This is a genomic window from Hymenobacter cheonanensis, from assembly GCF_030581075.1.
Classification (GTDB): Bacteria; Bacteroidota; Bacteroidia; order Cytophagales; family Hymenobacteraceae; genus Hymenobacter.
Genome location: NZ_JAUQSW010000012.1, coordinates 56,141 through 113,811, shown reverse-complemented (window position 1 = coordinate 113,811; position 57,671 = coordinate 56,141). Strand labels below are relative to the sequence as shown.

At 59.0% G+C, this 57,671-nt stretch carries 47 protein-coding genes (2 of these 47 running past the window's edge); 25 read left to right on the top strand and 22 right to left on the bottom strand.

The window, feature by feature from the left end:
• The 9 genes from Q5H89_RS19710 to Q5H89_RS19670 form a co-directional block, all read right to left on the bottom strand.
• Nucleotides 1–2,091, bottom strand: the 5' portion of a protein-coding gene (locus tag Q5H89_RS19710) for a hypothetical protein (RefSeq protein ID WP_305021064.1). It extends 1,476 nt beyond the left edge of the window; 2,091 of the gene's 3,567 nt are visible here — the first part of the coding sequence; the start codon lies at nt 2,089–2,091; the stop codon falls past the left edge of the window.
• Nucleotide 2,092: 1 nt separating this feature from the next.
• Entirely contained in the window at nt 2,093–2,554 is a 462-nt protein-coding gene (locus Q5H89_RS19705) for a DUF4231 domain-containing protein (RefSeq protein WP_305021063.1), read from the bottom strand.
• Between the two features lie 224 nt (nt 2,555–2,778).
• Nucleotides 2,779–3,348, bottom strand: coding sequence for a recombinase family protein (locus tag Q5H89_RS19700; RefSeq protein WP_305021062.1), 570 nt, complete (start codon nt 3,346–3,348; stop codon nt 2,779–2,781).
• Between the two features lie 247 nt (nt 3,349–3,595).
• The gene (locus Q5H89_RS19695; RefSeq protein WP_305021139.1) at nt 3,596–3,808 is read right to left on the bottom strand and encodes a helix-turn-helix domain-containing protein; all 213 of its coding nucleotides are present in this window, start codon (nt 3,806–3,808) and stop codon (nt 3,596–3,598) included.
• Nucleotides 3,809–5,124: 1,316 nt separating this feature from the next.
• The gene (locus Q5H89_RS19690; RefSeq protein WP_305021061.1) at nt 5,125–7,350 is read right to left on the bottom strand and encodes a tyrosine-type recombinase/integrase; all 2,226 of its coding nucleotides are present in this window, start codon (nt 7,348–7,350) and stop codon (nt 5,125–5,127) included.
• Between the two features lie 59 nt (nt 7,351–7,409).
• Nucleotides 7,410–8,435, bottom strand: a complete 1,026-nt coding sequence (locus tag Q5H89_RS19685) for a tyrosine-type recombinase/integrase (RefSeq protein ID WP_305021060.1) — start codon at nt 8,433–8,435, stop codon at nt 7,410–7,412.
• A gap of 209 nt (nt 8,436–8,644) precedes the next feature.
• Nucleotides 8,645–10,171, bottom strand: a complete 1,527-nt coding sequence (locus tag Q5H89_RS19680) for a helix-hairpin-helix domain-containing protein (RefSeq protein WP_305021059.1) — start codon at nt 10,169–10,171, stop codon at nt 8,645–8,647.
• Entirely contained in the window at nt 10,168–11,070 is a 903-nt protein-coding gene (locus tag Q5H89_RS19675; protein WP_305021058.1) for a hypothetical protein, read from the bottom strand. Before Q5H89_RS19675 ends, Q5H89_RS19680 begins: the two co-directional genes overlap by 4 nt.
• 241 nt (nt 11,071–11,311) lie before the next feature.
• Nucleotides 11,312–12,484 carry a DUF4357 domain-containing protein gene (locus Q5H89_RS19670; RefSeq protein ID WP_305021057.1) on the bottom strand — a complete coding sequence of 391 codons (1,173 nt, stop codon included), beginning with the start codon at nt 12,482–12,484 and terminating at the stop codon, nt 11,312–11,314.
• A 123-nt stretch (nt 12,485–12,607) separates the two neighbouring features.
• Here Q5H89_RS19670 and yidD point away from each other — a divergent pair, with 123 nt between their 5' ends.
• Complete coding sequence (gene yidD, locus Q5H89_RS19665) at nt 12,608–12,820, top strand: membrane protein insertion efficiency factor YidD (protein WP_305021056.1); 213 nt, start codon at nt 12,608–12,610, stop codon at nt 12,818–12,820.
• Between the two features lie 53 nt (nt 12,821–12,873).
• Nucleotides 12,874–13,794, top strand: a complete 921-nt coding sequence (locus Q5H89_RS19660; RefSeq protein WP_305021055.1) for a hypothetical protein — start codon at nt 12,874–12,876, stop codon at nt 13,792–13,794.
• A 90-nt stretch (nt 13,795–13,884) separates the two neighbouring features.
• On the opposite strand, the gene lgt is transcribed toward Q5H89_RS19660, so the two are convergent.
• The 4 genes from lgt to nadE all read right to left on the bottom strand — a co-directional run bounded on the left by lgt (nt 13,885) and on the right by nadE (nt 18,035).
• A complete protein-coding gene (gene lgt, locus Q5H89_RS19655) occupies nt 13,885–14,889 on the bottom strand; it encodes a prolipoprotein diacylglyceryl transferase (protein ID WP_305021054.1) in 1,005 nt (334 codons plus the stop codon).
• Nucleotides 14,890–14,983: 94 nt separating this feature from the next.
• Entirely contained in the window at nt 14,984–15,268 is a 285-nt protein-coding gene (locus Q5H89_RS19650; RefSeq protein ID WP_305021053.1) for a hypothetical protein, read from the bottom strand.
• Complete coding sequence (locus Q5H89_RS19645) at nt 15,261–15,890, bottom strand: RNA polymerase sigma factor (protein ID WP_305021052.1); 630 nt, start codon at nt 15,888–15,890, stop codon at nt 15,261–15,263. The genes Q5H89_RS19650 and Q5H89_RS19645 overlap by 8 nt, the downstream gene beginning before the upstream one ends.
• A 213-nt stretch (nt 15,891–16,103) precedes the next feature.
• Complete coding sequence (nadE, locus tag Q5H89_RS19640; RefSeq protein ID WP_305021051.1) at nt 16,104–18,035, bottom strand: NAD(+) synthase; 1,932 nt, start codon at nt 18,033–18,035, stop codon at nt 16,104–16,106.
• A gap of 42 nt (nt 18,036–18,077) precedes the next feature.
• Between nadE and Q5H89_RS19635 the strand changes: the two genes are divergently transcribed.
• On the top strand, nt 18,078–18,590 hold the full coding sequence (locus tag Q5H89_RS19635) for a hypothetical protein (protein ID WP_305021050.1): 513 nt from the start codon (nt 18,078–18,080) through the stop codon (nt 18,588–18,590).
• 10 nt (nt 18,591–18,600) lie between these two features.
• Here Q5H89_RS19635 and rnc read toward each other — a convergent pair whose 3' ends face one another.
• From rnc to Q5H89_RS19620, 3 genes are all read right to left on the bottom strand, one after another.
• Nucleotides 18,601–19,335 carry a ribonuclease III gene (rnc, locus tag Q5H89_RS19630; RefSeq protein ID WP_305021049.1) on the bottom strand — a complete coding sequence of 245 codons (735 nt, stop codon included), beginning with the start codon at nt 19,333–19,335 and terminating at the stop codon, nt 18,601–18,603.
• 157 nt (nt 19,336–19,492) lie between these two features.
• Entirely contained in the window at nt 19,493–20,746 is a 1,254-nt protein-coding gene (fabF, locus tag Q5H89_RS19625; protein WP_305021048.1) for a beta-ketoacyl-ACP synthase II, read from the bottom strand.
• Nucleotides 20,747–20,890: 144 nt separating this feature from the next.
• Entirely contained in the window at nt 20,891–21,127 is a 237-nt protein-coding gene (locus Q5H89_RS19620) for an acyl carrier protein (protein WP_068229068.1), read from the bottom strand.
• A gap of 163 nt (nt 21,128–21,290) precedes the next feature.
• Here Q5H89_RS19620 and Q5H89_RS19615 point away from each other — a divergent pair, with 163 nt between their 5' ends.
• Entirely contained in the window at nt 21,291–21,719 is a 429-nt protein-coding gene (locus Q5H89_RS19615; RefSeq protein WP_305021047.1) for an IPExxxVDY family protein, read from the top strand.
• A gap of 117 nt (nt 21,720–21,836) precedes the next feature.
• Entirely contained in the window at nt 21,837–23,279 is a 1,443-nt protein-coding gene (gene pyk / locus Q5H89_RS19610; RefSeq protein ID WP_305021046.1) for a pyruvate kinase, read from the top strand.
• A gap of 393 nt (nt 23,280–23,672) precedes the next feature.
• On the opposite strand, the gene rpsT is transcribed toward pyk, so the two are convergent.
• A complete protein-coding gene (gene rpsT / locus Q5H89_RS19605; protein WP_305021045.1) occupies nt 23,673–23,924 on the bottom strand; it encodes a 30S ribosomal protein S20 in 252 nt (83 codons plus the stop codon).
• Between the two features lie 267 nt (nt 23,925–24,191).
• On the opposite strand from rpsT, the gene Q5H89_RS19600 reads away from it, so the two are divergent.
• Complete coding sequence (locus Q5H89_RS19600) at nt 24,192–25,175, top strand: YheT family hydrolase (protein WP_305021044.1); 984 nt, start codon at nt 24,192–24,194, stop codon at nt 25,173–25,175.
• Nucleotides 25,176–25,254: 79 nt separating this feature from the next.
• Here Q5H89_RS19600 and Q5H89_RS19595 read toward each other — a convergent pair whose 3' ends face one another.
• Nucleotides 25,255–25,566, bottom strand: a complete 312-nt coding sequence (locus Q5H89_RS19595) for a cupin domain-containing protein (protein ID WP_305021043.1) — start codon at nt 25,564–25,566, stop codon at nt 25,255–25,257.
• A gap of 226 nt (nt 25,567–25,792) precedes the next feature.
• On the opposite strand from Q5H89_RS19595, the gene Q5H89_RS19590 reads away from it, so the two are divergent.
• The 8 genes from Q5H89_RS19590 (at nt 25,793) to plsY (ending at nt 37,566) form a co-directional block, all read left to right on the top strand.
• Nucleotides 25,793–26,635: a serine O-acetyltransferase gene (locus Q5H89_RS19590; protein ID WP_305021042.1), complete on the top strand. Its 843-nt coding sequence runs from the start codon at nt 25,793–25,795 to the stop codon at nt 26,633–26,635.
• A gap of 105 nt (nt 26,636–26,740) precedes the next feature.
• Nucleotides 26,741–27,667, top strand: a complete 927-nt coding sequence (cysK, locus tag Q5H89_RS19585; protein ID WP_305021041.1) for a cysteine synthase A — start codon at nt 26,741–26,743, stop codon at nt 27,665–27,667.
• A gap of 91 nt (nt 27,668–27,758) precedes the next feature.
• The gene (locus Q5H89_RS19580) at nt 27,759–28,547 is read left to right on the top strand and encodes a tryptophan-rich sensory protein (protein ID WP_305021040.1); all 789 of its coding nucleotides are present in this window, start codon (nt 27,759–27,761) and stop codon (nt 28,545–28,547) included.
• Between the two features lie 73 nt (nt 28,548–28,620).
• Nucleotides 28,621–29,385 carry a triose-phosphate isomerase gene (gene tpiA, locus Q5H89_RS19575; protein ID WP_305021039.1) on the top strand — a complete coding sequence of 255 codons (765 nt, stop codon included), beginning with the start codon at nt 28,621–28,623 and terminating at the stop codon, nt 29,383–29,385.
• Between the two features lie 107 nt (nt 29,386–29,492).
• Nucleotides 29,493–29,876 carry a hypothetical protein gene (locus Q5H89_RS19570; protein ID WP_305021038.1) on the top strand — a complete coding sequence of 128 codons (384 nt, stop codon included), beginning with the start codon at nt 29,493–29,495 and terminating at the stop codon, nt 29,874–29,876.
• A 150-nt stretch (nt 29,877–30,026) separates the two neighbouring features.
• The gene (gene prmA / locus Q5H89_RS19565) at nt 30,027–30,857 is read left to right on the top strand and encodes a 50S ribosomal protein L11 methyltransferase (protein ID WP_305021037.1); all 831 of its coding nucleotides are present in this window, start codon (nt 30,027–30,029) and stop codon (nt 30,855–30,857) included.
• A gap of 60 nt (nt 30,858–30,917) precedes the next feature.
• On the top strand, nt 30,918–36,872 hold the full coding sequence (locus tag Q5H89_RS19560) for a hypothetical protein (protein ID WP_305021036.1): 5,955 nt from the start codon (nt 30,918–30,920) through the stop codon (nt 36,870–36,872).
• Between the two features lie 55 nt (nt 36,873–36,927).
• The gene (gene plsY, locus Q5H89_RS19555) at nt 36,928–37,566 is read left to right on the top strand and encodes a glycerol-3-phosphate 1-O-acyltransferase PlsY (RefSeq protein WP_305021035.1); all 639 of its coding nucleotides are present in this window, start codon (nt 36,928–36,930) and stop codon (nt 37,564–37,566) included.
• 5 nt (nt 37,567–37,571) lie between these two features.
• Here the strand turns inward: plsY and Q5H89_RS19550 are convergent, their stop codons facing one another.
• A complete protein-coding gene (locus tag Q5H89_RS19550) occupies nt 37,572–38,213 on the bottom strand; it encodes a hypothetical protein (RefSeq protein WP_305021034.1) in 642 nt (213 codons plus the stop codon).
• Nucleotides 38,214–38,290: 77 nt separating this feature from the next.
• On the opposite strand from Q5H89_RS19550, the gene Q5H89_RS19545 reads away from it, so the two are divergent.
• The 9 genes from Q5H89_RS19545 to Q5H89_RS19505 all read left to right on the top strand — a co-directional run bounded on the left by Q5H89_RS19545 (nt 38,291) and on the right by Q5H89_RS19505 (nt 53,736).
• On the top strand, nt 38,291–38,857 hold the full coding sequence (locus tag Q5H89_RS19545) for a GNAT family N-acetyltransferase (RefSeq protein WP_305021033.1): 567 nt from the start codon (nt 38,291–38,293) through the stop codon (nt 38,855–38,857).
• A gap of 321 nt (nt 38,858–39,178) precedes the next feature.
• The gene (locus Q5H89_RS19540) at nt 39,179–43,180 is read left to right on the top strand and encodes a discoidin domain-containing protein (RefSeq protein WP_305021032.1); all 4,002 of its coding nucleotides are present in this window, start codon (nt 39,179–39,181) and stop codon (nt 43,178–43,180) included.
• A 209-nt stretch (nt 43,181–43,389) separates the two neighbouring features.
• Nucleotides 43,390–44,862, top strand: a complete 1,473-nt coding sequence (locus Q5H89_RS19535; protein WP_305021031.1) for a CoA-acylating methylmalonate-semialdehyde dehydrogenase — start codon at nt 43,390–43,392, stop codon at nt 44,860–44,862.
• A 252-nt stretch (nt 44,863–45,114) separates the two neighbouring features.
• Nucleotides 45,115–46,467 (top strand): aminotransferase class III-fold pyridoxal phosphate-dependent enzyme, encoded by a 1,353-nt coding sequence (locus tag Q5H89_RS19530; protein WP_305021030.1) that lies wholly within the window; start codon nt 45,115–45,117, stop codon nt 46,465–46,467.
• 95 nt (nt 46,468–46,562) lie between these two features.
• Nucleotides 46,563–47,939 (top strand): dihydropyrimidinase, encoded by a 1,377-nt coding sequence (hydA, locus tag Q5H89_RS19525; protein ID WP_305021029.1) that lies wholly within the window; start codon nt 46,563–46,565, stop codon nt 47,937–47,939.
• A 171-nt stretch (nt 47,940–48,110) separates the two neighbouring features.
• Nucleotides 48,111–48,977 (top strand): nitrilase-related carbon-nitrogen hydrolase, encoded by an 867-nt coding sequence (locus tag Q5H89_RS19520; protein ID WP_305021028.1) that lies wholly within the window; start codon nt 48,111–48,113, stop codon nt 48,975–48,977.
• 463 nt (nt 48,978–49,440) lie between these two features.
• Nucleotides 49,441–50,766 (top strand): FAD-dependent oxidoreductase, encoded by a 1,326-nt coding sequence (locus Q5H89_RS19515; protein WP_305021027.1) that lies wholly within the window; start codon nt 49,441–49,443, stop codon nt 50,764–50,766.
• Nucleotides 50,767–50,900: 134 nt separating this feature from the next.
• Nucleotides 50,901–52,268, top strand: a complete 1,368-nt coding sequence (preA, locus tag Q5H89_RS19510) for an NAD-dependent dihydropyrimidine dehydrogenase subunit PreA (RefSeq protein WP_305021026.1) — start codon at nt 50,901–50,903, stop codon at nt 52,266–52,268.
• 97 nt (nt 52,269–52,365) lie between these two features.
• Entirely contained in the window at nt 52,366–53,736 is a 1,371-nt protein-coding gene (locus Q5H89_RS19505; RefSeq protein WP_305021025.1) for a dipeptidase, read from the top strand.
• Between the two features lie 73 nt (nt 53,737–53,809).
• Here Q5H89_RS19505 and Q5H89_RS19500 read toward each other — a convergent pair whose 3' ends face one another.
• Together Q5H89_RS19500 and Q5H89_RS19495 are read right to left on the bottom strand one after the other, a co-directional pair.
• Nucleotides 53,810–54,427 (bottom strand): porin family protein, encoded by a 618-nt coding sequence (locus Q5H89_RS19500; RefSeq protein ID WP_305021024.1) that lies wholly within the window; start codon nt 54,425–54,427, stop codon nt 53,810–53,812.
• A gap of 222 nt (nt 54,428–54,649) precedes the next feature.
• Entirely contained in the window at nt 54,650–55,345 is a 696-nt protein-coding gene (locus Q5H89_RS19495; protein WP_305021023.1) for a porin family protein, read from the bottom strand.
• 252 nt (nt 55,346–55,597) lie between these two features.
• Here Q5H89_RS19495 and Q5H89_RS19490 point away from each other — a divergent pair, with 252 nt between their 5' ends.
• Together Q5H89_RS19490 and Q5H89_RS19485 are read left to right on the top strand one after the other, a co-directional pair.
• A complete protein-coding gene (locus Q5H89_RS19490; RefSeq protein ID WP_305021022.1) occupies nt 55,598–56,701 on the top strand; it encodes an acyloxyacyl hydrolase in 1,104 nt (367 codons plus the stop codon).
• A gap of 145 nt (nt 56,702–56,846) precedes the next feature.
• Complete coding sequence (locus Q5H89_RS19485) at nt 56,847–57,548, top strand: hypothetical protein (protein WP_305021021.1); 702 nt, start codon at nt 56,847–56,849, stop codon at nt 57,546–57,548.
• On the opposite strand, the gene Q5H89_RS19480 is transcribed toward Q5H89_RS19485, so the two are convergent.
• On the bottom strand, nt 57,530–57,671 hold the final stretch of the coding sequence (locus Q5H89_RS19480) for a quinone-dependent dihydroorotate dehydrogenase (protein WP_305021138.1). Its footprint extends 890 nt past the window's final position; 142 of the gene's 1,032 nt are visible here — the last part of the coding sequence; its start codon lies off the right edge, out of view — the gene reads right to left on this strand; the stop codon is at nt 57,530–57,532. The two genes, Q5H89_RS19485 and Q5H89_RS19480, sit on opposite strands and share 19 nt — an antisense overlap.

The window sequence follows — 57,671 nt, the reverse complement described above, 5'->3', positions numbered from 1 at the left end:
GGATTGGTACGTCTCTTTACCCTTCTCATCTATAGCAATTAAAAGCCTACAAACAGACAGACGCTCTCTCATTATGTCTTGAGAAGATTCGAAATAGATGGAGTTATCTAATACATTTTCAATACAAACATTATTTAGATAGTATACCAAGTACTTTACATCGAAAGCGTCAGAAATCTTATAAAGCTGAGATGGTTTTTCAAGCTCATAAGATTCTAGAAAGTCTTCGTAAGCGTAATTCCTTTTTCTTTCATATGAACTATCAAAATATTTGACATAAATGTCTAAAAGTATAGAAAGGTCTATGCTACTTTTCAAAGCATCCCATTCTTGGGCAGTTGCACTCACACATTCTGCTATTGGTAATATGTTCCTACTATTTATATTTTCTAAGACAGAATCTAAAATGACGTGGATACATTCTTTTATCCTACCCACACTGAGGAGAGCACGAGTATACATTCTTAGTGCATTGTACTTATAAAATAATAATTCTGAATTTGCTAAAACATTCAATGCTTTTATAGCTGAATCGTATTTTTCGTTGTAGTAGTTATATATGCCACTAAATAACAATCCATCTGCTCGAATAATTTCATTAGCATTATACGAATCAAACTCTGAAGTGGGATCTACTCCTATAGCGTATAAACTAACTAAATCATCACAGCAACCATTCGCTAGTTGCTGCATATTCTTTATTAGAGAAAATCTTTCTCTAACTCCATTGGTAAGTAAAAATCTATTGACATCAAACGTACTTCCGTTGGAATACATCAAATTAATGTATTGCTGATTTTCATCGTTTAACAGATTGGTTGTGTATAAAATTGCAAATACTATGCAGAAATCTGCCCAACTGAACCCATAAAAGTTTGTAGCTAACCTAAGTAAGTTAATGATCGATTGCTCATAATTATTATCGAACATACTTACAGATTTCACATAGGTAAAAACGTCTTGAAAAACACTTTTCTCATTTAACAAGGCGTCGGTAGCAAACGCACTAGATATTTTAGCTAAAAAAAACCAAGCTGTGTAATCTGTAGTATCTACTAACAAAGCGTGCTTAAGCGTGCTAACAATCAGCTCTTTACCTTTATCTATATCAAAAAATACTTCCGACATACGTGTTGCACCATTGCTAATGCTTAATCCATGAATCCTGCGGTCATTTATAATAACCCCAAGCTCATTGATTTTCGACGCTACGTATTTTAAGCTATACTTTAACTTGGAATCTTTTTTTACGTTTGTTTCAAATATGCTTTTAGAAACAAAAATAAATGCTTCATATAAGTCAATTATTGAAATTGTGCTTGATATACGAATTATATCAAATAAATCAATGGCTTTGAGTTCTGAATAAGGGAGTAGATGATACTTAATGAATGATACAATTCCCTTATCAGTTTTTATGGAATCAAGCAAATGCAGTATTTCGACTTCAAAAGTTGACGGCGCCACAGTGGGCTCATTTCTATAGCTTATGTAGTGCACAACCACAGTAAGCAAATTCGAATGACTAAAGGAAGCCTTAATTGTATTTGAATATTTTTTCTGAGATTCTAATCCTTTAGTATACTGTAGATAGGCTATTTTTTTGTTAATTAACCACACTGAAACTCCTAATTCAGCTTCAATAGTATTGAGTAAATTACCCGCTTCTTCATAATTTCCGAATAGCATGCACTTTTCGAAAGCCTGGCTATACTTTATGAATATATTAATTTTTTCACAAAATACAGTAAATACCGAACAGCACCATGAAGTGTCGCGCTTAAATGAGACAAAATTTATGCGAGTACTTGAATTTATCTCGCTGTACGTTTTAGGAAATGGAATTGACAACAGATTTTTATTTAACTTATCGTTCTGATATATCCAAGTTAATAAATTAGTATAATCGAGCGGAAGCAATTCTACTCTAGCAATATTTAGAACCTCGATAGGGCTTTTAGATTTAATGATAGCGGCTTTAAACCAATGAATACTTTTCCTTTTCATAATTAAGCTACTTATTTCAGCGGTAAATACAATTTTTATTTCGATGCTATTTTGACCCTCTTGTTTGCAAAAATCACATGCCAAACTACTTAGCTACTGTTGAAGAAATTGAAGCAAAACTAGGGTTGGGTACCATTGCTGTCCACTCATTATGAGTATTTAATGCTACTTCTGACACACGTTTAACAAGGAGTTGTTCAGAAACTTTGCTGCTACTATACTCATCAATTTGAAATTTGTATTTCATTACTTCTACTTCTATTGTCCTTTGTGCGCTGCGATAGATACTCCAAAGCTTTTGAGGAGTGCGAATCTGTACCCAAGAAGTTATACCTGCTGCTAAAACAGATAAAATAGATGGTATAATTTGAGCTGTAAATTTGCATGTGCCTCCATACGCGATAAAGAGAGGTGCTGAGAGAGAATTTATTAAAATCAGCGCAAATAGCGCTTTTGAACTTCTCTTCTTTCTATCAGCTTTAATTGCAAATTCTTGGCAAATTCTTTGGGCGTAAGCCAAGGCATTTTCTGGATTATTTTCACTCATAGTACAATCTACCTGCTCTGGCAAGTTACATCACAGTTGCTATTTATAAAATAAGAATACAGATTGTATTATAATATTATTATAGTATTCACTGCGAGTCAGTAAGGGGCTGATGTCCGTCAACAATAAAGCGAGTGGGAACCTAGGAACTTCGCTCGCCACTTATTGGCTCATATTCTTTTAGGTTAGCCCGATTTCCTAACACTCTCTAAGTGGTAGAGGGGCTATCCTAAACTGGCTTGCAGATACTTACGATAGCGCTTCACACTTGATGGACTAATACCGGTCAGAGCCACCGTTTCAGCTACGGACAAACCTTTTTCCAGCGCTTTTCTTACTTTAGTTAGGTTATCGGCATTTAGGCCTTTGGGTCGGCCGATGTGCTTTCCCTGCGCGGCGGCCAACTGCTGGCCAGCACGGGTCTTTTCCAGGATGCTCTCGCGGTCATACTCGGCAAGGGCTGCGAAGATGGCCAGCATAAACTTACCAGCCGGATTCGTGGTGTCGATGCCTAGGTCCAGGGCCTTGAAGTGCACCCCGCGTTGGTGAAACGAATGTACTAAATAAATGATGTGGTCACGGCTGCGGCCCAGACGAAAGAAGCGGGCCACCAGTACTGTATCACCCTCCCTAAGTAAGTGCAGCAGTTCATCAAGCGCCGGGCGCTGCACGCTCGTGCCGCTAATCTTATCCTGAAAGATGCGGTTGCAGCCGGCCTTAGTCAGTAGGTCGAGCTGGGTGTCGAGGTTCTGGTCGAGAGTCGAGACGCGGGCGTAGCCGAAGGTCTGAGGCATAGTGAGGTCAATAAGCCTAGTTCACAAAAATAAGCGACAGTTTGTTTTTGGCCCGACTTCTTGGCCCTTACTTTTTTGCCGTTATTAACTCCCAAAGGCTGCGGGTTAGAGAGGCCAGGAAGTTATGACTTTCTGAACTCCATTCTAACTAGTTGCAAGAAAATGCATTGATTGGTATTCGGATGCTGATACTGATGGAATATTGTATGCTGGCGTTCCTTACCAATTTACTCGGCCTTCGTTGCTATTAAGCCTTACCCATTTCAAGCCTAGTTTCAGTCTTGCTAAGTAGTTCTGATGTACTTAGCCCAAGAGCTGCTGCCAGTCGGAAAATAGTCAGAAGTGAGGGCTGCTTCCGTCCGGTCTCCAACTGCGACAGAAAAGTGCGGTCCAATCCAGCTTTATCAGAAAGAGCTTCCTGAGATAGCTTTTTCAGTAAACGCAACTCTCTGATTACCATCCCAAATTCTTTAATTGGGTCACCGCTCATAGAAGCGGCAAGCTATCAGGCTAAATTACCTTTATGTTGTTGTCAGTAGTCTACAAGTTGCGTAACTTGCGTCCTCGCTCCAGAGTAATCAGAGGTCGGACGAACCGGCAGTAGCCTTTAAGTTCTGGTGTAAAGTACCCCGATGAGTAGGCCGAAGCTCAGAGAATCACCCGAATCTCACTTGATTCTTTACAATCACGCAGTTCCCAATCAAATTTTGGAGGGCATTATAACTGCACGTGAGGCTCTTGATCCCTACTACCCAACTATTACATGGCCTCAGTGGCACCAGGCCTTTCGAGATATACAGCCTAGCTTACTACTCAATGCCAATCGTGTGACGACTACTTCTCAAGGTCTTACCGAACTGGCCCGCTATTTTGAGACTCGATACCCCTCTACGGTACCACCCCGGCTGCCTACGACTCTTTTGCTCAGTCCCCAGGCTACAGCGCTACCGCCTGAGCTGCCATTGGACTCGCGTCGCCAGATTAAAAAAACATACTCGATGTGTCCAGATGTACTCGAAAGCCTTAATCGAGTGAGTTACTGGCGGCGTATGGCGAAATCATCCTTGATAAACCTAGCTGTGAAACAGTTGATGGCTACTTATTCCGAATCACAGGTTCCCATACCCTTAAACGAGGTCTGATTTCATCTTTCGCTTCTATTGCTTATGACACATTTTTCCCGTTGGCTATCGGGTCACTGATTGCCAGTATCCTGTAGTTGCTCTAATTCTTTTCCAATAACTGAGATACGGGTCGTGCCCAGTACTCCTACTATAGCGGCTGCACGTACCACCAGCACGAGAGTCGATTCGCTCAATGGCATCCCCGGTCATCACTTTGGTGAGTAGTTGAACTCCTTCCCCGGCTTGGTACTCACCAAAGGGTAGTAGACTGGCAACCAGATATATAACTGCCACGAAGACAAACAAGGACAGGTGATTCAGTAATCAATAAAAGTTAATATTATTTATATTATATGTATTTAAGAACGATAGATGCGTGGCTTTTCAGGCCATCGCATATGGGTTAGGGCGGGTCGCCTTGTAGAAGGAAACCATATTTCTGCTGGGACCGGGTATCAAGGGCGTGACTAATACAAACTGGGTAGGAGAGAAAAAATTAGGCCTACTACACCCCGAAGGTGTTACCCTATGAGCCGGCCGATATTCTCGATATCAAGAGCCTTTCGCTAACAAATGCCCAAGTCACTGATGGGGCTGCACGTTTAAAGGGTGAGAATTCATCAAAGGCTTAGTAAATAGAACAAGGTCGAAGCTAACGTCTGTTTTTTAATTCATTAGGAGTAGGTCCTTCAGGGGTAGGAGTATCCTGTAAAGAAGCAATCAGTTTATCAAATTCGGCAATATCACCTTCCACGACCGCAGCCATTTCTTGAGGGAGTAACGAAATAGACTGTTGAAAATGCAACAGATTTTGCTTCGCTTCTATCATCTGCGCACGGGACGATTCCTTCGGAATATAAGAGCTGCATCTCGCACATGCCATGCGGTGTTTGCACTCGTGAAAAAGTGTCAGTGTACAGAAACCATGGCCTAAATCATATAAAAATGCCGGTTCCCCATTGGCAGTTCCGCTGGTAATCGCATCCGGGTTTACAGTCACGGGCACTGTTCTGACGTTCCGACCAAAATAGTCTGCATCGCTGTACGCTTTTGCCATTTTAGTGGGACTGATTTTAGTGTAATGCTGAGTCGCACTGGGTGAACTATGACAAAGCCATTTCTGTAGTTCGAAGAGCGTCATGCCTTCCGGAGCATTATATAATTGTGAAGCAATAGTAGCCCGAGCACGGTGACTGCTTATTCGCCCGCGGGTGTCACTCTCAGGAACACCTGCTTTCTTGCATAGCATTGGAATGATTGCTCCGTTGAGATAACCTGGTGATACGCGTTTCCCACGCCAGACAAATAGGAAATCTACAACCTCTCCCGTCTTGGCATCACATTCCTTTACAGTTATCGGGCGTATTTTCTCCCAGGCCTGAACAGCTGCTCCAACAAGTGGATCAACCGGTTTGGATGAGGCGGTAGCACTTTTACCTGTGGGAACATCCAGATAACAGACCATTTTTACGCTTTCGGGTGCGATAGACAAATCTCCTTGGGCAGGTGTCTGCAAGCGGGTACAGCCTAGCCGCAACCGTTGAATCTCATTAACCCGCAGGCCTCCAAACAGCCATACCATAGTGATGGCATATACTAATTCAAAAGGATACCATGATTCGTGAAGGCCGGATGATGTATAACGGAATCCGTTTGCTGAAAGCTGGGGCATGTCAGCTTTCGTGAGATTGAGGCCGGCGTGCATCAGTTTGGCCCAGTAGTCATCTGCTATTACCCGGGGGGCCGGGCCTCGCATCCGAGCTATGTTACGCGGAAGTGCCAAGTCACGTCGGGGATTAAACGTAACAGGCAGCCATCCCCAGTCTTGGCAATCGATGAAGAAAGCGCGAATAGCACCTAAGATTATGGCTTTACCGTTCGGGGTAAGTGGCTTGCCTTTTTTCCATTCTGCAAGGGGAGAATTCTCATGGCCCCATTCACCAACTGTCATGCGGTCTACAGCAGCTACGTAGGCAATAGATACATCACGAGTCCATTGTGCCGGGCTATCGCAAGATGGGTAAGTTGCTGCAAACCATCTACCAGCTTTCGCTACCATAATCCGTACATGATTGCGTGTAATAAGAGCGTTAGTAGAAGTAGCATGCCATCGCTGGATCCAGAAAAGCCACTCAGCCGGAATGTTATCATCTACGCCTACCTGTACCTTGTAAGGGCCATCTATACGCTTTAAGGAGCGGGGGACAATATGTAAATTGTGCAAAACACGGGATAGTGGACTGCACGCACGTCGCGCAGCGCCCTGACGCTTTTCCTGTAACTGGTGTAAGACAGGCATTGACAAGTCATTCAGGATGGGATTGTGGTTCAGTAGGATAGCCTCGCATATCAGCGTCGGTAGATGCGTCTTAATTATACACTTTCCTAAGCCGAGTCGTGCGGCTTCTGTCTGAACAGAAGTAATAGCATGCTGTACAGGCTCATCACCAAACATTGCTCTAGCAAACATCTGTGGATTGAACTCTGCCACTTTAATTAAAATATTTCTATTATATAGAAGATAAGCGCAAGCCAGTAATGTGTGTCGCACCGCGATTTTTTTATTGTGTCCACATTCCTTGTAATCTTTGGCCGTGCCGCCGACAAGCTCCAGCCACTCTTGTTCGCCCCATGACCAGAAACTGGTCTGCCGTTGATACATGGCCAGCAGAACGTACGCAACCGTGGTGCGCTGAACCTGTAATTTATTTCTGTAACCAAAATGTTCCAGAGCAGCTAACAGGGGTTGTATCAGTCGTTGTAAAGGCTGCTCAACTTTCAACCGGCTTATATAAGGAAGATTCCATACTTCAACCCATGCAGTAAGGGCTGTCTTTTCCGAATTAGTAAGAGCTGTTGACCTGTCAAATAAATCCATAGCGAAAGGCCAGGGCTTTATTTTATTTGTTCCGGGAGTGAATAAGGCCCTGATGCCGCTCATAATGGTAGATTATTTATAGTTGCAGTCCGCCAGATGTGGATGGCATTCATACCTTTAGATACTTTATCGGCCAGTTCGCGGCCACTCAGATGGATATATAAAGTAGTGGTATCCAATGACTTGTGTCCGGCAAATGTTGCGATTTCATGTAGCTCCAGGCCTGCGCGGGCCAAGTCTGTCAGGCGCAGATGCCGTAGGGTGTGGGTAGTGAATTGTGATACTCCGGCACGGGCAGCTATTGCATGCACAACCTTCGACCATGTCCATTTGGTCAGCGGGCTGCCCTCATTCCGATGTGATTCAGATAGAAAAAGCAGCCCACCTTGTTTGGTTGTTTTAAATCGCTGGCGCAGGTACATAGCATAGAGCTGGCCGGTTGCTTCTGAATAATGTACTACCCGGCTACGGCGGGTCTTGCTGGTTTCTGCCCGTAGTGTAATCAGCCGGTAAGGGATGTCGAAGTCACCTGTATGGAGCAGGCAGAGTTCTTCCCGGCGCAACGCCCCGTCATAAGCCAGCGCCAGCATCAGGCGGTTACGTAATGGCTCCACATCTGTAGCGGTTACGATGTTCTGCCATTGTTCCTCGTCCGGAATCCAGGGGAGTCGCTTATGATGAGGTAGCAAGCCCCTGCGGGAACCGGCGAAGCCTTTATTAACTGTGTAAACACCGCGCTTGATAGGGTTATCGTCACGTAGCTGCTCTTCTACCAGATAATCGTAACATAAACGCACAGCTACCAGTCGTTGCCGCATTGTAGCATTGGCAAGGCCTTGCTGAACGCCCCCTTTTCCAACCGGCCTTGAAGCCATATTATGCACGTAGGCAGCAATATGCTCGCGTTGAGCTACGGAGAAATCCACCTCAAGTGATCGGCAGAAATCAGCATAATCCAGCAGCGCCCGTGCATAGGCATCAATCGTGGCGGGAGCTAGCCCCTGATGGAACTGTATAGTCAGCCACTTGCTCAGTTGAGGATGAAGAAATAATCTAGGGAATCGCTCTTGGAGAGTCTGTTTCATAAGATGCAAAATAAAGGTGTACTTTACCGTTATAATGCATGTAATATAAGTTTAATTTTTATTAAGATAAAATACTGGAAAACAGTGTTATTATATAGAATCAAGGATTGGGTGTGAAAAACAAGTAATTTGTACTCTGTAAGCGCAAGGGCTGAGAGTGAGGGGAGAAAACCTGTGTTTATATAGGCACAAGGTTAACTTCTCTCAAGCTAGGTATAAAGGTTATTCCACGTAACTTGCGACACTTCCCAGCGGGCTAGCGGGCGCACCTTCAGCCCCACATAAAAGCCGCTCTCGTTAATGTTGCGGGTGTTTTCGCTCAGCGCATTGCCGTAAAAAGCGTGAAAATCAGCATCGTAATGGCGTACAAGTACCGAGGCGTCTACGCTAGGCCCCAGGCTGGCCAGCAGGCCATTCACGGTGCCCAGGCCGCCGCCGCTGCTGCGCCCACTCTCGCCAAAAAGCAGCAGGTTGCGCCAGCCGTAGCTGTAGTGCGCTCCAAAAGCCAGGTTGTTCTGACCGTTGAATTCGTAGCGATTGTAGGGCTCGCTGCGCTTCTGAAAGGCCATGCCGTAGTGCGTGCCCACCGCCGTGAAGCCCAGCGCCAGGTTGCCATCGGCGCTGAGATAGCCGAGGTGGCCGCCGCCCACGGTTTCACTCAGGCGCTGGCGGTTGGCAATTTCGGTGGCCGTGCGGTGCAGGCCGGTCAGCAGCAGGCTGCTGCTAAACTCATCAAACTGCGCCAGCGAGTCGGTGGCCAGCTGGGCATTGGCATCAATGTTCTTGCGCGAGGCGAAGGCCGTGGCTTCCCAGCGCGGCGTGAGCCGGTAGGTGGCTGCCGCGCCCCGAAAAAACGTGTTTTCGAGCAGCGCCGCGTAGGGCCGCACCCCTAGCGAGGCCCGGCGCAGGTTGGTTATGGTTTCGGCGCCTTTGCCTTGGGCTAGCCCCGACGACAGTAAAAGCCCCTGCCCGAATTGCAATTGGTAATCGTCCAGCGCCAGCGTTTTCAGCCGCCCCTGCTCGTGCAGCACGAAGTGGGCCGATAAGAAATCGGGCCCGAACTGGTTCTGGCCCGGCCGCCAGGCCAATGGCTCGCCCGCGTCTTTCTCGGCCGTAAAGCCCAGGCTGAAATCGTGGGCGTGGCTCACGCGGTAGCGCAGGGCCAGGGCATCGGGCGAGCCCAGGTAGCGCAGCGTGGGCCGGCCCTGAAAGGTATCAACTGCCGAGTAGCCTTTGCGCTGCTGCAGCACCCGCTCGTAGCGCAGTAGCACGGCATTATTCTCTTCATTTTTGATGCGTTGCCACAGCGGGCCGCGCGCCGAGTTGGGGCTAGGGTTGGCCACCGTCACGAAGGGGGCCACGCGCTCGATGGTGCGCACTTCCCACTCGGGCACGGCTTGCAGCTCGTAGAGGCTCAGCAGCGGGCCGTTGGCCTGGCGGTATTTCAATAGAGCGGCTACCTGCTTTTCAGTCAGTAGGGGCAGGGCGCGCAGCTCTTCGGGGCTAGCCGTGTTGAGGTTGAGCGGCGACTGGTACAAATTCAGCAGCGTGCCATAGAGGTCCTCGTAGGGAATCTGGTCCGACTGAATTTCGGCAAATAACTCCTGCGCCAGCCGGTCGAGCGCGGGCGCCCGGCGCGGAAACTCCTGGGCCCGGGCGCCGCTCGGAACTAGCAGGCCCGCCAAGCCTAGCACGAGCGTGGCTGCCGCGAAGCCACACGAGGCAGCCCGCTTCATTTCGGCACCTGCGTTTCGGCGACAGCCGCCGCCGAGCCCCACTGCCAGCCCAGGCTGAAATACTGGCTCAGGCCCAGCGCCACGTGCCAGCCGGCCGCGTAGTCGAGCTGAAAATTGCCGGCCCGCACGCCCACGCCGCCCGTGGTCTGCTGGCTCAGGCTGGCGTAGCCCAGGCGCACCGCCACGGCCGGCACTGGCTGGTATTCAATACCCGCTTTCAGGCCCGCGTCGCGCTCCACATCCTTTTCGGCTTCGGCCAGCAGCAGCACCTGCCGGCCGGCGCGGTAGGCTAGCCCGGCGCGCAGCACGGTGGGCACGCGCTCGTCCTGGTAGTCGGCGAGGCGCGCTTGCGTGAGGTTGTAGAGGTGCACGCCCAGCGTGAGGCGCTGCGGCAAAATATCGGCCTGCCCGCCCAGCGAGGCCGCCAGCACCCGGCGGCTGCCCAGGTCCTGAAAGCTCACCTGCAGCGCATCGAGCCGGCCGCCTACGCTCACTACGCCCAGCCGGTAGCCATAGGCCACGCCCAGGCGTACCTCGCTATACAGCACGCCACCAAAGCGTTGGGCCTCTACGCCCACCACGCCCCGGCTAGCCCGGGCGGGCAGGCTGGCGGCGGCCGGCTCCACCTCGCCCAGCGGCAGGGCCACGGCCACGGCCGCCAAGTTGAGGCTCGGAATGAGGTAGCGGTTTTCGAAATAAAGGCCCGCCGTGGGCCGGGTGATGCTGCCCAGCCCGGCCGGGTTATTGGCCACGGCCCACACCTCGCCAGCCAGCGTGGCTGAGGCATTGCCCAGAGCCAGGGCACGCCCGCCGTGCCCGGCCGGGCCGTTGCCCTGGGCCCGCCCGGCCAGCGAAAACCCGCCTAGTAAGAATAGGAAAAAGAGTAAACGCTTGGCCATAGGCACTTCCACTAGCAGGAAAAGCCGAAATATAAGCCTGGTATTGGTAGGAGACTAAAGTATAAGATTAAATTTATTTTCAATCAATTACTTGCTGAAAGAGCTTGACACTTGGCCACTGCTGCCAAGCACGCTTGCCGACTTATTGCCGGATGAGCGGAAAAGCAATGGCAGAGCCCGACGTAATCCAGTGCTTTTAGTGCGGCCTGGTAGCGGGCAGCACCGCGCGGCCCAGAACTGCCTACTCGGAGGCCAGGCCCGCCAGGTAGCTTCCCAGCGTTTGGCCACTCGCTGCTTCGAGCCAGGCAATGCGGGCGTTTACCGAGCCACCGCATATAGCCTCGGCCGCGCGGTTAGGCGAGTCGAACTCGTAGTCTTGGGCAAAGCGTAGCAGGCCTTCGTGGGGCCGCAAAACGCCCGTTTCGACTAGGTGCTGCCGCAGCCGCTGGCCCGCTGCGCTAAAGCTGCCGCTGGCCTGGCCGGCCGTGGAGCCCGCCAGCACCCGCATGGTGCCAGCGGGTAGCCACTGCGCTACGGCCCGAAAACCGGCCTTAGGCCGCGCCAAGACAAAGGTGGGCGCGCCGGGCGCTGCTAAAGCAACCAGGGGCTCGGTTACAACCGGCGCGGCGGCCGGCAGCGGGACCGCCGCCACCCGCCGGGGTTTGCGCGCTGGCGCCGGGGGGGGTAAAGCGGCTGGCGGAACATCTATCGATGGACTGGGCGCGGCGGGCCGCAGGGTATTGCCCGATAAAAAATCCTGCGCTTCGTGCACCGTGATAGTCAGAATCTTGGCGGCTAGCAGCTGCACCATCGCCTGCGGCAAAGACGGGAAGGGCGGCTGCGACACGAGCTTTTGCGCGTCGGGCAGCACATCCTGCATCGCGCGCTCCTTTTTACCGAGTGTCAGGTATGCTTCGGCTTTGTGGCGGGCGCTGTGGTTGCTGATATTGTCGCGGTGCAGGAAGGTGTCAAAATAAGCCGCTACTTCTTCCAGGTCGTCGGTGAGCAAGTCAAACTTGCAGAACAGCTTGTCTTTGAACTCGCCACTCGTGAAAGAATAATAAAACCGCCAGTGCCGGCCGTCGGTGATGAGCGTAAAAAGCGCCGTATGGTCGCGGTTGTAGTCGCGCAGCTGCTTCTCCACCGCGGCCAGGTCTTTGGCGAAGCCGCCCACGCCCTTGCATTCAATAAAGATGGTAGTGGCCTCAAAATCATGCGTGAACAGCGCCAGGTCTACCCGCGTGTGGTCTTCCTTGCGGGTGGCTTTAAACTCGGCATACACCTCGCGCGGGTTCCAGATATCCCAGCCCAGCTGCTGCACAATGCGCGCCACTAGGGCCAGGCGCACATGTTCCTCGTTGTGATAGTCTTTGTTGCGCAGGCGCTGGCGGATATCGGTAAGCGTATCGAGCATGTAGCAGGAAATTATTCTTGCAATATCTGGTGAAATAACCGGCTTGCCAGCTTCGGCAGGCCGGCGCTGCCGGTTTGCCCGGTGGGGGCGAACTTTGCCCCCTAGCTCCAGCCTTTTTATAATATGTTCCGCCGCCTGTTGCTGCTGCTGGTGCGGTTTTACCAGCTCTTTGTTTCGCCGCTCACGCCGCCCAGCTGCCGCTACACGCCCACATGCTCGGCCTACGCGGCCGAGGCCATTGCCAAGTATGGCGCGTGGCGGGGCGGGCGGCTGGCGCTGCGGCGCATAGGCCGGTGCCACCCCTGGGGCGGGCACGGCTATGACCCGGTGCCCTAGCCCGCCGCGCGGGGCCTAGCCGCGCGGCCAGGCTTTGCCGTACAAGCTGGCCTATGCTAGGTATCTCTCTCCTTATCCGCCCCATGCTGGGCTTTATGCTGCTCTCGTCGGCGTGCTCCTCGGCCGCCGAAGACCACGCCGCCACCGACCAGCCGCAGGCCACGACCCAGACCAAGCCCGGTAAAAAAGGCAAAAAAGGCGGCCACAAAAAAGACAAGGCCGAAGCCCAGGCCAACGGCCTGCGCCGCGTGGGCAAGCTCACCGATGGCATTCTGGAAAGCTCGGGCCTGTGCGCAGCGCCCGAGGCGGGCACTTATTTCACCTTCGGCGACGATGGCCAGCAGCCCACCGTGTGGCGCGTAGATGGCACCGGCCAGCAGGTGGGCCAGTTTACGCTGGGCGCGCCCAACCACGACTGGGAAAGCCTGAGCCGCGACCCAAGCGGCAACTACTACATGGGCGACTGCGGCAACAACAACTCCGACCGCCAGAACCTGGCCATCCTGCGCTTTCGGCCCGCCACGCCCGGCCAGGTCGGTAAAATCAACTTCAAATACCCCGACCAGACCGAGTTTCCGCCCAGCAAAAAGGAGCGCAATTTCGACTGCGAGGCCAGCCTCTGGCACGATGGCCAGGTGTACTTATTCACCAAAGACCGCGCTACCCAGAGCACGTGCAAGGTGTACACGGTGCCCGACCAGCCCGGCAGCTACACCGCCAGGCTCCTCACCAAGCTCGCCATTCCGGGCGAAGTGACTGATGCTACGCTCGCCCCCGACGGGCACCGCCTCGTGCTGCTGGCCCGCCAGGAGCTGTTTATTCTGGATGGCAATTCGTGGGCGGATATCCTGAAAGCGACCCCGCGCCACGTGAGCCTGCAAGGCGCCGGCCAAACCGAAGGCGCTGCCTTCAAAGACCAGGACACGCTGCTCATCACCACCGAGCAGGGCGATGTGTACGAACTCGATTTGTAGGCGAGCCCTAGCGAAGGCCACAAAATAGAAGCCCGCTGCACACCGAGTGCAGCGGGCTTTTGCTTAGGTAAGCGGGCTAGCTAATGGCTGCTACTTGGCCGCCGTGGCGCGGGCGGCGGCTTCTTCCTCGGCCAGGTCGCGCGGGGCGTAGCCGTAGGGGTTTTGAGGGTCTTTGCCGGCGCGCAACAGCACCCACAATCCAATGAGAATGAACGGGATGCTGAGGAGCTGCCCAATGTTGAGGTGGTACTGCGCAATAATGCCGCTCTCCTGCGACACCTGGTTTTCTTTCAGGTACTCGACCAGCACGCGGAAGGTGAACAGCAGCACCACAAACAGGCCAAAGAGCAGGCCGCGCGGCGTGCGCTCCTTGTATTTGTTCCAGAGCCCGTAGAGCAGTACCAGCAGGAAAATGCAGAACAGCGACTCGTAAATCTGGGTGGGGTGGCGGGGCACGGCCATTTCCATGGTGGGCGTGGGCGCAGTGCCGGCGGGCAGCACTTGGGTCTGCTCCTCGCCATTGGGCAGGCGGCTGCGCTGCACTAGGGCCGCTCCTTCGGGCAGAGGCGTCACGGGCGCCTGCAGATGCTCGGTATCGCGCGGAAATACGAAGGCCCAAGGCGCATCGGTGGGCTTACCCACTATTTCGGAGTTCATAAGATTGCCCAGCCGGATGCAGGCGCCCCCGATAGCTACCACAATCACGATGCGGTCGAGCACCCAGAGGTAGTCAAACTTATTGCGGATGCTGAAAATGAACACCGCCAGCAAGATGCCAATGGTGGCCCCGTGCGAGGCCAGCCCACCGTGCCAGATTTTTAGAATCTCGCCCGGGTGCTCCCGGTAAGAGGCCCAGTCGTAGAAAAAAACGTGGCCTAGCCGCGCGCCCAGCACCGTGCCCACCACCATGTAAAAGGTAATGACATCGACCCAGTACGGCCGCACGCCCTCACTTTTGTAGATGTGCGTGAGCACGAACGAGCCGATAACGAAGCCCAGCGCAAACAGCACGCCGTACCAGCGCAGCAGCAGCGGCCCGATTTCGGCAATGATGGGCGAGACGTTCCAAGTAATGTAAGCGAGCGGTGCAGTCATGGGCAGCAAAAAAGAAAGAGGAATCAAAGGTACTTCGGGCGGCGGCGCCCGGCTCGCAAGCCCGCCGGCGCCGGCCCTGCGGGCCGGCCATCAACTAGCGGGTAAGGGCGTGGGGCACCGGGCCAGCCGGGCGGGCGGGCGGCGCGGCGCGCAGGGCCGCGCCATCACCGCTCACGGCCAGTAGCAGGGCGCCTAGCAAGGCGGCGTAGGCCGGGCGGCGCACCCAGCCCGGCAGCCCGGCGCGGGGCGCCCGGGTGGCACTGAGGCGGGCGTGCACCCGCGCGTAGAAGAACGGCTTAGGCTGCGGCTGGTGCCGCAGCTGGCCTAGCAGCGCCTGCCACTCCTCATCGGAGCCGGGGCGCGGGGCAGAGTTAGACATGGCGAGAAGGGGGCTGAAAGTGTTGGCGTAGTGTGTGCCGGGCCCGGTACAACAAGGACTCGACGGCCGCCACGGTGGTGCCGAGCACGGCCGCTATTTCTTCGTAGCTTAGCTCCTGCTCGTGGCGCAGCGTGAATGCCACCTGCTGCTGGGCCGGCAGGCGGCCAATGTGCAGCTGCAACAGGTGCAGCTGCTGCGCACCTTCCAGCAGCGCCTGGGGGTGGGCATGGTCGGGCGGCTCGGGCAGCCCCTGGTTGGCAAAGCCCAGCAGGCTGGTGAAAAACGCGAAGCGCTTGCGGGCCTGCTGGCGCCGCCGGTGCTGCAAGGCCCGCGAGGTGGCCAGCCGGTAGAGCCAGGTGTTGAGCGCCGCCTCGCCCCGAAACCGGCCAATGGTTTGGTACACCTCCACAAACACTTCCTGCGCTACGTCCTCCGCCTCTTCGGCCGAGCGCAGCAGCGAATACGCCGTGCGGTACACCCGGTCCTGGAAGCGCGCCACCAACGTGCGAAACGCGGCCTCGCTGCCCTGCTGAAGCTGGGCTATCAGCTCAGCATCGGCGGCGAGGCCGCTAGCGGCCAGGGGCTCGGCAAGGGTGGCAAGTAGCGGCAGGCTATAAGCCATAAGAATAGGGAGGCGATGGAGGCAGCAGAATGCTTGGGGCGCGGCAGCCCGGCTAGGCCGACCAGCGCTACACAAGCTTAGGTGCCAGCACTTGCAAGAACTTGCGCGGCTTCACTCACTTATTGCCTAAACTGCTGGGCAACAGGCAAAATAAATTGCTTGGCCCGCTGTGTTGCCCTGGCAGCGCCCGCTGCCGCTAGCCTCGCCTGGTGGCTATAGCGCCGCCAGCTCCTCGCCAAAGCCGCCGCTCAAAATGGGAAAGCGCAGCCACGAGCGCGGGTCCACGTTGTAGTCATCGAGGTGAAAGCTGGGGGCGTAGCGCTCGCGCTTCCACTGGTTGCGACTCCATAATTGGTAGAAGCGCTTCACGTAGGCGCGCAGCTGCTCGGGCTCGTAGGTTGGCTCTTCGGCCACGAGCTGGGCTAGCACGGCGGCCGGCGAGAGGCGGTCGTAGAAGGCCAGCCGCTCGATGCGGTTGAGCAGCGCGTAGGGCATCAGGTCGCGCTCGTCGGTTTGCTTGTCGGCCAGCGGGCGCAGCTCGGCGGTGGGCGCTAGGGCATTGACATGGTGCAGAGCTTCGTAGCCGAGCGCCGTTTGGGCCCAGCGCAGCCATTTCTTCACAAAATCCTTGTCGACGCCCGCAATGGGAGAGATGCTGCCGGCCGTGTCGCCATCCATGGTGCAGTAACCCACGCTGGCCTCCGAGCGGTTGGAAGTGGTGATGAGCAGGCAGTTCTGCACGTTGGCCAGCAGCCAGATGCCGGGGGCCCGCACCCGCGCCTGAATGTTTTGCAGGGCCAGGTCGTCGGTTTGCCAGGTTAGCTCGCGGCCTAGCGCGTGCTCAATTTTGCCCACGTAGCCGCGCACCTCTTCGTCAATTGTCCAGTCGAAAAACCGCGCCCCAATACTATCGGCCAGCTCCTTGGCCGAAATAAAAGTGTCGTCAGAAGAATTGACGGTGCCCTGGTAGGCGCAGGTAAGCAAGTGATTGACGAGCTGCTGGTTACTTGTAGTCGGCGTATGGTTTTCCGCTTCGGCAGAGTTGTCTACATCGGTGGCCAACTGAGCGGCCGTGCCGCCCGCGCCCGCCTGCGTCACCGCCGTTTTAGCCGCGTCAAACGCCCCACTACGGCGCTTAAACTCTTCCTCGCCCAATTCGGCCACACCCAGGCGCACCATTTCGGCCACGCCCACAGCGCAGAAGCACGAATCGGCCCCGCCGCTCAGGCTCAGCACGAATCCCCGGCTGCGTGCCTTACGCAGGTAGTCGAAGAGGCCCAGGCTCATGGCCTGGTTTAGCTCGCGGTACTCGTCGGGTTCAGGCAGCGGCACAATGACATCGGCCACTGCGAGCGGCTCGGCAAAATCTACATCCACCCATTCCATACCCACCTCCTTGAAGCTCAGCAACTGGTTACGCTTGAGCAGGTGGCCGTTGCGGGCAATCAGAATTTCTCCATCATAGATGGTACGGCCCGCCTCGTTGCCCAACAGATTGGCGTAGAGGTAAGTACACTTGAATTTGCGCGACCCGTTAAGCACCAGCTTGTAGCGCACATCAGTCTTGCTCATCGCAAAGTGGCTGGCCGAGGGGTTGATAATCAGGTCAACCTTGCCCACGAGGCGGCAGGCCGGGCGCACGTCATCGGGCCGCCAGGCATCCTCGCAAATCTCAAAGCCAAACCGCACGCCCCGGTGCTCAAACGTGAGGTCGCCGAGTGGCCAGCTTTCGCCCTCGTGCGCCACGGTGGTCGTCTCGCCCGCCACCCACGGCACAAAAAAGCGCGTTTCGTAGTGCACCCCGTCGTTGGCCAGAAACTGCTTGGCCGCGAAGCCCAGAATCTGGCCGTCGCGTAGCACGGCGGCTGTATTGTAGGTGCGGTGGGCTAGCCGCACCGGCAGCCCCACCACCACGCAAATACCCTCGGTAAGCGGCCGAATCTGCTGCAAATGCGCTAGGGCCGCCGCTGGCAGCCAGTCGCTCAAAAACAGGTCCTCGCAGTTGTAGCCCGTCAGGCACAGCTCGGGCAGGCACAGCAGCTCCACGCCCTCGGCCTTAGCCTGCGCAATGGCCGCACTGATATTCTGAATGTTATGCCCCCAGTCGAAGGGAATCTGGTTGAGGGCGGCTCCGGCAATGCGCATGGGCAGATGCTATATTAGTGTAGCTTTTTATTGACTGTAACTATGGAAAGAATAATTTTCCTACTGTTAGCAGTAGCTGTTGGTTTTAGCTCCCGTGCCCAAGCCCCTCAATTGGCTAGTAGCAGTCAAGCAAAACCAAAGGTCAAAACAGTTTTTAATCCTGAGATGCTAGCGCTTATGCTTGACAATTCGACGTTGCCAAGCTTAAGGAAGATTTACGGCAAAGCAGTGCAGGTCAAAAAGATAATTCGCAATAAGTATGAGCCGTCTGTCAAAGACACTCTGCTGACCGTTGCTAACAAGATTGATAAACTAGAGATTTTTGCAAATCAATACAATCAGTTTTTGCTGAGCGCCGATGTGACGTCAAAAAAAATGTCTTTTGGACGTGCTATCCGGATAGGCTCATCCAAAGCTGATTTTTGCAAAGCGTATGGGTTGCCTGCCGCCTTCGATGCTTATCAAATCACGGATGAAGGCACTAGTAGCCTATATTTTATATTTAAACAAGGATTGCTAGCTAAGGTAACCTTTGACGCTGGGGGCGTTGAATAAGGTGGACCATTTATACCCCTAGCGCAGTCAGCGCCCGCTCGGCGGCCAGTTGCTCGGCCTGCTTTTTATTGAGGCCCATGCCGGTGGCTATTACTTCATCGCTCAACAGCACGGTGGCCGTAAATTCCATGACGCCGCCCGGCCGGGGCTCGCCGCTCAACTCGTAGCGCACGTCTTTGCCGTGGCGCTGGGCCCACTCGATGAGCTTGCTCTTGTAATTAGAAGTAGTGGTGGTGAGCTTGTTGACGTCTACGAAAGGCTTAATCAGGCCCTTCAGCACAAACTTGCGGGCGGCCTTATAGCCCAGGTCCAGGTACACGGCGCCCACCAGGGCCTCCAGCGCGTTGCCGTTCACCGAGCGCGAGCGGGCCACGCGGTTTTGGGTCGCGTCGAGCTGCACCAGCTTGTCGAGGCCCATTTTGAGGGCGATGGCATTCAGGCTTTCGCGGTTCACGATACGCGAGCGCGTCTCGGTCAGGAAGCCTTCCTGCTCGTAGGGAAATTTCTTGAACAGGTACTCGGCCACCACCGTGCCCAGCACGGCATCGCCCAAAAATTCGAGCCGCTCATTGCTCTGGTGGCGGCCCGCGCCGGGGTCCTGCTTCACCACCGACGAGTGCGTGAAGGCTAGCTGGTATAAGCGCGCATTGTGCGGGTCCTGGCCGATAACGGTGGCCACGGCCTGCCGAAATTGCTTATCGCTGCCCAGCAGCCGCCGAAACAGGCCAAAGAGGGGAAGAGGCATTTTACTTTGCTGTTAGCTGTTAGCGGCAGGCTAGTAGCTTTTTAAAGAACTAAATAGAACGTCATGCTGACGAAGGAAGCATCTCGGCCGCGTCGTCCATCGACCTAGCCAAGATGCCTTTTTCGTCAGCATGACGTTCCAGGGGCTCGCGCCCGGCCTACTCGGCTACCTTGCGGAACACAACCGACGTGTTGTGCCCACCAAAGCCAAACGTGTTGCTGATAGCCACGTTTACGTCGCGCTTTTGCGCCACGTTAGGCGTAAAGTTCAGGTTCTGATTGATTTCCGGGTCGGGCGTGTGCAGGTTAATCGTAGGCGGCACCATGCCGTGCTTGATAGCCAGGATGCTGGCCACCGCCTCGATGCCGCCCGCGCCGCCTAGCAGGTGGCCCGTCATGCTCTTGGTCGAGGAGATGTTGAGCTTGGAAGCATGCTCGCCAAATACGGTTTCGATAGCCTTGATTTCGGCCCCGTCGCCGAGCGGCGTGCTCGTGCCGTGCGTGTTGATGTAGTCAACTTCCTCGGGCGCAATGCCCGCGTCGCGCAGCGCATTGCGCATCACCAGCACCACGCCCGAGCCGCTAGGGTCAGGGGCCGTGATGTGGTAGGCATCCGACGACATGCCGCCGCCGATAACCTCGCAGTACATTTTAGCGCCGCGCGCCTTGGCGTGCTCGTATTCCTCAAGCACCAGCGCGCCCGCGCCCTCGCCCAGCACAAAGCCGTCGCGGTCCTTGTCGTAGGGGCGCGACGCCGACGCCGGGTCGTCGTTGCGCTCGCTCATGGCCTTGAGGGCATTGAAGCCGCCCACGCCCGACTCGGTGATGGCCGCCTCGGAACCGCCCGTCACAATGGCGTCGGCCAGGCCCAGGCGAATGTTGTTGAAAGCCGCAATCAGCGCGTCGTTCGACGAGGCGCAGGCCGAAGTTGTGACGAAATTGGGCCCGCGAAAGCCATTCTTGATGGAAATATTGCCCGACGACGAGTCGGCAATCATGCGCGGAATAAAGAACGGCGAGTAGCGGGGCGTGCCGTCGCCGCGCTCAAACTGAAAGCATTCTTCCTGCAAAGACTTCAGCCCCCCGATGCCCGAGCCCCAGATAACGCCCACGCGGTCTTTGTCCACCCCGTCGAGCAGGCCCGAATCGGCAATGGCTTCGTCGGAGGCGATGACGGCGAACTGCGTAAACAAGTCCATTTTAGGCCCTTGCTTGCGCTCGAAATAATCCAGAGGATTGTAGTCCTTCACCTCGCAGGCAAAGCGGGTTTTGAACTTGGTAGCGTCGAAGCGGGTAATGGGCGCGGCGCCGCTGACCCCATTTACGAGCCCCTCCCAATAGGAAGAGGCAGTTTTACCCAGCGGGGTGATGGCCCCAATACCGGTTACGACGACGCGGCGGATGGACGACATAAGGCAAACGCCGAGTGGGCGGCGTAGTTAGAAAGAAACGAGAGTAGGGTGAAAACAGCAAAACCGGCCGGCGGCGAGCCGGCCGGTATAGGCATTTTTCTTATCTAAGCCCGGCTCCGCTAGGGGAGGCCCGGCGTCAACAGATTACTTGGCGTGCTCTTCGAGGTAGCTTACGGCCTGGCCCACGGTCTGGATGTTCTCAGCCTGGTCATCGGGGATGCTGACGTTGAATTCTTTTTCGAATTCCATAATCAGCTCCACGGTGTCGAGCGAATCGGCACCCAGGTCGTTGGTGAAGCTGGCTTCCGGCGTTACTTCCGAGGCTTCAACACCCAGCTTGTCGATAATGATGGCTTTTACTTTTTCGGCGATTTCAGACATTGCAGTCGTGGTTAAGGGGAAACTTGCCTGCAAAGTAACGCACCTTTTCGCAACTACCCCGCGAAACCCCTCCCCAAGGCACGTACAATATTTTGGCTTACCCCCAAAAAGAGGCTGCCCATGGCCCGCCGAAAGGTGTAGCTTTGCAGTTCGCTCCTCAGCTATGAAAACCTTAACCCTGGAGGCGGAATACGACTGCGACTTTGCCCTGTTTGGCCTCGTGTCCAGCACCCGTGACTATACCCTGGCCTGGAGCCTCAACCGGAGCCTGCGCGCGCGCCTGGTGCGCCAGCCCGATTTTGTGCTGAATCTGGTGCAGCAGGGGGCCTTGGCTTTCAGCTACTACCTCTATGCTACGGAGGTGCTTACCTTGCGCCTGCTGCGCAATCGCGCGGCCCTGCCCTCAACCCTAGCCAAGCCGTTTCTGGCCCCCGACATCCGGGAGTACGACTACCTGCTGCAAGTGCAGGGCGGTGCCGATGAGTGGGCCGGCATCGAGCTGCTCGACCGCCTCACGGCGCTGCCGCTGGTGCAGTATGCCAGCGAATTTGACCCTAACGAATTAAAATACAAAGAAAATCTGATTTTTTAACCACTTTGTGCGGCGGCCGAAGGAGGTCATTATCACGGCCGCCGCGCACTTCTCGCCACCCTGGCGGCGCGCCCGTGATACAGGGCCTTCGCTGCGCGCCGCACCACTCCAATTTGTATGCAACCGTCCCCCGTTTCCTTCAACAAAACCAAAATCGTGGCCACCGTGGGCCCGGCTTCCAACACCTACGAGCGCCTCGGCATGCTCATCCGCGAGGGTGTGGATGTATTTCGTCTCAACTTCTCGCACGGGTCGTATGAGGACCACCTGTCGGTGATTAACACCGTGCGCCGCCTCAACAAGGACATGCGCACCAACGTGGGTTTGCTGCAGGATTTGCAGGGCCCAAAAATTCGCTTGGGCGAGGTAGAAGGCGGTGGCGTGGAAATTAAGCGCGGCGATAAAATAAAGCTGGTGTGCGGCGAGAAGGAAATCAGCACGGCTACGCGCCTGAGCACGATTTACCTGGGCCTGGCCCGCGACGTGAAGCCCGGCGACCAGATTCTCATCGACGATGGCAAGATTGAGCTGAAGGTGCTCGCCACCGACCGCGACCAGGAAGTGGACGTAGAAGTTATCTACGGTGGCCTCGTGAAGCCCCGCAAGGGCATCAACCTGCCCGATTCGGAGGTTTCGGCCCCTAGCATGACGGAGAAGGATATCGAAGACCTCAAATTTGGCATGGAGCACGATGTGGACTGGATTGCCCTGAGCTTTGCCCGCAAGGCCGATGATATCCGCTTCATCAAAAACCTGATTGCCGAAGCTGGAAAAACCACCCGTGTGGTGGCCAAAATTGAGACGCCTGACGGCCTGCGCAACATCGACGAAATCATTGCCCTTACCGATGCCGTGATGGTGGCCCGCGGCGACCTCGGCGTGGAGGTGAAGATGGAGGAGGTGCCGATGGCCCAGAAGATGATTATCGAGAAGTGCAACAAGGCCGGCAAGCCCGTTATCGTAGCTACCCAGATGATGGAGAGCATGATAACGGCCCCGCGCCCCACCCGCGCCGAAACCAGCGACGTGGCCAACGCCGTGCTCGATGGCGCCGATGCCGTAATGCTGTCGGCCGAAACCGCCGTAGGCCAGTACCCGGCCGAGGTTATCCGCTCGATGGTAGCCACCATCCTGAGCGTGGAAACCCGCAGCCCCAAGCTATTCTACAAGTGGTGGCCCGTAGACGCAACCGCACCCACTTTCGTGGAAGACAGCATTTTGTCGGCCTCGTGCCACTTGGCCAAGAATACCTCGGCGCGCGTTATCACGGGCCTCACGGGTAAAGGCTACACGGCTTTCCAGCTGGCTAAGTACCGCCCCAAAGCGGATATCTTCATCTTCACCGATAACCGGCCGCTGCTTACCGTGCTAAGCCTCGTGTGGGGCGTGCGCGGTTTCTACTACGACCGCTTTAATAGCACCGATAGCACTATCGCGGATATTAAAAACATCCTGACTACCACCGGCAACCTCAACGCGGGCAACGTGTTCATCACAACGGGCTCAATGCCCATCAGCGACCGCGGCCGGGCCAACATGGTGAAAGTAAGCGTAGCGTAGCCTGGCCCGCAGCTTTAACGGATGAAACGGATTGCGTAGATACGCCCACCTTGTGGACTGCCTAGGTAATAGCTAGGGTCGTTTTATTCTTGCTAATTGAGCAAATAAAGAGCAGGCCGCTCCCATTGGGAGCGGCCTGCTCTTTATTGTGATGCATAATCCAACAGTCAATGCCCCCGATGGTAGATGACAATGGAGTAGGGTAGGGCAAGGCAGAAGAACGCAACTAGCCTAGCCAGCCCACGAAGCTGACATAGCCGCGCAATCCATTTCATCCGTTAACTCTGCGGCCAACGACAAAAAGCCCTGCTGGCGATAGCAGGGCTTTCTGGTGATGAGCGCGGGACCGAACGGTGGGGCGGCAGAGTTCGGCCCCGCTAGACTCGTCTCGCGCTAAAGCGCGTTAACGAGTTTTGTCAGCTTGCTCTTGTTGTTAGCAGCTTTGTTTTTGTGGATGATGTTCTTCTTGGCCAAGCGGTCCAGCATCGACGATACTTTCTTCAGCAGCTCCTGAGCGGCCGATTTATCAGTGGTGTCGCGCAGCTTCTTGATGGCCGTGCGAGTAGACTTGTGCTGGTAGCGGTTTAGTACGCGCTTCGCTTCGTTGCTGCGGATGCGCTTAATAGCCGACTTATGGTTTGCCATGACAAAAAAGAAAATTCTATAGAAGACAGCCGGACGGCTGCGGTTTTCGCGTTTGGGAGGGCAAAGGTAGGAAATAAAACCAGGATTTCCCAGCGCTTTAGCGAATAAAATTCTTGAGCAATGTTAGCTCTTCGGCAGGCTCTTGGGGCCAGCTACTAGGCCATCTTTGTGGCTTCCGGCCAGGCTAGCGCCCGTTTATTGGACATATTTGGCGCTGCGTTTGCTGCCTGCTAGGTCAGGTCTGCCAGCTATTATTCGCGCTATTTTATGCCGCTTCTTTCTACTTCGGCCTACCGCCCGGCCGCGCTGCTGGCCAACGGGCACCTGCAAACCATTGCGGCCAGCACCCTGCGGCGGGTGCCGGAAGTGCGCTACCAGCGCGAGCGGCTGGAGCTGCCCGATGGTGATTTTGTCGACCTCGACTGGTCGCTGGCGGGCCGCGAGCCGGCGCTTCGGCTCGGCATTATCTCGCACGGGTTGGAGGGCGACAGCAGCCGGCCCTACGTGCGGGGCATGGCCCGGGCACTCAACCAGGCGGGCATCGATGCGCTGGCCTGGAACTACCGCGGCTGCGGCGGTGAAACCAACCGCCTGCTGCGCGCCTACCACCTCGGCGATACCGACGACCTGGCGGCGGTGATAGCGCACGCGGTGGATGTAAAACACTACCCGGAAATTTTTTTGACCGGCTTCTCGGCCGGCGGCAACGTGACGCTTAAGTATTTGGGCGAGAATGCCGCCAGGGTGCCCGCGCCGGTGCAGCGCGCCGCCGTGTTTTCGGTGCCTACCGACCTCAAGGCAAGCTCGGTACACATCGGGCGCTGGCAAAATCAGCTTTACCTGCGGCGCTTTATGAACTCGCTCAAGGAAAAAATGCGGGTGAAAAACGCGCATTTGCCCGGCCAGCTCGACCTGACGGAGCTAAACCAGTTGCGCGATTTTCCGCAGTTTGATGAGCGTTATACCGCGCCGCTGCACGGCTTCGCCTCGGCCGACGATTACTATGAGCAGGCGGCATCGGGGCGCTACCTGGGCGGCATTCGCCTGCCCACTTTACTGGTCAATGCCCTGAACGACCCCTTTTTGCCCGCTAGCTGCTTCCCGCGCGAAGCGGCGGCAGCCAGCCAGTTTTTCTTTCTCGAAACGCCCGCTGGCGGCGGGCACGTGGGCTTCAACGAGGGCGGCCCGGCGGGCACCTACTACTCGGAGCGGCGGGCAGTAGACTTTTTCACCCGCGCGGTGCCGGGCTAGGGCAGGGGCTAACGCACAAAAGCGCGCCGCTCTCCAACAGTGGGAGGCGGCGCGCTTTTGTGCGTAGGCTACTAAGAGCTTACAGCTGCGGCGGCGAGGTGGCCTCGACGGCGGAGAAAGTTTCGAGAATCTTGTAGGTGTGCGACGCACCCTGAGGTACGAAGTAGGAAATGCCGGGTTCTAAGGCCGTTACCTTGCCTTCGATATGCAGCTCGGCGCGGCCTTTTAGTACGTAGCCCACGGTTTCGTAGGGGCGGTTGCTGAGGGGCTTGGGCTCGGCGGGCTCTTCATTTTCCCAGAGGCGCAGGGCTACGTGCTGGCCGGCGGCCAGGTGCTTGGCGCCGTCGGCGCCGGGGGTGGCCGATGCGGCATTTACATTTGAAACAGACATGATAGAGAAGGAATAAAATAGGCGCCGCCGGGCAGCGCATCAGGAAAAGGAATTTGGCGGTGACAGCCGTAAGCTGCTGGCCTGTGCAGCTAACGGCTAGGCCCGCCGGCCGGTTGTGCGCCAGCCCGCCGAAAACCTTCGGGCCAGCCGCCCGGTTAAGAAACCTGTGCCGCTGCCAAGGCTGTAGCTTGCCGGCCATTTTTCGTTTCTAGCCCATGATTCTGCCGTGTCCGCCGCTGCCCTCGAAACGTTTGCTGAGCAATTGGCACGGGCGCACGCGGCCGTGCCCTCGTCGCTGCCCGGGCCCGCTTTCTGCGCGCTAGCCGAGCAGGTGCTGGCGGTGCTTTTTCCGGAGCGCGCCGCCCGGCCCCTAGCGGGTACCGATGCCATTGCCGCCACCCTCTACCACTTGCAGGCCGAGCTTACGGCCCTGCTAGCCCAGGTGCCAACCCTGGCCGTGGCCCCCGCCGCCTTGGCTGCCGACTTATTTAACGGCCTGCCGGCCCTGCGTACGGCCCTGCTGCTCGATGCCGAAGCTACGCTGGCCGCCGACCCCGCCGCCCAGGACCTGGGCGAAATCCTGAGTACCTACCCCGGGTTTTACGCTACGGCCCTGCACCGGCTGGCGCACGCGCTGCACCAGCGCGGCGTGCCCCGCCTGCCGCGCCTGCTGAGCGAGTATGCTCACCAGCGCACGGGTATCGACATCCACCCCGGGGCGCGCATTGGCAAGTCGTTCTGCATCGACCACGGCACGGGCATTGTCATTGGCGAAACGGCTGATATTGGCGCGCATGTGCAAATATACCAAGGTGTTACGCTAGGAGCCTTGAGTGTGGCCAAGGCCTTACAGGGGCTCAAGCGCCATCCTACTATTGAAGACCACGTCGTGATTTATGCCAATGCGACCATCCTGGGCGGCAGCACCGTGATAGGCACGCACAGCATAGTGGGCGGCAACGTGTGGCTGACCGAGAGCGTGCCTTCGCATTCGCGGGTGTACCACCGCGCCCAGCTGCACATGGCCCGGCAAGACGACCCGGCCGGCGAACTCATGTTTTCGATTTAACCACTGGATAAGTCGGCTAGCACAAGAGTAAGGTCTTATGCTTACCAATTCATTACTAGTCGCTTTGCCTGTTTATCTATCTCCTGTTCCCCTAAAATCCACCCCATGAAAGCTAATTCCATTCTCGACGCCATCGGCCACACGCCGCTGGTCAAACTCAACAAGCTATTTGCCGCCGAGCGCCCCGACGTGGAGGTGTGGGTGAAGCTGGAGCGCCAAAACCCCGGCGGCTCCATCAAGGACCGCATTGCGCTGAGTATGATTGAGCAGGCCGAAAAAGACGGCATCCTCACCCCCGGCAGCCTGATTGTGGAGCCCACCTCAGGCAATACCGGCGTGGGGCTAGCCCTGGTAGCGGCTGTGAAGGGCTACAAAATCACGCTCGTAATGCCCGAAAGCATGAGCATTGAGCGCCGCCGCCTCATGTCGGCCTACGGCGCCAACCTTGAGCTGACGCCCCGCGAAGGCGGCATGAAAGCGGCCATTGCCAAGGCCCAGGAAATTGTGGACAGCACGCCCGGCGCTTGGATGCCCATGCAGTTCTCCAACGCGGCCAATATTGCGGTGCACGTGGCTACTACGGCCCAGGAAATTCTGGCCGATGCGCCGGAGGGCGGCTTCGACATGCACATCACGGGTGTGGGTACGGGCGGCCACATCACGGGCGTGACGGAGGTGCTCAAACCCAAGTTTCCGCACATGAAAACCTTTGCCGTAGAGCCCGAGCTGTCGCCCGTTATTAGCGGCGGCGCGCCGGGTCCGCACCCCATTCAGGGCATCGGCGCGGGCTTCATTCCGGATAACCTGCACCGCGACCTGCTCGACGGCGTAATTCAGGTGAGCCGCGACGAGGCCTTCGAAATGACGCGCCGCGCCGCCCGCGAAGAGGGCATTTTGTGCGGCATCTCGTCGGGCGCCTCGCTGGCCGCCGTAGCCAAAAAGCTGGCCGAGGTGCCGCAGGGCGGCAAGGTGCTCACCTTCTGCTACGACACCGGCGAGCGCTACCTGTCGGTAGAAGGATTGTTTGTGTAAGTAGCTGATAAAAAGAGAAATAAGCGCCACGAGTGTCGCGCCCCGCTAGCCAGGGGGCGGCGCTTGTGGCGTTTTTTTCGTATCCGGAAGCATGGAAAAAACTGAATCTCCGGCCGGCCACCTGTGGCGCTGGCTGCTGCCGGTGGCCGTACTGGCCTGCCTCTACGTCAATTATATCTACAACGCCCGCCCGCCCGAAGGCGCGCTGAGCAACGGCGAAATGTCGGCCCGGCACCCTACGCTGCTTACGCCGGCGGGCTATGCCTTCAGCATCTGGGGCGTTATTTTTCTGGGGCTGGTGGTGTACACGGTGTGGCAGGCGCTGCCTGCCCAGCACGCTGCCCGCCTGCCGCTAGCCCTCAATAAGCTATTGACGCTGGCCGTGCTGGCTACTACGGCCTGGACGCTGGTGTTCAGCTACGGGCTCATCAGCGCCAGCCTCACCGTGATGCTGCTGTTGCTGCTGCTGCTGGCCCAGGCCTACGGCCGGGTGCGGCAATTGGTGCTGCTGCGCGCCGTGCCCGGCTGGCCGGTGTGGTTTTTGAGCCTGTACCTGGGCTGGATAGTACTGGCCACGGTGCTCAACTTCATCTTCGGGCTGCGCGACGGCTTTGGCCTGCACTGGCCGGCCGGGGCTAGCCTGGTGGGCTGCTATGCGCTGCTGCTCATTGCGGTAGGCCTGGGGCTAGCCCTGGCCTGGCGCAGCCACGATGTGCGCCTGCCGCTGCCCATAGCCTGGGGCCTGCTGGGCACCTGGATGGCCCAGCGCGCCACGCAGCCGGGACTGGCTACGGCCGCGCTGGGGGCCGCCTCGCTGCTGCTGCTGGGGGCAGTAGTGGTGGGCTGGCGGCGCAGCCAGCAGGTGCTGGCGGCCGGCTAGGGGCGGGGCCCTGGCCTGTACTTTTGCCCTAGCCCACGGTGGGCGCTGTTTTCTCCTTTATTCCCTTCTTTCGATGCGCCAGAATTTTGTTGCCGGCAACTGGAAAATGAACCTCACCCTGCCCGAAGCGCAGGCCCTGACGTCGGAAATTGTGCAGATGCTGCACGACGAGCTTACCGGCCCCCGGCCGCAGGTGGTTATCTGCCCGCCGTTTCCGCTGCTCATGGGTGTGCACCGGCTGCTGGGCGAAGGCGGCAACCCCGCACTAGGGGCCCAAAACTTTCACCAGAAAGAAAGTGGCGCCTACACCGGCGAGGTGTCGGCCCGGCAGCTGCAATCGGTGGGCTGCGAGTACGTGATACTCGGCCACTCGGAGCGCCGCCAGCACTTCCGCGAAGACGACGCCTTGTTGGCCGACAAGCTCAATACGGCTTTGGCCGCTGGCCTGAAGCCGATTTTTTGCGTGGGCGAAAGCCTCGAAACCCGCGAGGCCGACGAAACCTTCGACTTCATTGGCCAGCAGCTGGCCGATGGCCTTTTTCACCTCAGCAAAGAAGATTTTGGCAAGGTGGTGATTGCCTACGAGCCCATCTGGGCCATTGGCACCGGGCGCACGGCCAGCAGCGCGCAGGCGCAGGAGGTGCACGCCTTCATTCGAGCGCAGGTGGCCGCGGCCTACGACCAGGCCACGGCCGACAACACGACTATTCTTTACGGCGGCTCGTGCAACGCCCAGAACGCCCGCGAACTCTTCAGCCAAGCCGATGTCGACGGTGGCCTCATCGGCGGCGCGTCGTTGAAATCGCGCGATTTTGTTGAAATTGTAAAGTCCTTTTAGCTGGCTGGCACTGCATAAAGGACGAATTGTATTTTAGGCCGAATTATTGCCTTAACCGGCTGGCTTGGTGTTATAAATTCTGGTTCATCCTCTTACGCAGCTACCCCGTGCTATCTTTTTTTCTCTCCTTTTTGCTGTTTTTCGCGTCGCCTTCTGCAGGTAGCGCCGCCAGCCGGCCGGGTAGGGCCCTAGCGCACCCGGCCGGCTCGGTAGAGCCGTGCAAAATCTACGGCTCCATTTACCTCGAAAACGACCCGCGCCGCGCCAACTCGTGCTTCGCGGTGGTGTATGTCGAGCCCGAGCAGGCGTTTGCCGACGTGCTGGTTTTCAACGAAACCAACAAGCTCTTTGCCGACAAGGCGGGCCTGTGGTGCCCGGCCGAAAACCGGGAGTTTGCCGACTACACCCTGTACGTGACCACCGACCGCAGCCGGGCCGATTTTGCCATTCACTATACCAAAGTGCGCTCGTTTGCGGGCTGCAAGCAGTAGCCGCCGTTGTGCGGCGGGCGCTACTTCGCACCTGCGAGGTGGCCCAGCCCAAGCCAGGTTTGGGGCGAATAAGTAGGCTAGTGGCAGATTGCGCCGGGGCCTGCGCACCAACTGCGGCGGGACTGCGTTTCTAAATTTTACGTTCCTAAAATGGATTTTATTGAGTTGACAGTGCAGGCTCCGCGCGAGCTGGCCGATATTCTGGTTGCCGAGCTGGGCGAAGTAGGCTTCGATACCTTCGAAGACAACGACGCGGGCTTTTGCGCCTACACCACCGAAGATGCCTTCGACCGCGACGCGGTGGCCGAGATTATGAGCCGCTACGAAGGCCTGGGCGAGCTGGCATTTTCGGACCGCGTGATAACGCGCCAGAACTGGAACCTGGAGTGGGAGAAGAATTTTCAGCCTCTCATTATTGCCGACCGCGTGTCGGTGCGGGCGCCGTTTCACCCCAAGCCGGAAGGGGTGGAGTACGATATTGAGATAATGCCGCGCATGTCGTTTGGCACCGGCCACCACGAAACCACGGCGCTGATGATTGAAAATCAGCTGGATATCGACCACCACGGCAAGCGCGTGCTCGACATGGGCTGCGGCACGGGCATTCTGGCCATTATGGCCGAGATGCTGGGCGCCCGCCAGGTGTTGGCCGTGGATGTGGAGCCCTGGACCGTGGAAAACGCCCGCGACAACGCCGCCGAAAACCACTGCCGTACCATTGAGTGCCGCTTGGGCGGCGCCGAGACCCTAGCCGACGAGGCGCCCTTCGACCTCATCCTGGCCAACATCAACCGCAACGTGCTGCTCGAGGATATGCACGAGTATGCCCGCCTGCTGCCCAGTGGGAAACCAATTTTGTTCAGCGGGTTTTACGAGGAGGATTTAGCCAAGATAACGGCCGAGGCTACCCGCCAGGGGCTGCGCTACGAGCGGCACCGCACGCTGCGCAGCTGGGTATCGGCCATTTTCACCAAAGTTTAAGCTGCCCCGGATACCTGCCGGGGACGACCTGCCGGCCGCCCGCGGCCTTTACCCGACCTTATGAAGCGACTGCTCGCCGCCTTTTTCTGCTTAAGTTTTCCGCTGCTGCCCGCCGGCGCCCAAACGGCCAGGCCGCTCGCCCCGGCTGCCAAGCCGGGCACCGCCCCGGCCGCCGTGCCCGCGCCGCCCACCGATGGCCGGGCGGCCGGCGCGGTGCGCCCGGGCCAGGTGGCGGTGCAGCGCTACACGGGCCACCTCTCGCCCGAGCCCGAGCAGTTTATCCTCGACGTGCGCACGATGATGCTGGCCAGCAACAACGCTGGGGCAATGGCCTTGGGCGACAAGCTGCGCCAGCTGTGGGGCAGCAACCAGCTCACGGCCAGCCAGCAAAAAGCGATTGCTGAGCTTTCGCAGAAAATGCTGGATAAGAAGCTGCGGCCCATTCCGCACCTCACGGCTTTTTACAGTGCCCTAGTAGCGGGTAAAACCAAGGCCGGCCTCAGCGACAAGCAGATAGACCAGTACCTCGACGCGCTAGGGCAGTCGGTGGACAAAGACCCACCGGCGGAGGTGGAAAAATACCTGCTCACCACGGCCAGGGTGCTCAGTGGCGGCTACCTCTACCGCTCGGGCTTTAACGCGCTGCGGATGACGGGCGGGCAATTGTCCTTTGCTTACAAAGCCGCCGCCGCGCCCGACCCCAACGCCACGTTCGACATGGCTCCGGCCGCGCCCAAGCCGGTTGAATTGCCCGCCGCTAAGCCAGCGGCCAAGCCCACCGCCGCCAAGCCTAAGCCGAAACCCGTAGCCAAAAAGAAGCGTGCCAGCGATGGCTGGGACACGGCCGATATGTGGAGCGGCACCAAAGCCAGCAAAAACGACGGCTGGAGCAGCGCCAACGATGGCTGGGGCCCGCCCATCGGCAGCACGCCCAAGAAAAAAGCGGCCAACGACGGCTGGGGGGCGCCCGCCGCCGATGATGGCTGGGGCACCCCGAAGAAAAAGACGCCCGCTAAAACCACCGCTAAGGCCCCGGTCAAAGCAGCCGCTAAGCCCGTAGCTGCCAAGCCGGCCGCTGCGCCCGCACCCAGCGTGGCCGACTTCGACCAGGCTAGCCAGCCGTTTGTGCCCTCGGCCAGCGCGGCGTATGATGCCTACTACCCACCGGCCATCAGCGGGCCGGTGATTGAGTTGAAGGATGCCGAGCTGGTGATGCGCACGGCCAGCGACTCCATCGTTATTCATAAGGTGAGCGGCACGGCGGCCACGGTGGGCAGCCATTTTCTGGCCACGGGCGGGCAGGTGGCCTGGACGGTGAAGGGCAACCCCGTAACGGCCGACCTCGGCCCGTTCGACTTCGACCCGAGCAAGCCCGAGTTCACGGCCCAGCCCGTGACGCTGACTTACCCCGCCAGGCTCGAAGCGCCGGTGAAGGGCGCCCTCAGCTACAAGAGCGTGCGCCGCAAGCCGGGCGCCACCGAAAGCAGCTACCCGCGCTTCATCTCGCTTACCAACGATGTGCGCCTCAAGGATATAGGCCCCGGCATCAAGTACCAGGGCGGGCTCTCGATGGCGGGCAGCAGCCTGCTGTCGGCCTCGCTCGACGGCTCGCTCTCGCACCTCACCGTGAGCCAGGATAATAAGCTGCGCTTCCGCTCGGCCTCGCGCAATTTTGTGCTCGGCGACTCGGTCATCACCGCTGGGCGGGCGGGCGTGGCGCTCTACGAAAGCACCGGCGACTCCATCACGCACCCTGGCGTGGAGCTGAAGTATTTGAAGGCTAAGGAGCAGCTCAAGCTGCTCTATGAGAAGGGCTTGTACCACAATGCACCGTACTCCGACTCGTACCACCAGGTAGATATCCGGGCCCAGATGCTGACCTGGAACCTGCGCGAGCCGAAGATGGACTTCAGCATCATCACCTCGCCCACGCAGGTAGCGGCTGATTTTGAGAGCAGTAACTTCTTCTCCAACACCCGCTACCAGCAGCTCAAGAGCATCAACCACCTGCACCCGCTGCAAATGTTGCTCGGCTACAGCATCGACCACGGCCACGCCAGCGTACTGAATGTGCACGACGTGGCCGTGGCCACCGGCACCAACGAGGCCAACCTGCGCTCGGCCGTGAGCGGGCTGGCCCGCGATGGCTACGTGGACATTCAGCCCCAGACCGGCGAGGTGGTTCTGCTGCGCAAAGCCCGCCACTACGTGGGCGCGGCCCGCGAGAAGAAAGACTACGACCACATCGATATCAAGTCGTTGAGCGGCTCGGGGCGCAGCGCCACGCTCAACCTGGCCAGCAACCAGCTGGTGGTGCACGGAGTGAAGCAGTTTAGCTTTTCCGACGATTCGGCGGCCGTATTTGTGCAGCCCGACAGCGGCACCGTGCGCATGGAGCGCAACCGCAACCTCAAGTTCAGTGGGCGGGTGAAAACGTCCATCTACGGCTTCAAGGGTAAGGATTTTCTGTTCGACTACGACGGGTATTACATCGACATGCCCCGCATCGACTCGCTCACGATTCGCAACAAGCGCAAGAAGGCCACCAACAAAACCGTGGCCGCCGACGAAGCGCCCCCTAGCGACTTCGTGCTTACCAACAAGGGCAAATACCAAAGCGGGCGCCTGTACCTAAATGACCCCCTGAACCGCTCGGGCCGCAAGAAAATGCCGAAGTACCCGGCCTTCAACTCGTCGTCGGGGGCCTACGTGTACTTCAACAAGCCCGATGTGCTGGGGGGCGCCTACGACACCACCACGTACTTCGACGTGCCGCCCTTCAGCTTCGACTCAATGGGCGTGGGCAAGGCGCGCGGCAACTTCGTGGGCGTGTTTCATAGCAAGGCACTACCGCCCATCAAAACGGCGCTCACCACCCAGGAAGACGGCACGATGGGCTTTGTGCACACGGTGCCGGCGGCGGGCTACCCCCTGTATGGCGGCAAAGGCCGGCTCTCGTCGGGCGCCAGGGTGAAGCTCAATAGCCAGGGCCTGCAATCGAACGGCACCGTAACCTACCTGGGCGCCACCCTGCAAAGCGACCGCTTTGTGATGTACGGCGACTCGCTCACCGGCGAAGGCAAAGCCGGCTCCATCGCGGCTGGCGCCAACACGCCCAAGGTGGTGCTGCCGCCCGGCTACCTCATCAACTGGGGCGCCCGCACCGACAGCCTGCACCTGCAAACGCCGGCTAGCGGCGCCCCAGCTAAGCTCTACGCCGACCACACCTTTAAGGGCTCGCTGCTGCTCACGCCCAAGGTGGTAGGTGGCGCCGGCCGCCTCGATGGCCCGCAGAGCTACGTGCGCTCCGAAAGCCTGGTATTCAAAAACGACTCATACTCGGGCCAGAAGGCGCTGCTGAGCGTGAAATCGGCCCAGGCCGGCAAGCCGGCCCTGGCGGCCAACGACGTCGATTTCACCTACGACCTCAGGAAAGGCTACGCCGAGTTTAAGCGCGAGGAAGGCAGCAAGGCCACCATCGACCTGCCCTACACGGCCTTCCGCACCTCGCTCAGCAGCGGGCGCTGGGACTTTAAGAAGAAGCGGGTGCTGCTGCGCGCCGCCGGCACCGACTCGACGCGCTCGTACCTGACCTCGACTGCGCCCGAGCAGCACGGACTAAAATTTAAGGCCACGGCCGCCGACTATGACCTCACCAAGTACCAGCTGCAAGCCAAGGGCGTGCCCTACGTAGCGGCGGCCGATGCCTGGGTTATTCCCGACTCGGGCCGCGTGGTGGTGGCGGGCGGCGGCAAGATGCAGACCCTGCACCACGCCAAAATCCTGCTCGACTCGCTGGGCAAGTTTCACAAGCTGGTGGATGGCAACATCCGGGTTGATGCCCGCGATGCCTTCAGCGGCGATGCCAAGTATATGTCGCGCACGGCCACCGGCGACTCGGTAGCCCTCAAGTTTGTAGACTTCAAATCGGACTCGGCCGGCCTGCTAGCCTCTACTACCGGGCGCAAGCGCTTTGGCCTGCGCCGCCGCAAAACGGTTGACGTGAACGAGGTGAACCCGACGGCCAGCCTCGCCACCACGGCCACGGCCAACGTGGAGGCCAATCAGAAGTTTCAGCTAGCCCCGCGCATTGGTTTCCGGGGCGGCATCAACCTGAACTCGCGCCGCCGCGGCTTGCTCTTCGATGGGCAGGTGCAGCTGCAGTTTGGGCGCGTGCGCGACGCGGCTACCGCCGATTGGTTTGCGGTGAAGGACAGTATCGACCCCCGCAACCTCGACCTCGACCTGCGTAACCTGAAAACGGAGGACGGCACGGAGCTGGCCACCGGCTTATTCATATCGGACACCGACAACCGCATTTATCCGCTCTACGGAGGCCCCGTGGGCAGCGCGGCCGATATTCCGCTGCTGGCCGTGTCGGGCAAGCTGCACTACGATGCCAAGCGCGGCGAGTACACCATTGCCGACCAGGATTTTACCGACCCCAACCACTACCAGGGCACGCTGCTCACCTTCCGCGACTCGACCAGCCAGGTCACGTTCCGGGGGCCGATGAGCTTCATTACCAACTCCAAAAGCTACAGCATTGCGGCTAGCGGCGTGGGCCGCGCCAACCCCGACAGCGCCCGCTACCGGGTGCGCAGCCTGCTGGGCATCGATGCCGCCATGCCGCCCAAGGCCGTGGAGCTGATGGCCAGCACCCTGGCCAAGGTCACCAAAAACTCGCCCGAGGCCCTGGATGGCTCTATGGATGAGCTGTTCAACATTGCGCAGTTTGCCGGCAACAAGGGTGTGGATGCCTTCAACAGCCGCCGGCCCGGCGTGGCCCCGCCGGCCCTGGCCAGCCTCTCGCCCAAGCTGCTGCACACCCTCACCCTGAGCAAGGTAAACCTGCGCTGGGACCCTAAGCAGCACGCCTGGTTCTCGCAGGGCAAAATTGGCCTGGGCGGCGTGGGTAAGCAGGGCCTCAACGCCCTGGTGGATGGCTACGTGGAAATCAAGCGCGAGAACTCGGCCGATATTGTGGAGGTCTACATCGAGGCCGAGCCCCAGACCTGGTACTACCTGCGCTACGCCAATAACGTGCTGCTCACCAAGTCGTCGAGCGAGGAATACGACGGCGAGATTGCGGCCAAGCAAAAAGGCAGCATCGAAACCACGGCCGACTACGGCGTTTTCCTGGGCGAGTTTGAAGATGTAGACCGATTCCGCTCGCACTTCGAGCGCACGTACCTGGGCAAATCGGGCAAGCTGGCCCCGCGCCCGGCGGCGGCGGCGCCCACCGGCAATTTCGACAACTTCGATACGGAGAAAGGCAAGAAGTCGAAGAAAAAGCCCAAGGCTGACCCCTTCGGCGACGGCGAAAACGCGGCTGCTACCGAGCCCGCCGCTGAGCCCGCCAAGAAATCGAAGAAGAAAAAGGACAGCGACCCCTTCGGCGATGGCGTCATCGCCCCCGCCCCGGAGCCCGCGCCCGAGCCGGCCAAAAAAGCCAAGAAAAAGAAGGAGGAAGCCCCGGCCGAAGACCCTAGCCTGAGTGAGCCGGCACCGGAGCCCGCCAAAAAGTCGAAGAAAAAGGCGAAAGACAACGACCCCTTTGCCGACAGCGAAGTGGCGCCCGTAGCCCCGGCCCCGAAGAAAGCGGCGCCAGCTGCCCCCGCCCCGGTAGTGCCCACTAGCCCAGCGCCTGCTAACCCAGCGCCAACGCCTGCGCCAGCCGCACCGGCAGTAGCCAGCCCTCCCGCTGCTACTCAGGCCAGCCCCTCGCCAGTGGTGGCACCCAAAGCCGCGGCCGACTCGACGCAGGTGCCCGCCGCGCCGGCCCCTGTTCCTGCCACCCCGGCGCCGGCCGCACCCGCACCCGCTCCGGCTGCCCCGGCCGCTGCGCCCGCCGTGCCGGAGCCAACTCCTGCCCCCGCCCCGGTGCCCGCCAAAAAGGAGAAGGCGAAGGAAGCCGACCCTGACCCTAGCGCCGAACCAGGTGTAGAAACCGACAAGAAGTCGAAAAAGAAAAAGAAGAAGGCCGAAGCCGAAGACCCCTTCGGCGACTCTTAAACCAGGAAGCCTAGCCGCCCCGGAGCCTACCTCCGGGGCGGCTTACTTTTGCGCCATGCTACTCATTGCTTTGGCGCTACTCCTGGCCTACTTACTAGGCTCTATTCCTACGGCCCTCTGGGTGGGCCGGACTTTTTTTAACCTCGCCGACATCCGCGAGCACGGCTCCGGCAACGCGGGCGCCACCAATACCTTCCGCGTACTGGGCAAGAAAGCCGGCACCTTCGTGCTCCTATTCGATGCCTTCAAGGGCTTCGCGGCGGCCTGGTTTCTGCCCAATTTTCTGCTTGGCCAGGGGCTTATTCAGCCCGAAAGTCTCTTTTACTACCGCCTGGCCTGCGGGGTGCTGGCGGTGGTGGGGCATATTTACCCGGTGTTTGCGCAATTTCGGGGCGGCAAGGGCGTGGCTACCATTCTGGGGATGATGCTGGCCATTGCGCCGACTACGGTGGGCGTGGCGCTGCTGGTGTTTCTGGCGGTGCTGGGCACCACGCGCTACGTGTCTTTGAGCAGTATGACGGCCGGCGTGGCTTTCGCGCTGCTGCAATTGCTGCCCGCCTTTCGCCCGGCCAACCCGCTGCAAGTGTGGTTTGGCTTCCTGCTGGCCGGCATGCTCATCTATACCCACCGGGCCAACATTGGCCGGCTGCGCGCGGGCACCGAGAGCCGGGTGCCGCTGTGGGGCAAAAAATAAAGCGGTTATTTTTTCTTGGTCGGATTGAGCTGGTAGTAAAGCTGTTCCAGGTTGGAGGCTTCGTTATTGATTTTGAGCGTCTGACCGATTGTGGTCAGCAACTGCCTGCTGGCCGAGGCGCTGGCCTTTCGCTCTACCGGGCAGTTGAGAATAAGCGCTTGGTTGAAGCAAAGCGAAACCAGATACTGCTGCTGGCCGATTTGCTTGTTGGTGGCCGGCATGTCGTATGTCCAGAGCATAAAAAGCCGGTTATTCAGGTGCAGAAAGCTCACCAGCTCGTTGCGGATGGGCGCTTTGAGGTCGTGCCGTATGTATTGCGACTCGTGTTCCTTATAGGCAATCAGGAGCTGCTTGGCGCGTTCGTCGCCCACCTGCTGCTGGGTAGGTGCCAGTGGCGCGGGCAGGATAACTGCCTGAAGAATCTGGCCATTCACGCGCATAAAGCCGGGTTCGGCCATCGGCTCCACGTTGGGGCTGACAACCCGAATGCTAAACGACTGCTGCTGATTGGTGAACACCAGCAAGGCGCCGTTGGGGGCGGGCAGCAGCGCCGCCTTGAAGGCTAGCGTAGAATCTTGCTGGGCGGCGGCCGGCAAAGGCCGCCCCCACCAGCCGGCGCAAAGCAGCAGCGCAACAACGTATTTCATTGAGGAAAGCAAATAGAGCGGCCAAAGCTAAGCGCTGCCTGCCAAGGCAAACAAAGCCAGGTACTATCTTGAGCGGTATGCCTGGCCAGTTTCCTCAGCTCACCACCCCGCGCCTGCTGCTGCGCGCCTTCGCCCTGGCCGATGTGCCGCGCCTTGTGGCCCTGGCCGGCAATTATGAGGTAGCCAAAAACACGCTCAATATTCCGCACCCTTACCGCGAAGAAGACGCCCGCCGCTGGGTGCAGCTCACCCGGGAAAACTACGAGCAGCAAACCGGCTACGCCTTTGCCCTGGCGCTGCGCGCCACCGGCGAGTTTATCGGCGGCATGGGCCTCACGCTGGAGCGGCGCTTCGACCGGGCCGAGGCCGGCTACTGGCTGGGGCAGCCCTACTGGGGCCAGGGGCTGGCCAGCGAGGCGCTAGGGGCCGTGCTGCACTTTGGCTTCGAAAAACTCAAGCTGAATAAAATCTACGCCACGCACATTGCCGAAAACCCGGCGTCGGGCCGGGTAATGCTGAAAAACGGGATGCTTAAAGAAGGGGAGCTGGCCCAGCACACCAAGCGCGACGGCCGCTACTACGACCTGTGGCAGTACCGCCTCACGCAAACCGAGTATGCCGCGAGGGCGGCGGGCAACGTGTAAAATTTTGGCATTTTGTGCGAGGGGCGGTTGTCTTTTAGCCTGTAGTAGTTGAAGCCTGCTACTGAGGAGGCTGGCATGTGGGCTGGTGTAAAGGGGGCGGGGCATTGTGAGGTAGCCGTATGGGCTAGGGGGGAGGCTGGGCGCGGAAGTGGGTCGGTAAGCATTTAGGGGGATTTTTTAGGCCGCATTGCTGCCCACCTTTGAGTGCTTGCCGGGTTGCAACGTGCTGGCTAGGGCTGGGTTGGCTGCTTGGGCAGCGCCGGGCCGGGCCAGCGCTGCCGGGCAGCATTCTTTTCCCCACCCTCTTCCTTTTCCACAAGTATGACCACACTACTTACTGTGCGGGCCCGCCGCTATTGGCGGGCTGCCCTCTACGGCGGCGCGCTACTGCTGGGGCTGCCCGCCGCCAGCCACGCCCAATGCACCCAGCTCGTTTGGGCCGACGAGTTCAACAACGCCTCGCTCGACACCACTAAGTGGAAGGTGATAACCGGCGACGGCTGCCCCACCGTTTGCGGCTGGGGCAACGCGGAACTCGAAAACTACCGCGCCCAGAACATTGCCACCACCGGCGGCAACCTGGTTATCAGTACCAAGTACGAGACTACTACCGCCCCTAGCGGCAACACCTACCAGTACAGCTCGGGCAAGCTCCAGTCGAAGGTGCCGGGCAAGGGCACGCTCCAGACTTTCAAGTACGGGCGCATTGAAGCGCGTATGCAGCTGCCCTCGGCGGGCGGCGTGTGGCCGGCGTTCTGGATGCTGGCCGACCCCGGCAACTGGCCTACCACCGGCGAAATCGACATTATGGAGGCCAAGCACAAGAATCCGCAGTCGGTGACGGGCACGGCCATTGGCAACGCGGGCGGCAACAACCCGTACTTCGCCAGCCGCACCTACGCGGCGGGCGTCGACTTATCAACCGGCTTCCACGTGTACGCGCTGGAATGGGGGCCCGACGTGCTGCGCTTCTACGTGGATGGCAACCTCTACAACACCGTGACGCCGCAGACTACGCCCAACGGCGTTTTCCCTTTCAATGACAACAACTTCTACGTTATTCTGAACGCGGCGGTGGGCGGCCCCGGCTCGGGCTACACCGGCAACATTGCGCCCACGCCCGCCGATTACCCAACCCAGACCCTGGTCGACTACGTGCGGGTGTACAAAGGCACCTACAACTACGCCGTGATTGGCGACGGCCAGGTGTTCCCCAATGAGCAGTACAAAAACTACCGGCTAGACCCCGTGGCCGGCGCTACCTACACCTGGACGGTGCCCAGCGGCGCCACCATCGTGAGCGGCCAGGGCACCAACACCATCACCGTGAACTGGGGCAGCACCGGCGGCAACGTGGCCGTGGCGGTGGCCGTGAGCGGCTGCACCACGGGCTCTTACAGCAAGGCCGTGACTATTGGCCCGGCCCTGCAAGTGGAGAAGGTGTTCGAGGACTTTGAGAGCAACCGGCTGCTGACCTACGCGGGCACCGGCACACTTACCCAGGCGGTGGCCAACCCCGGCAGCGCGGCACCCAACACCTCGTCGGCGGTGGGTAAGTACGTGCGCGCCGCCTCGCAGCAATACGACGTGCTGAATGTCAAGAACTTAACTATTGCCAACGCCAACGACTTCGTGGCCAGCCGCAAGAAGGTGTACGTGGATGTGTACTCGACCGCGCCGGTGGGCAGCCGCGTGACCATGCAGTTTGAGAACAGCTCGGTGACCACGGCCACCAACTACCCTAGCGGGCGCCACAGTTCCTATAAAGCGTTTACGACCAAGCAGAATGCCTGGGAAACGCTGGAGTTCAACTACGAGCAGACCATCGACGCGGGCACCAGCATTTTCGCCATCAACAACGTGGCCTTTTTGTTTGAGCCCGCCACCTACACCGGCGACACGTTTTACTTCGACAACGTGCGGGTGCTGACCCAGCCCGCGCCGCCCACCGTGGCTACCACCGTGCTCGAAAACTACGACGGTACCAGCGCCATCAGCTACGACGCCACGGGCACCAACGGCACCTACACCGCCGGCGTGGCCAACCCCTCGGCTACGGGCGTAAATACCTCGGCCAAGGTGGCGAAGTACGTGCGCAACAGCACGCAGCAGTACGACGTGCTGTTCTTCAACGCTACCCCGGCCGGCACCGTCATCACTGACGCGGGCAAGTTCAAGGACCAGACCTATCAGCTGCAGCTCGACCTGTATACCGATGCGCCGGTGGGCACTTCGGTGCGCATTACGCTCCAGAATAAGGCCGCCGCCGCCGGCACCTACCCAGCCGGGCGCAATAGTACCTACATCGTCAATACCACCAAGCAGAATGCCTGGGAGACGCTCACACTAGCCTTCGACACCGCCCCCGACGCGGGCACGGCCAACGTGGCCATCGACCAGCTAGCCGTGCTTTTTGCGGGCAATACGAACACGGGCAACACGTATTATCTTGATAACCTGCGCATTGCCAAGCACGTGGCCGACCCCACCTACTCGGCCGGCGCCACGTTTGAGGACTATGAAGCCACGCATAACCTGACGTATCTCAGCTCGGACGGCACGTACTCGCCCACCATCGCCAACCCCTCGGCTACGGGCAGCAATACCTCGGCCCACGTGGCCAAGTACGCCCGCAAAGCCACGGCGACCTACGACGTGTTGTCGTTCAGCACCAACTCGATAAAGGACGGCGCCGCCTACGTGGCCGGCAATAAGGTGCTGGCGATGGATGTGTACACGAGTGCGCCGGTAGGCACCGTCATTTCGTGGCAGCTCGAAAGCAGCGCCGCCTCGACCCCCAGCAACTACCCGGCCGGCCGCCACAGCATTTACCAGGCGGTGGTGCAAAAAACCAATACCTGGCACACGCTCATCTTCACTTACGCCAGCGCGCCCGACGCCAGCACCGCCGACGCCAGCGTAGACCGGGCCGTATTCCTGTTCGCGCCCAATTCCAGTACCGGCGATGTGTACTACGTTGATAACCTGCGCAGCCTCAGCAAGAACGGCGCTACCAACGCCGCCCCAACCGTGAGCCTGACCTCGCCGGCCGCCAATGCCTCGTACACGGCGCCGGCCAACATCACGCTCACGGCCAACGCCGCCGACTCGGACGGCACCATTGCCAAAGTGGAGTTTTACCAAGGCACCACGCTGCTGGGCACCAGCACCGCTAGCCCCTACAGCTACACCTGGGCCGGCGTAGCCGCCGGCACCTACTCGCTCACGGCCAAGGCTACCGACAACGCCGGGGCTGCCACCACTTCGGCCGCTGTGAGCGTGACCGTAACGGCCGCCTCTACCGCCACCAACCTGGCCCTGAACAAGCCCACCTTCACTTCTTCGACCGAAAACTCGGGCACGCCCGGCTCTGCCGCCGTGGATGGCGATGCCGCCAACACCCGCTGGGCCAGCGCCTTCGCCGACCCGCAGTGGATTTACGTGGACCTGGGGGCCAGCTACAACGTGAACCGGGTAAAGCTGACCTGGGAAGCTGCCTACGGTAAGGATTACCTCATCCAGACCTCGCCCGACGCCTCGACCTGGACCACCATCAAAACCGTAACCGGCAACACCACCCTCTCCAACGACTGGACCGGCCTGACCGGCACCGGCCGCTACGTGCGCATGTACGGCACGGCCCGCGGCACCACCTACGGCTACTCGCTCTACGAGCTGGAAGTGTACGGCACCGCCGCCAGCGGCGGGGGCACCAGCACGGGCGGCGCGTGCTCGGGCACGGTAGCCAGCGGCGACTACACCTACCAGGTTTCGACCACCAGCGGCAACGTCAACTGGACGTTCATTCCGCAGGCGCCCATCGCGGGTAGCACCATGGCCCTCATCTACATCAAGGCGGGCACGGCCACCGGCTACGCGGGCTACCAGATGACGGCCTCGGGCAGCAACTTCACCTTCTCGCAGGCGCAGCCGGCCGGCACGGCCCTCTCGTTCTACTTCACCTACCGCGTGGGCACCAGCACCGCCGAGCGCAACTCCAGCGCCACGCCGCACAGCTACACGGCCGGCGCCACCTGCACCGGCCGCCTCATGGCCTCGGCTAGCCCCGCCCCGGCGGCGAGCCCGGTAGTGGGCGCCGCCTATCCGAACCCCGTCGTGAGCCAGCTCACGGTAGAGTTGAGCGGCCCCTCGGCGCACACGCTCACCCTGCGCGATTTGCGCGGCGCCTTGGTGCAAACTGTCACCGTTGAAGCCGGGCGGGCCAGTACCACGCTCAACATGGGCCGGCTGGCCAGCGGCATCTACCTGCTCACGGTGGGCAGTGCCGAAGGGCAGGAAGTGCGCCGCATTATGAAAGAATAGCGCGTGGCTAGCCCAGCTAACTGCCACTAAAAGGCCCACGCTACCCAAGGCAGGCTACCCGTGCATAGGCCGCCGCAACTGAGGATTTCTCAGGGGCGGTGGCTTATTTTTTGAATATCTGCAAAAAAAGCCAAAATTATTTAGCTGCTGTCATGCGTGGTATTCCAGAAAAACCCCTAGCTTGCGCCCCCTAAACCTTTCAGTAATTCATGGAGACGCAAGCGCTGAAGTACCCCGCCATCCGCAACTACGTAGCCGGCCAGCCCATCGACACCCCGGCGGCCGCTTTGCTCGATGTATTCAGCCCCTTGAGCGGCGCGGTAATTTCAGCCCTGCCCCTGAGCAGCGCCGCCGATTTGGATGCGGCCGTGAAAGCCGCGCAGGCCGCGTTCCCGGCCTGGTCGGCCACCCCGATTAAGGAGCGGGTGCAGATTTTCTACCGCTACAAAACCCTGCTGGAGCGCGACATGAAGGCCCTGGCCGACCTGGTGCGCGAGGAAAACGGCAAGACCCTCGACGAAGCCCGCGCCGAGGTCGAAAAGGCGGTCGAGCTAACTGAGTTTGCCTGCTCGCTGCCGCAGCTGGTGCAGGGCGAGTTTCTGGAAGTGAGCAAGGGCGTGGAGGCCCGCGCCGAGCGCAAGCCGCTAGGGGTGGTGGCCAGCATCGCCCCGTTTAACTTCCCCAACATGGTGCCGCACTGGACTATCCCGAACGCCCTGGTGCTCGGCAACTGCATGATTCTGAAGCCCTCGGAGAAAGTACCGCTGAGCGCCGTCAAAATCGCTGAGCTGCTTAAGGAAGCCGGCCTGCCCGACGGCGTGCTCAACGTGGTGAATGGCGACAAAACCATCGTCGAGGCCATCTGCGACCACCCCGATATCGCGGCCGTGTCGTTCGTGGGCTCGACGCCCATCGCCAAAACCGTGTACATCCGCGCTACTTCTAACCTCAAGCGTTGCGTAGCGCTGGGCGGCGCCAAAAACCACCTCATGGTGCTGCCCGATGCGCACCCCGATATGACGGCCTCCAACGTGGCGGCCAGTATGTCGGGCTGCGCGGGCCAGCGCTGCATGGCCGGCTCTACGATGGTGGGCGTGGGCGCCGTCGATGGCATTGTGGCCAAAATCGTGGAAGAAGCCAGGAAAATTGTGGCCGGCCAAAACCTGGGCTCCGTTATCAGCAAAGAGGCTAAGGAGCGCATTGAGCAGCATATTGCCGAAGCCGAAGCCGCCGGTGCCAAGGTGCTGCTCGATGGCCGCCACGCCGTGGTGCCCGGCCACGAAAACGGCTACTACGTGGGCGCCACCGTCATCGACTACGTGACGCCCGACATGCGCATTGCCCAGGAAGAAGTCTTCGGCCCGGTGCTCGCCATCATGCGCACCAACACGCTCGATGAGGCCCTGGCCATCGAAAATGCCAACCCCTATGGCAATGCCGCCGCCGTTTTCACCAGCAGCGGCGCCAGCGCCCGCTATGTGATGGACCACGCCAACGCCGGCATGATAGGCGTGAACATCGGCGTGCCCGTGCCCCGCGAGCCTTTCTCGTTCGGCGGCTGGAACGAGTCGAAATTCGGCGCCTGCGACATCACCGGCAAAAGCTCCATCGAGTTCTGGACCCAGCTCAAGAAAACCACCACCAAGTGGAACCCCGAGTCGCGGGTGAACTGGATGAGCTAAGGGGGAGGCGCCCGCTAAGGTTTTTCCTTAAAAATCGGCTGTCATTGCGAGCGTAACGAAGTGGAGCGCGGCAATCGCCCCAGAACGACACCCGAACAACTCGTTCGGGTGCGATTGCTTCGCAGGCTCGCAATGACAATCGGTGCTAATGACAAGGAAAGTTTACCGAACTCCATCTCTGCTGGATGCGCAGAATGTTGGACTCGCAATGACAGACGTCTTTTGAGAATCAAGTAGTAAGTACCACTAGCCATGCACCCAACCCTCGACACCGACCAGCAGCAAATCCTGCACGACAACCTCGACCATACGCTGTTTTCGTGGTCGAAGCAGGCGGGCCTGAACCCCATCAGCGCCGAGCGGGCGGCGGGCGTGTACCTCTACGACCGCGACGGCAAGCGCTACCTCGACTTCTCGTCGCAGCTCATGAACGTGAACATCGGCCACGGCGACCAGCGCGTGACCGAGGCCGTGGCCGCCCAGATGCGCGAGCTGAGCTACGTCTACCCCGGCATGATAACCAAGGCCCGGGGCGACCTCGGCCGCAAGCTGGCCGAGATAACGCCGGCCAACCTCACCAAGGCGTTTTTCACGCTGGGCGGGGCCGAGGCCATCGAAAACGCCATTAAGCTGGCGCGCATCTACACCGGCCGGCACAAGATTGTATCGCTCTACCAGTCGTTTCACGGGGCTAGCTACGGCGCCATGAGCGTGGGCGGCGACCCGCGCAAGTTTGCCGTCGATAGCCAGGCCATGCCCGGCACGGTGCACGTCGAAAATCCCTATTTCTACCGCTGCCCGTGGTTTAGCACCACGCCCGAGCAGTGCGCCGAGCGCGCCGCCGATGCCCTGGAGCGCATCATCGGCTACGAAAACCCCGGCAGCGTGGCGGCCATTTTCCTGGAAGGCGAGTCGGGTACTTCGGGCTGCATCAAGTATCCGTCCGGCTACTGGACGCGGGTGCGCGAAATCTGCGACAAGTACGGTATCCTGCTGGTAGCCGACGAGGTAATGTCGGGCTTTGGCCGCACCGGCAAGTGGTTCGGCTCCGACCACCACGGCGTGAAGGTCGATATTATGTGCATGGCCAAGGGCATCACGGCCGGCTACGTGCCGCTAGGCGCCGTGATGGTTGATGAGGCCATTGCCAAGTCATTTGATAACAAGCCCTTGCCATTAGGCCTCACCTATTCGGCCCACCCCGTGAGCTGCGCCGCCGCCGTGGCCGTACTCGACATTTACGAGGAAGACCACCTGCTCGAAAATACCGTGGAGATGGGCCACTACCTCGACGAGCGCGTAGCCGAGTTAATACAGCAGCATCCCAGCATCGGCGACTGGCGCAACACCGGCCTCTTCGGCTGCCTGGAACTGGTGAAAAACCGCGAAACCAAGGAACCCATGGCCCCTTGGAATGCGGCCCCAGACCAAATGGTTATCATGAACGAGGTGGCCGCTAAGATTAAGGAGTTGGGCATGTACACCTTCGTGCGTTGGAATTACATCTTCATTGCCCCGCCGCTCAATATCAATAAGGCGGAGTTGGACGAAGGGCTAGCCATCATCTCGGAGGCGCTGAAAATCGCGGACGCGCACACGCACTAGTAGGTAGCGTGGACTCTGTGAGTCCGCGCGTGGTGAGATTGCCAGGCAGGTAATGCGCGGACTCGCAGAGTCCACGCTACAATAACTAAATTCTCATGTCGATTCTGCTAAAAAACGGCCGCGTTATCACGGCCGACTCAGACAGTATTTGCGATATTCTGACGGAGGGCGAAACCATCGCCGCCATCGGTCGAGGCCTGCCCGCGCCTGAGGGCGTGGAGGTTATCGACTGCGCCGGCAAGCTGGTGGTGCCCGGCGGCATCGACCCGCACGTGCATTTGTCGATGCCGTTTATGGGCACGTTCAGCAGCGACACCTACGAAACCGGCACCCGCGCCGCGCTGCACGGCGGCACCACTACGGTCATCGATTTCATTCTGCAAAAGCAAGGCAGCTCGCTGCGAGCTGCCTTTGAGGAGTGGAGCGGGCGGGCTAGCGGCACGGCCGTGGGCGACTACTCCTTCCACATGGCCGTCACCGATTTCAACCCCAATACCAAGGAAGAAATTGCGGAGATGATTGCTGAGGGCATCACGTCCTTCAAAACCTTCATGGCCTACAAGGGCGCGCTCATGATTGACGATGCGCAGATGGTGGGCCTGATGCAGGAAGTGAAAAAGCACGGCGGCCTCGTGACTGCCCACGCCACCAACGGCGACATGATTGATACGCTCATTGCCCAGCACCGCGAGCAGGGCAAGCTCTCGCCGCTCTACCACTACCTCTCGCAGCCCGAAGTAACCGAAACCGAAGCCTCGGGTCGCTTCGCCGACATTGCCAACTACACGGGCGTGAACGCCTACATCGTGCACCTCACCTGCGAAGGCGCCCTCAACCAGGTGCGCCGCGCCACCGAGCGCAACCAGCGCATGCTCGTCGAAACCTGCATCCAGTACCTGCTGCTCGATGCCTCGCTGTACGAGAATGAGGCCGAAGGCGCCAAGTGGGTGATGTCGCCGCCGTTGCGCCAGAAAAAAGACCAGGCCACGCTGTGGGCCGGCATCAGCCAAGGCCTGGTGAATGTGGTGGGCACCGACCACTGCCCCTTCATGTGGGAGCAGAAGTTGCTGGGCAAAGACGACTTCTCAAAAATTCCGAACGGCCACCCCGCCATTGAGCACCGCATGGAGCTGCTCTTCTCGGAAGGCGTGGGCAAGGGCAAAATCACGCCGCAAAAATTCGTGGAAGTGACCTCGACCAACGCCGCCAAAATTTTCGGTATGTTTCCGCGCAAAGGCACTATCAGCATCGGTGCCGATGCTGATTTGGTGGTTATCGACCCCGAGAAAAAGCACACGATTTCGGCCGCCACGCACCACATGAACGTGGACTACTCGGGCTACGAAGGCTGGGAGCTGACCGGCAAAATCGAAACGGTGCTGCTGCGCGGCCAGGTGGCCATCGACGCGGGCGCGGCTAGGGTGTCGCCGGGCTACGGGCAGTTTATCAAGCGCGGCAAAACGGCATTTTAACGCAAGGTCTTCTCTACTAAGAACGTCATGCTGAACGCAGTGAAGCATCTCGCTCGCACCGCTAGGCTGGCAATTCAACGATTCGGACGAGATGCTTCGCAGGCTCAGCATGACGTTCTTTTTCACTACTATCGATAAGTCAATCACCGCATCACCAACCCAACCCAGCACATGGCACGCATTATTAAATCCGGCCTCATTCAGATGAGCCTGCCGATGACCGAGGGCGAAGGCTCCATCGAAGAAATCAAGGAAGCGATGGTGCAGAAGCACATTCCGCTGATTGAGGAGGCCGGCCGCCAGGGCGTGCAGATTCTCTGCTTGCAGGAGATTTTCAATACCCCGTATTTCTGTCCCGGCCAAAACCAGTCGTGGTACGCCTCGGCCGAATCGGTGCCCGGCCCCACCACCGAGCGCATGGCCGAGTATGCCAGGAAGTATAAAATGGTGATGATTGTGCCGGTGTACGAGCGCGAAGCCGCGGGCTTCCTCTACAACACCGCCGCCGTGATTGACGCCGACGGCACCTACCTGGGCAAGTATCGCAAAAACCACATTCCGCACACCAACGGCTTTTGGGAGAAGTTCTTCTTCAAGCCCGGCAACCTGGGCTACCCGGTATTCCAGACCATGTACGCCAAAGTGGGCGTCTACATCTGCTACGACCGCCACTTCCCCGACGGCGCGCGCGTGCTAGGCCTCAACGGCGCCGAAATCGTGTACAACCCCTCGGCCACGGTGGCCGGCCTCTCGCAATACCTCTGGAAGCTGGAGCAGCCCGCCCACGCGGCCGCCAACGGCTATTTCATGGGCTGCATCAATAGGGTAGGCGAGGAGAAGCCTTGGAACCTGGGCCGCTTCTACGGCACGTCCTATTTCGTGGACCCGCGCGGCCAGATTATCGCCCAGGCCGACGAGTACAAAGACGAGCTGCTCATCGCGGAGTTCGACCTCGATATGATTGACGAGGTGCGCGCCACCTGGCAGTTCTTCCGCGACCGCCGCCCGGAGACGTATGCGAAATTGGTGGAGCTGTAGGGTTGCCGAGCGTTGCTTAGCAAATGAAACCGATAGGTCCTGCCACAGCCCTGCGCGCCGAAATAGTACGGTATTATAAGAAGGCGACTTACTGTTATGCTACGCCATTGGGGCTAGTAGTCCTGAGCTTTCTGCCACCCTTCCCAGGTGGACTGTGGCTATTCGCCTTATTGCCGGCGGGGCTAGCAGGACTATTTTTTACCAAACGCGGCTTGGCGCTTGCGGCTAAAAGCGGCGACCGGGAAAAGAAGGATGTAGGCTACGCAAATCTGGTATTAGGTATCCTTATCCTGATTCTTGGACTGCTGGCCCTTGCGTTTATCTATAGGTGAATTAAAAAATGACTGTCATTGCGAGCGTAGCGCGGCAATCGCACCAGAACGGGGGCGTTCGAGCATCGTGCGGGTGCGATTGCCGCGCTGCGCTCGCAATGACAAATATTTCGAATTTAAAAGCGAACCAGATGGCCGAATTTTCTACCCCCACCACCGCCCAGGAATTTGCCGAAAACTTCGCGCAGCTCAAGCCCAACATGAACCGCACGGAGGCGCTGTATGAAAGCTCGCGCTGCTTGTTTTGTTTCGATGCGCCGTGCATTCAGGCGTGCCCGTCGGGCATCGATATTCCGCAGTTTATCCGGCAGATAAACTCGGGCAACGTGACGGGGTCGGCCCGCACTATTTACGAGGCTAATTACTTCGGCAACGCCTGCGGTAAAGTGTGCCCTACGGAGGTACTTTGCGAAGGGGCCTGCGTGTACAACTTGCAGAAGGTGAAGCCGATAGAAATTGGCCGCTTGCAAAGCTACGCCACTACCCAGGCCATTGCCGAGAATAAAAAGCTCTTCAGCCCCGGTCCGGCCAATGGCAAGCGCGTAGCCGTAATCGGCGCCGGCCCGGCCGGCATTTCGGCCGCCTGCGAGCTGCGGGCGCTAGGGTACGAAGTCACGGTTTTTGAGGCCAAGGCCCAGCCCTCGGGCCTGACGGTGTACGGCGTGGCGCCCTACAAAATCACCAACGAGGAGGCCCTGGCCGAGATGGCCTATTTACAAGGGCAGTTTGGCTATGAGGTGCGCTACCACGCGCCCATCGCCGGCCGCGCCGACCTAGCGAAGCTCGAAGCCGAGTACGATGCCATTTTCCTGGGTATCGGGCTGGGCAAAACCACCGGGCTAGGCTTGCCCGGTGAAGACAAAATCAACTGCGTGGGTGCCGTCGAATTTATTGAAGAGCTGCGCCAGCGCCAGGCCGAAATGCAGGTTGGCCGCACGGTAATTGTGCTGGGCGGCGGCAACACCGCCATGGACGCCGCTTCCGAATCGGCGCGGCTCGGGGCCGAAACGGTGCTGCTGGCCTACCGGCGCGGCAAAGCGGAGATGGGCGCCTACGAGTTTGAGTACGACCTGGCCAAAGGCGTGGGCGTGAAGGGTTTATTTAATGTTGCCCCGCTTGAAATAGTGGGCGACGACTACGTAAGCGGCGTGCGCTTCATCCGCACCACCGTGGTCGAAGGCCGGGTGCAGGAAGTGCCCGGTACCGAGTTCACGCAGCCCTGCGACATGGTTATTAAAGCCACCGGCCAGGCCAAGCAAACCCATTTTCTGCACCACATTCCGGGTCTGGAGCTGGATAACCGCGGCCGCATCGTAGCCGACGCCGTGGGTCAGACCACTAACCCGCAGTACTTCACCTCCGGCGATGCCCGCAACGGAGGGGCTGAAGTGGTGAACGCCGCCGCCGAAGCAAAGGTGGCGGCTAGGGGTATCCACGCCTTTTTGAGCAAGGAATAAATTGAGATAAGAAATGCGCTTGTCATGCTGAGCCTGCCGAAGCATCTTGCTCGCAACGTCGGGATAGTAACCTTAGTGGTGCGAGCAAGATGCTTCGGCAGGCTCAGCATGACGGCCTTTTATAACTAGAAAATATGCCCGACCTCTCCATAAACTTCGCCGGCATCAAGTCGCCCAACCCCTTCTGGCTAGCCTCGGCGCCGCCCACCAACTCGGGCTACCAGGTAATGAAAGCCTTCGACGCAGGTTGGGGCGGCGCGGTGTGGAAAACGCTCGGCGTGCCCGTCATCAACGTGTCGAGCCGCTACGGCGGCGTCAATTACCGCGACAAGCGGCTGGTGGGCTTCAACAACATCGAGCTGATTTCGGACCGGCCCCTGGCTGATAATCTGCGCGAAATCTCGGAGGTCAAAAAGCGCTTTCCCGACCACGCCGTTATTGCCTCGCTCATGGTGCAGAGCCGGCAGGAATGGCACGACATTGTGCGCCAAAGCCAGGACGCAGGTGCCGATGGCTTCGAGCTGAACTTCGGCTGCCCACACGGCATGTGCGAGCGCGGCATGGGCTCGGCAGTGGGGCAGGAGCCCAAAATCCTGCAAATGATAGTGGAGTGGGTGATGGAGGTGGCCCAAAAGCCCGTTATCGTGAAGCTCACGCCCAATATCTCTGATATTACCGAGCCAGCGCAGGCCGCGCGACGCGCCGGGGCCGATGCTATTTCGTTGATAAACACCATCCAAAGTATTGTTGGCGTTGATTTAGACCAGTTTTCGCCCTACCCGATAGTGGATGGCCAGGGCACTAACGGTGGCTACTGCGGCCCGGCCGTGAAGCCCATCGCCCTCAACATGGTGAAAAACTGCGCCCAGCACCCCGACGTGCGCCTGCCCATCTCGGGCATTGGAGGCATCGAGAACTGGCGCGATGCGGTGGAGCATATCCTGCTGGGAGCCAGCTCGGTGCAGGTGTGCACGGCCGCCATGCACTTCGGCTTCGGTATCATTCGCGAGATGGTGAGCGGGCTGGAGCAGTACATGGTGGAGAAAAATTTCAACACCATCTACGACTTCGTGGGCAAGGCATTGCCCAACGTGCGGCACTGGGAAGACCTCAACATGAAGTACCAGGTGAAGGCCCACATTCACGAAGAAAAGTGCATCGGCTGCCAGCTCTGCTACACGGCCTGTGAGGATGGCGCGCACCAGGCCATCCGGCTGCAGGCCGGCACCCGCACGCCCGCCATCATCGAGGAAAACTGCGTGGGCTGCAACCTGTGCTCATTGGTATGCCCGGTAGATGAGTGCATTACGATGGACCGCCGCGACGATGGCACCCAGCACCTCACCTGGAAGGAACGCACGGAGGCGGGTAACATTCCGACCGAATTCAACGACGAAAAGGCCGGCGGGCGCCACCACTGGGTGCCCGAGCCGGCCGCCGCGCTGAGCAAGGAGCGCCATAAAACGCTGCCCGGCAAGGCCCGGGCACTGGGCGTAGGCTAGGGGTGAATGGTAGTTTAAGCTGGGCCGCTGGGGGGAAGTCGCGTCAGGCTTGTTTCCAGCGGCCTACTTTTGTCCTACCATTTATTCTTTTCCTCTTATGCCAGCACCTGCTTACCTCACCCAACACCAGAATCGCTTTCTCGAAGAGCTGATTGACTGGCTCCGCATCCCGTCAGTCTCGGCCGACCCCAAATTTCACGGCGACGTGCTGCGGGCCGCTGACTACCTGAAAGCCAGGCTCGAAGAAGCCGGCGCTACTAGCGTTGAAATCTGCCCCACGGCTGGCAACCCCATCGTGTACGGCGAATACATGGCTGGCCCCGACCGCCCCACCGTGCTCGTGTATGGCCACTACGACGTGCAGCCCGCCGACCCCTACGAGCTGTGGACCTCGCCGCCCTTTGAGCCGGTTATCAAGGATGAGAAAATCTACGCCCGGGGTGCCTGCGACGACAAAGGCCAGGTGTACATGCACGTGAAGGCCCTGGAAATGATGCTGCGCGACGGCGGCGCCGAGGCGCCCTGCAACATCAAGTTCATGTTTGAGGGCGAGGAAGAAGTGGGCTCTAACAACCTGGCCATCTTTGTGAGAGAGAACAAGGAGAAGCTGCAAGCCGACGTTATTCTCATCTCCGACACTGGCATTCTGGCCAACGATGTGCCGAGCATTGAGGTGGGCCTGCGCGGCCTCAGCTACCACGAGGTGGAAGTGACGGGCCCCAACCGCGACCTGCACTCGGGCCTCTACGGCGGCGCCGTGATGAACCCCATCAATGCGCTCTGCGACATGATTAGCAGCCTGCACGATGAAAATCGGCACATCACGATTCCCGGTTTCTACGACAGCGTGGACGAGCTGAGCGCCGGGGAGCGCGCCGAAATGGCCCAGGCGCCGTTCTCGGAGGAAGAGTTTAAGCAGAGCATTGGCCTGCCCGCCGCCGTGGGCGAGGCCGGCTACTCTACGCCCGAGCGCACCAGCATCCGGCCCACGCTCGACGTGAACGGCATCTGGGGGGGCTACATCGGGGAGGGCGCCAAGACGGTAATTGCCAGCAAGGCCTACGCCAAAATCTCGATGCGCTTGGTGCCGCACCAAACCAGCGACGAGATTACGGCGCTGTTTCAGAAGCACTTCGAAAGCATCGCGCCGGCCGGCATTACGGTGAAGGTGACGCCCCACCACGGTGGCGAGCCCGTCGTAACGCCCACCAACTCGGCCGCCTACCGCGCCGCCGCTAAGGCTCTCGAAACCACCTTTGGCAAAAAGCCGGTGCCCACGCGCGGCGGCGGCTCCATTCCGATTGTGGCCATGTTTAAGAATGAGCTGGGGCTCGATTCGGTGCTGCTTGGCTTCGGGCTCGACAGCGATGCCATCCACTCGCCCAATGAGCACTTTGGGGTTTTCAATTTTCTGAAGGGCATCGAAACCATTCCGGAGTTTTACAAGGAATACGCGGCGGCCCACTAGCCCGCATTTCAAGAAAAAGCCCGGCTTCCTGCGCAGGAGGCCGGGCTTTTTGCCTTGGCAGCGGCGCCGGGGCCTAGTTGAAGGAGTAGGTGGCGTAGAGCTGGAAGGCGCTGTTGCGCGCGCGCGGCTGCACCGTGAGGCTGCCAACCGGGTACGAGTCGGGCGCGTTCGTGAAAGCGCCGTTGTAGCGCAGGCCCACGCCCAGGCCATGCTTGAGCTGGTAGCCCAGCCCGGCCAGGTAGCCAAAGTCAACTGCTTTATAAACGCTTTTTACGTCTAGCGAGGCGCTGCCAACCTCACTTTTGGCCCCTACCAGAAAGCCTACCTGTGGGCCCGCCTCGAAGAAAAAGCCGTCGGTGTTGACGTGGAAGGCGAGCGGCACGTCGATGTAGTGAAGGCGTAGGCCGGCATCGGCATCCTTAAGCTTGGCGCCTTTCTGCGAATAAAGCAGCTCGGGCTGGAAAGCGAATAGCTTGGCAAACCCAATGTTGGCAAATACACCCGCTTGGAAGCCAAAGCGATAGTCTACATTGCGGCCGAGAAAAGCGTTGGCATCGTCGCCCACAAAGTTGGTGAGCGAAGCACCCGCCTTGATGCCCAGCGAGACGTTGCCGCCGCGCCCCCGGTACTGCGCCTGGGCCGCCGTGCTTACACCTAGCCCGAGGGCTAGCAGTAGGATGGTTTTTCTCATAAAATTAAGATGACGAAATGGTGAGCCAGGCAAAGCTACGCTGCCTACTGGAGCGGCGGGCTCCTCAAAACTTGGCTGCGACAGGGCTGGCAACTTTAAGCCAAAGCAAATGAGTGACTTGGCTGCCAAAGCAAAAATTGCTTTCAAGCAGTAAATGGGTACAAAAAAGCCAGCCTCTGAATAGAGGCTGGCTTTTTTGCAGTGATAATTTAAGCATTTAGCTTAGCTCTTGCCACCAAACAGGTAGTGCACCTGGAACTGGAATACGCCGTTGTGGAAGTTGTTGGTGCCTTGCAGCGGTGCGCTGCCAACGCCAAACCCATCCTTATACACGTTCGAAAAATCGCCGGTGTAGCGCACGCCCAGGCCAAAGCCGCTCGTAATCTGGTAGCCGATGCCGCCTACGTAGCCAATACCTACCGGCACCATCCGGTCGCGGCTGTTATACACTGTTATCTCGCTCGGGTCGCCAGCCTTGCCACCCTGGGGGCGGAAAAACTCGCGGTCGCCCAGGGCGAAGCTAGCCTGCGGGCCAAGCTCAAAAAACAAGCCCTTGCCAGCTTCGCCGGTGTTTACTTTAAATAGTACCGGCACGTCGATGTACGAAAGCGTCGAGCGGTAAGCATAGCCATTATATTGGGTAGAGGCTACCGTATAGTTTACCTGATCGAGGTAAGCACCTTTCTGCGAGTACAGGCCCTCAATTTGGAGCGAAGTCATATCGGAGAGGCCATAGTTTACGAGCACGCCGGCCGTGAAGCCCGGCTTGAAGCCGGTGTTGGTGCCAGTGCTGCCACCGCCCGTGTACGAGCTTAGGCTAAAACCGCCTTTGATACCATATTTTACCACGCCGCTCTGCGCGTTAGCAGCACCGGCAAAGCCGGCGAGAAGACCAAGGGAAAGAAGTACTTTTTTCATGACTGAAAAATTGGTTAATAGTCCCGGGCCGGGTTGTAGGATAGAATAATTTAAGAAGCTTGCGTGACCGGGAATGCGCCTTATACTTGCCGGTGCGGGCCGGGGGTTACATTCTGAGCATATTTTGGTTTTTTTTCAGTCCGCTTCGAAAGAGCTTGCCAGTAGGAGTAGCTTTGAAATAAGTTTGTTTGTTGTGTGATGTCTTGGTTTGGCCAAAGTTTGCAGTGCATTAGGTATTATCTACTTAGCGGCGTGCTGCTGAGCTATTGCACTGGGCCGCTGCCTGCCGGTGCCCAGGCGCTGGGCGCCGCCGATTCGGCAAAAATGACCGCGCCGCCCGGCCCATTTATTTTTGGTTTGTATGCCCAGGGCGGCATTATTATCAACCACACGGCGCCAGTCAGCCACCTGGTAGCCTCGCACCCCACGGGGTTCGAGCTGAACGTGCAGCGCCAAACTACCGGGGCCGCCCCCTGGCACGGTTGGTATAAATACCCTAAGGTGGGCCTGGCGCTGGTGTACTACGACTACCGCAACCCCCTACTGGGCCAGAGCTACGCCGCCTCGGTGTACCTGAGCAAGCCCATTGTGCGCACGGCGCGCCACGACCTGAGCTTTCGGCTGGGCACGGGGCTAGCGTATTTCCCCAACCACTACGACCTGTATACCAACCGCAAGAACACCTTTGTAAGCTCGGCGCTGAATGCCACGCTGCAAATGCGGCTGGAGTACGATGTGGCCCTCACCGACCACCTGGGCCTGCTGCTAGCCCTGGCGCTCAACCACTACTCCAACGGCGGCACGGCCAAGCCCAATTTCGGCATCAACCTGCCCACGCTGCAAGTGGGCGTCAACTACCACCAGTGGCGGCTGGGCCCGGCCAGCGGCGCGCCCGAGCCTGCCCCCACTGATATCGGCCACAACTTCTTGAATATCAGCACAAGCCTGGGGTACAAGCAGCGCAGTGGCGGCGACCCCACGCACTACCTCGTCAACTCGGCTACCGTGGCCGTGGGCCGCCGCCTCAACCGCAAAAGCAACCTGCTGGTAGGCGTGGAGGGCTTCTACGACCGCTCGCTGCTGGCGGTGCTGCGCGATACGGCCCGCAGCCAGGAGCACCTGCCCGATGTAAAGAAGGCTAGCGCCTTTGTGGGCCATGAACTGCTGTTTGGGCGGCTAGCCCTAGTTACGCACCTGGGGCTCTATTTCTACAACCCCTACCAGTCGAACCCCATCTACTACGAGCGCATCGGGCTGAAATACCAGGCCACCAACCTGCTCTTCGGCGCCATCGACCTGAAAGTGCACCGCGCCACGGCCGACGTTATCGAGTTTAAAGTAGGCGTAAAGCTGTAGCCCGGCCCACTACGCCTGGGCGGGGGCAAACAGCGTTTCGGCCTCGCGTCGGGCCGGTTGGGCAATTTTTCAGGGTGCACAATGGCTTGGCCACGCCACATTTACGTCGCGAAGCCCGTCTACCTTCCGGTGCTTCGGGTCGGCTATGCTCTCTACCTTGCTGCACTACTCGCGCTACCTGCACATTGCGGCGGGGTTTATCGGTTTTTTTGTGGCGCCGGTGGCGCTGGCCGTGCGCAAAGGGGGGCTAGCCCACCGGCGCTGGGGCCAGGTGTTTTTTTGGGCCATGGTAGTGGCGGGCAGCACGGCCATTTTCAACGCCAGCTTTAAAGGGCTGACATTTCTGTTGCTGACGGGAATTTTTAGCTTATACCTGGCGGTGTTTGGCTACCGTGCGCTCTACCAGAAGCACCTGGGCGTGGGCCGCGATGCCGGGGCCCGCCCGGCGCCGGCCGACTGGCTGCTGGTAACGGCCGGGCTGCTCATTTTCAGCGGCACGCTCGTTTATGGCTTGCTTAACAAGGTGATACCCTCAGTAGTATTTGGGTTGATAGGCGTGGCGCTAACCGGCCGGCAGCTAGCCGGCTTCCGGCGACGCGGGCCGTGGCCGGCCGGGCAGTGGCTGCTCAACCATATGTCGGGCTTTGTGGGCGCCTACATTGCAGCGGTGTCGGCGTTTTCGGCCACCAGCCTGCATTTCATTCCCTGGCCCTGGAATTTCCTGTGGCCTACCCTCGTGATGGTGCCGCCGCTCGTATGGGTGAGCCGCCGCTATAAGGCACGCTTTGTCCAGGGCCAGCGCCCCGCCGAGGTGGTAGAGGTTCACATTCAGCCCACTATGGCCTGATTTATTTGCTTCACCAGCCCCGGCCCTTCATAAATAAAGCCGGTGTACAGCTGCACCAGGCTGGCGCCGGCCGCCAGCTTTTCGAGCGCATCCTGGGCCGAGTGAATGCCGCCCGCCCCGATA

Coding starts and splice junctions, on each gene's coding strand:
- Q5H89_RS19705 (WP_305021063.1), bottom strand. CDS start 2,554: ATGAGTGAAAATAATCCAGAAAATGCCTTGGCTTACGCCCAAAGAATT.
- Q5H89_RS19700 (WP_305021062.1), bottom strand. CDS start 3,348: ATGCCTCAGACCTTCGGCTACGCCCGCGTCTCGACTCTCGACCAGAAC.
- Q5H89_RS19695 (WP_305021139.1), bottom strand. CDS start 3,808: ATGGTAATCAGAGAGTTGCGTTTACTGAAAAAGCTATCTCAGGAAGCT.
- Q5H89_RS19690 (WP_305021061.1), bottom strand. CDS start 7,350: ATGGATTTATTTGACAGGTCAACAGCTCTTACTAATTCGGAAAAGACA.
- Q5H89_RS19685 (WP_305021060.1), bottom strand. CDS start 8,435: ATGAAACAGACTCTCCAAGAGCGATTCCCTAGATTATTTCTTCATCCT.
- Q5H89_RS19680 (WP_305021059.1), bottom strand. CDS start 10,171: ATGAAGCGGGCTGCCTCGTGTGGCTTCGCGGCAGCCACGCTCGTGCTA.
- Q5H89_RS19675 (WP_305021058.1), bottom strand. CDS start 11,070: ATGGCCAAGCGTTTACTCTTTTTCCTATTCTTACTAGGCGGGTTTTCG.
- Q5H89_RS19670 (WP_305021057.1), bottom strand. CDS start 12,484: ATGCTCGATACGCTTACCGATATCCGCCAGCGCCTGCGCAACAAAGAC.
- yidD (WP_305021056.1), top strand. CDS start 12,608: ATGTTCCGCCGCCTGTTGCTGCTGCTGGTGCGGTTTTACCAGCTCTTT.
- Q5H89_RS19660 (WP_305021055.1), top strand. CDS start 12,874: ATGCTAGGTATCTCTCTCCTTATCCGCCCCATGCTGGGCTTTATGCTG.
- lgt (WP_305021054.1), bottom strand. CDS start 14,889: ATGACTGCACCGCTCGCTTACATTACTTGGAACGTCTCGCCCATCATT.
- Q5H89_RS19650 (WP_305021053.1), bottom strand. CDS start 15,268: ATGTCTAACTCTGCCCCGCGCCCCGGCTCCGATGAGGAGTGGCAGGCG.
- Q5H89_RS19645 (WP_305021052.1), bottom strand. CDS start 15,890: ATGGCTTATAGCCTGCCGCTACTTGCCACCCTTGCCGAGCCCCTGGCC.
- nadE (WP_305021051.1), bottom strand. CDS start 18,035: ATGCGCATTGCCGGAGCCGCCCTCAACCAGATTCCCTTCGACTGGGGG.
- Q5H89_RS19635 (WP_305021050.1), top strand. CDS start 18,078: ATGGAAAGAATAATTTTCCTACTGTTAGCAGTAGCTGTTGGTTTTAGC.
- rnc (WP_305021049.1), bottom strand. CDS start 19,335: ATGCCTCTTCCCCTCTTTGGCCTGTTTCGGCGGCTGCTGGGCAGCGAT.
- fabF (WP_305021048.1), bottom strand. CDS start 20,746: ATGTCGTCCATCCGCCGCGTCGTCGTAACCGGTATTGGGGCCATCACC.
- Q5H89_RS19620 (WP_068229068.1), bottom strand. CDS start 21,127: ATGTCTGAAATCGCCGAAAAAGTAAAAGCCATCATTATCGACAAGCTG.
- Q5H89_RS19615 (WP_305021047.1), top strand. CDS start 21,291: ATGAAAACCTTAACCCTGGAGGCGGAATACGACTGCGACTTTGCCCTG.
- pyk (WP_305021046.1), top strand. CDS start 21,837: ATGCAACCGTCCCCCGTTTCCTTCAACAAAACCAAAATCGTGGCCACC.
- rpsT (WP_305021045.1), bottom strand. CDS start 23,924: ATGGCAAACCATAAGTCGGCTATTAAGCGCATCCGCAGCAACGAAGCG.
- Q5H89_RS19600 (WP_305021044.1), top strand. CDS start 24,192: ATGCCGCTTCTTTCTACTTCGGCCTACCGCCCGGCCGCGCTGCTGGCC.
- Q5H89_RS19595 (WP_305021043.1), bottom strand. CDS start 25,566: ATGTCTGTTTCAAATGTAAATGCCGCATCGGCCACCCCCGGCGCCGAC.
- cysK (WP_305021041.1), top strand. CDS start 26,741: ATGAAAGCTAATTCCATTCTCGACGCCATCGGCCACACGCCGCTGGTC.
- Q5H89_RS19580 (WP_305021040.1), top strand. CDS start 27,759: ATGGAAAAAACTGAATCTCCGGCCGGCCACCTGTGGCGCTGGCTGCTG.
- tpiA (WP_305021039.1), top strand. CDS start 28,621: ATGCGCCAGAATTTTGTTGCCGGCAACTGGAAAATGAACCTCACCCTG.
- prmA (WP_305021037.1), top strand. CDS start 30,027: ATGGATTTTATTGAGTTGACAGTGCAGGCTCCGCGCGAGCTGGCCGAT.
- Q5H89_RS19560 (WP_305021036.1), top strand. CDS start 30,918: ATGAAGCGACTGCTCGCCGCCTTTTTCTGCTTAAGTTTTCCGCTGCTG.
- plsY (WP_305021035.1), top strand. CDS start 36,928: ATGCTACTCATTGCTTTGGCGCTACTCCTGGCCTACTTACTAGGCTCT.
- Q5H89_RS19550 (WP_305021034.1), bottom strand. CDS start 38,213: ATGAAATACGTTGTTGCGCTGCTGCTTTGCGCCGGCTGGTGGGGGCGG.
- Q5H89_RS19545 (WP_305021033.1), top strand. CDS start 38,291: ATGCCTGGCCAGTTTCCTCAGCTCACCACCCCGCGCCTGCTGCTGCGC.
- Q5H89_RS19540 (WP_305021032.1), top strand. CDS start 39,179: ATGACCACACTACTTACTGTGCGGGCCCGCCGCTATTGGCGGGCTGCC.
- Q5H89_RS19535 (WP_305021031.1), top strand. CDS start 43,390: ATGGAGACGCAAGCGCTGAAGTACCCCGCCATCCGCAACTACGTAGCC.
- Q5H89_RS19530 (WP_305021030.1), top strand. CDS start 45,115: ATGCACCCAACCCTCGACACCGACCAGCAGCAAATCCTGCACGACAAC.
- hydA (WP_305021029.1), top strand. CDS start 46,563: ATGTCGATTCTGCTAAAAAACGGCCGCGTTATCACGGCCGACTCAGAC.
- Q5H89_RS19520 (WP_305021028.1), top strand. CDS start 48,111: ATGGCACGCATTATTAAATCCGGCCTCATTCAGATGAGCCTGCCGATG.
- Q5H89_RS19515 (WP_305021027.1), top strand. CDS start 49,441: ATGGCCGAATTTTCTACCCCCACCACCGCCCAGGAATTTGCCGAAAAC.
- preA (WP_305021026.1), top strand. CDS start 50,901: ATGCCCGACCTCTCCATAAACTTCGCCGGCATCAAGTCGCCCAACCCC.
- Q5H89_RS19505 (WP_305021025.1), top strand. CDS start 52,366: ATGCCAGCACCTGCTTACCTCACCCAACACCAGAATCGCTTTCTCGAA.
- Q5H89_RS19500 (WP_305021024.1), bottom strand. CDS start 54,427: ATGAGAAAAACCATCCTACTGCTAGCCCTCGGGCTAGGTGTAAGCACG.
- Q5H89_RS19495 (WP_305021023.1), bottom strand. CDS start 55,345: ATGAAAAAAGTACTTCTTTCCCTTGGTCTTCTCGCCGGCTTTGCCGGT.
- Q5H89_RS19485 (WP_305021021.1), top strand. CDS start 56,847: ATGCTCTCTACCTTGCTGCACTACTCGCGCTACCTGCACATTGCGGCG.